Genomic DNA, 57,671 nt, shown 5'->3' on the forward strand with positions numbered 1-57,671 from the left:
CTGTGCAAATAGCGCGTATTGGTAATGACTCTAAACAAGATAGAGAATTTGTACCACTAGATAAGTTTCCAGCAATGCTAAAAGATACGCTATTGGTGGTTGAAGACCGTGATTTTTACGAACATCATGGTGTATCAGTGTTTTCTATTTTACGCGCGCTTTATTCTAATATTAAAGCGGGGCGCACCGTTCAAGGTGGTAGTACGCTTACTCAGCAGTTAGCTAAAAATATTTACCTCACGCGTGAGCGTTCTTTAGTACGAAAAATAAATGAGGCCTTTATTGCCCTTATTTTAGATTATCGTTATTCAAAAGATCAGATATTAGAAGCTTACTTAAATGAAGTATACCTAGGGCAGTCATACAACCAAGGTGTGCACGGTATGGGGCTTGCTGCTGACTTTTACTTTTCAAAGCCGGTAGATGAGCTTGAGTACGATCAAATTGCTTTGCTGGTGGCAATGGTTAAAGGTCCATCTTATTACAATCCACGTCGCTATAAAGAGCGCACAATGGAGCGCCGAGACTTAGTGCTTCGCCTTATGGTTGAAAACAAGCTACTTAGCACAAAAGAGTACCGTGCATCGCTTAATCGCCCAATTGATATTGCGCCAATGAAAGCGAGTTTACAAAAATCATATCCAGGCTATTTAGAGTTAGTAAACAGAGAACTAAATGAATTATTGCCAGATCAGCAAACACTTGATGCAGGCGTAAGAGTATTTACTTATTTTGACTTACAAAAGCAAACAGCAATGGAAGAGTCTATTGAAAAGAGCTTACCGTACCTGGAAAATCGTCCTAGAACCGAAAAACTAGAAGCAGCCATGATCTCTGTTAATGTAGAAAAGGGCGGTGTATCTGCACTTGTTGCAGGGCGCGATGTTCGTTATTCAGGGTTTAACCGTGTTTTAGATACAAAGCGTAATATTGGCTCGCTGGTAAAACCGGCTGTGTATTTAAGCGCATTGCAATTACCACATTATAATTTAGCTACTTTGCTTGATGACTCGCCAGTACAGGTTACAAATGAGCAGGGAAAAGTGTGGCAACCAGAAAATTTTGATCATAAATACCGTGGAGCAATCCCTCTTTATAAAGCATTTAGTAACAGTATTAATATTCCAGCGGTTAATTTAGGCCTCGATGTAGGTGTTGATAAAGTCGCGAAAACACTAAAAGGATTAGGCGCTAAAGGGGCGATAAACGAATACCCATCGTTGCTTTTAGGGGCTGTTGAAATGTCGAGTTTTGAAGTTGCTCAGCTTTATACGACAATTGCTGCAGATGGCGAATATAAAAAGCTCACTGCAATTTCGGCATTAACTGACTCGGTTGGTAAAGTACTTTATAAGCATAAAGTAAATGCAGAGCCTCGTTTTGATAAATCTGCAATGTATATGACTAAATACGCGATGAAACGCGTAACGAAAGACGGCACTGCTAAACGCTTAAATTTACACTTCCCGTCAATCCAACTAGCAGGTAAAACAGGGACTAGTAACGATTTACGTGATAGTTGGTTTGCAGGCTTTGATCAAAATACAGTGACTGTTGCGTGGCTTGGTCGAGACGACAACAAAAGCACGGGGTTAACAGGCAGCGTAGGCGCATTAGAAGCGTATATTCGTTACTTAAAGCCACTTAACCCACAAGCAATAGCTGATACGCGTCCACCATCAATTCGCTGGGCATTTGTAAATGAGCAAACGGGTAAGCAGGCACCACCAGGATGTGGCAAGGTGATTCAGCTACCGCTTAGAGCGAGTGAGTTTGAGCCAAGACCACAATGTATTCGTTAATTTAAGATTACTTTAAACAACAAAGCCGCTTATTTAGCGGCTTTGTTGTAAGTTGTAGTTAACGCTTAAGATTTAAAAAACTGCATTGATTTGGTTAAATCATTAGATAAGCGACTTAGCTGTTGTGCATCTTGCAGCGTTGATTGAGCTGATGTTAGCGTTTGATCTGCTAAATTACTCACCTCTTGCGAATCATTCAATGCTTGTGTTGTCGCATTTGACTGCTGTTTAACACGCTCTGCAATAACTTCACCTTGATGTTTAATGTCGCCCATACTTTGCTCTGCGCTTTGCAATACTTCATTGGTTTGATTGGCTGCTTTTACCGATTGCTCCATTTTTTCAACACTTGAACGCATTTTTTGCTGAGTGTCGTCAGATGCTTGTTGTAAGGAGCTAATAATTTGGTGAATTTCTTGTGTTTGTGTTTGTGTACGCTGAGCAAGAGTTCTTACTTCATCAGCTACAACGGCAAAGCCTCGACCATGCTCGCCAGCTCGTGCAGCTTCAATAGCGGCATTTAGTGCAAGCAAGTTTGTCTGATCGGCTATCTCACTAATACCTTTACTTACTTTGCTAATTTCTTGGCTATCTTGTGCTAGCTTATCGAGCGCTTGTTGGCTCTCTGCAAATTCAATTTGTAGATCTTGCATATATTTAGCAAGCTCCATTGTATTGTCTGAACCTTGTTTTACATGCGCAGCAGCATCTTGCGCGGTAAGCGTTGCTTGATGGGCTGACTCTTCAACTGCAAGTGCGTTTTGAGCCATTTCGCTTAGTGCATTATAAATGGCATTTACTCGGATTTGCTGTTTTGAAACATCATTGCTTGTTTGGCTACTCGCATGTGATAGCGATTTAGTTGCGCCGCATAGCTCTTCTGTACTTGCTTTAACATCAATTAATAAATGTGAAAATGCATTAAGTAATGCGTTGTAGCGCGATGCAATAATTCCCATTTCATCATTAGTGCTCGAATCGATAGTGGCATTTAAGTCGCCATTCGCGGCTCTATTCGCTGCATCAGCAAAGCGATTAATGGTATCAACAACTGCAAAATAAAAACCAATCATCAAATAAAATGCAAATAACAAACTAATTAATGAAGCAGCTAAAACAAGATTTCGAGTCCACTGTTGAGTTTGTAGTTTTGCTTCAATAAGGCTCTCAAGCGTTGGAATACTCTTACTAACAAGTTGATTAATACTGCTGTGAACATTGTTTGTTAGTTTAGTAAATTCTGATTGAGTTAATAAAATATCGTCTGGCTCAAGTAGTTTTTCATCTATCGCTTTTTTAAATGCACCAACAGCACTGTGTAAATTATCTAACGAGGGCATGAGCGCTTTATTTACTGACTTGTCTGCATTGGTGGCTACATTGAGTATTTTATCGAGTTGTTTTTCATATAAAGGCAGTGATTTACTAAAATTTGAAAGTGCTATAAACGTATCTGGCGTAAAACGATTACTTGCCAAAACAGTGTTTGCGCTTTGCGCTGTCGAGTTTATTTGCATTATAAGTGCAGGAATTGGTGTGACTAAAGAGCGGTTTACGTAAGCACTAGCTAACTGGCTATCTAATGCTAAGTTAGACTGGATAGAAACAAGTTCAAGTACATCATTTGCTTGATCGTCTTTTATATCAAAACCGAGTGAGCGAGCTATTTTTATATTTTGATTTGCTTCCCCCTGCATTTGATTTGAGAGTATTGACCTGTAGCCTTTTAAACCTTGTTGCTGCATTTTTGAAACAGCGATACTTTCACTTAATAATGAGACTAAAAAAAACAAACTAAGTGCAAGAGGAACGAGTAAAATTCCAAACATTAAGCTGATTTTAGTTTTGTATTTTAAATTTGCCATTAGCTGGATAGCGGGAAAAGAAAATTGGCGTAATCCTGACATAAGGCTCTCTTGTATTTTTGTAATTAGGGTAAAGGTGAATAGACCTTGTTATGCTTAATTATCATTCATTTATATTACTTTACAAATAAAAAAAGCCCTTTCGGGCTTTTTTCAATCTTTAGTCTTAATTACATACTGTAAAAACAAGCGTTTATAAAATATAAAAAGTAATTTTAACTTAAAGTTTAGCAAACGAGCGTTCTGCTGCCGCTATTGTGTCTTTTACTTCTTGTTCAGTATGCGCAGCACATACAAAACCAGCCTCAAATGCTGATGGAGCAAGGTACACGCCTTCTTCAAGCATAAGGTGGAAAAAACGTTTGAAGCGCTCTAGGTCGCATTCAGTCGCTTGTTTGTATGTCGTTACTTTTTCAGCATCAGTAAAAAAGAATCCATACATGCCGCCAGCATAATTAGTTGTTAATGCAATGCCTGCTTTTTTAGCGCCAGCTTCAAAGCCTTCACAAATTGCTTTAGACGTTGCTTCTAACTTATCGTGTAGACCTGGCTCACATAATAGCTCAAGTGATTTTAAACCTGCAGCCATCGCAATAGGGTTACCAGAAAGAGTACCCGCTTGGTAAACAGGGCCCACAGGCGCAATGTAATCCATTATTTCGGTTTTACCACCAAACGCGCCAACGGGCATGCCGCCGCCAATGACTTTACCTAAACACGTAAGGTCTGGTTTAATGTTGTAATACGCTTGTGCACCGCCAAGTGCAACACGAAAACCCGTCATTACTTCATCAAAAATAAGTACTGACTTATATTCGTCACACACATCACGCAAACCTTCTAAAAAGCCTTGCACTGGTGGAATGCAGTTCATGTTACCGGCTACTGGCTCTACAATAATACAGGCAATTTCGTCAGCGTATTTTGCAAAAATAGCTTTTACTTCATCTAGGTTATTAAACGATACAGTAAGTGTATGCTTAGCAAAGTCCTCAGGAATACCAGGAGAATTAGGTACGCCCATTGTTAGTGCACCAGAGCCTGCCTTAACTAATAACGAGTCAGCATGGCCGTGGTAACAACCTTCAAATTTTAATATTTTATCGCGGCCGGTAAAGCCACGTGCTAAACGAATTGCACTCATCGTTGCTTCAGTGCCTGAGCTAACCATGCGTACTTTTTCGATTGATGGAACCAGCTCTTTTACTTTTTCAGCCATTAATATTTCGGCTTCAGTTGGCGCACCATAGCTAAGGCCATTTTCGACTGCTTCGTGCACGGCTTGTTTAATTGCAGGGTGGTTATGGCCCATGATCATAGGCCCCCAAGAGCCAACATAATCAATGTAACGATTACCGTCGGCATCAAATGTAAACGCGCCTTCTGCTTTTGTAATAAATAGCGGCGTACCGCCTACACCATTAAAAGCACGAACTGGCGAGTTTACGCCACCTGGAATAGAGGCTTGAGCGCGTTCAAATAAGTCTTGGCTAATTGTCATGAAAAATCCTATAAATTGTCACTTAAAGAGGGTTTAGCTGTCGCGTTTGCGGCTAAACCAAGGTACGTCCACTTCATACTTATCGACTTTATTTTCTACGCCGAGTGTTAAAGCAAACAGTGCCATACGAATTAATACGCCATTTTGTACTTGGCGGAATATTGCTAAATTGTCGTTACTGTTTAAGTCGTTATCAAGCTCGTTGGCTTCTAAGCGACTATCACGTGGTAACGGATGCATTAACACAGAGTTAGGTTTGCAATGAGCGCTGTAAATAGATTGGCTAATTCTAAAACCGCCACGGTATTTATTTGCTTCTTCTTGTGAAGGAAAACGCTCTTCTTGAATACGTGTTTGGTAGACAATATCGGCGGCTAAATTACCTTCCATCTTGTTCACTAGCTCAATTTTGTGTCCTGCATTTTCTACGGCATCTAAAATGCTCGTTGGCATTTGTAGGCCATCAGGCGCGACCATCGAAAACTTTACGTTTTTATAATGGCACAATAGCTTTGATAGAGAATGCACTGTGCGACCATATTTTAAATCACCCACAAGCGCTATATGCATGCCATCAATATTTTGATCAAAACGGTGTAATTCACGCTCAATGGTTAATAAATCAAGTAATGCTTGAGTCGGGTGCTCATTTGGGCCGTCGCCGCCATTAATAACTGGCACAGTACAGCCATCAGCAAATTCACTTACTGAGCCTGCATCGGGGTGGCGCATAGCAACAGCATCGGCGTAAGCTGAAATAACGCGCGCGGTATCGTAAAGTGATTCACCTTTTGCAAGCGCTGAGCTTTGCATACCTGTAGTTTCACGTACACCACCGCCTAGTAAGTTAAAGGCTGTACCAAAGCTAACTCGCGTGCGAGTACTTGGTTCAAAAAACAAATTAGCTAAAATAGCGCCTTTAAGCACCGTTGTTTGCTTTTGTTTTTTAGCATAAGGCTCCATTTTTTTAGCTACTGCAAAAATACGTTCAATGCAGTCTCTGTCTAGCTGATTTACAGACAGTATATGTTCGCCTTGGAAACTTAACATGGGGTAATTCCTAATCAATCAAATGGGCGCGATAATCCATAAATGGAGCACGCAATCGCGCGTGTTATAGCAAGTATTGTAAATTGCAGCGCAGTTTAACATGCACCGAAACGCTTATAAATTAGGTTTTATTACCGCAAGTGCCACAATGATGAGCAGCGCAATAACAGGGAGCTCATTAAAAATACGGTAAAAGCGGTCTGTTTTAGTGTTTCGGTCATGTTTAAAGTCACTTAATAACTTAAAACAGTAGCCGTGGTATAGGTATAAAATAATTACCAGTACAAGTTTGTAATGTAGCCACATACTGTATTTAAACCAATCACGACCATATTCAACAATGGTTAACACACCAAATACAGCCGTTAAAACAGCAAATGGGGTTACGAAATAAAGTAACCTGCGCTCCATAACTTTAAGCATAGAGTTACATGATCTTTCTTCGCTCATTGCGTGATATACAAATAATCGAGGCAAGTAAAAAATACCGGCAAACCACGCAATCATAAAAAATATGTGGAGTGTTTTATAAATCAATAATGCGCTCATAATAGTCCTTATTGCTTAAAGTAAGCTGTTACGAATGGTTAAAATATGATGAATTTGATCCCAGCGTAATAGCCCCATAATTTGTTGATTATCTAAAAGGTTATAAACGTAAAGCGCGCCACTTCTTTTATCTTTTAGTATATCGAATGCATCGGCTAGGGTGGCTTGGCTGCTGATGCCCTGCAAGCTAATGTAATTTATATTTATTGCTTCATCAGACATTAGCGTTAAATCGTATTCAGCGAGGCGATAGCCATTTTCTTCGTCAAAAACAATCAAGGGTGTTTGGCTATCCATGGCATCAAGCGTATTTTTTATTTGCTCTTTATCGTCTGAGTAAAGCAATTTAAAGTCTTCATCCATATCATCCATTATTCCCACTTTTTGTAATGCTTCAGTAGCGGGAGATACATGGTACGGCAATCCCTGAAAATCTAATTGCTGCAAAAATATGGAGCGATTTCCAAAAAATTGTAATGCAGTTACATATGCAGTGGTTATAACTATCATCGCAGGAACGATTATTTCAGGTGATGATGTAAGCTCCATTACTGTTGTTAATGCAGCAAGTGGTGCATGCAGTGTAGCCGCTAATAATCCAGCCATACCTAAAACCCCATACGTACCCGCAATATCAGTACCCGGGCTAATATATTGAGCAAAAAAGGCCATTAATGTCCCAATTAATACACCAAGCCCAATTACAGGACCAATTAAACCACCAGGAATACCCAAACCAATAGCAAACAATGTGGCAAGTAGTTTAGCGATTAAAATGGTAGTAAGCAGCTTTACGTTATCAGGCGATTCAACCGCGATAGTAATCGCACTCATACCAGAACCCATAGCATGAGGCACTGCGTAAGCTATTAAACTGGCAATACAGCCTGCGATTAGTAAACGAGGAAACATACTTAAAGGTTTAAATGTTTTAATAATTAGCATTAAGTTTTGATTAAAGCTAAATGCTATAGCGCCCAGCGCCATACCGCATAATATTAAATAAGGGTAATGCCAACCACTTAATGGCGCTATTGTAATGAGTGCAAGTTCAGAGCCTTCACCAAAAACAAACTGCGTAGCGAGTGCACCAGTAACAGCAGCAAGCATGATTGGCACAAATATGTGTACTTTATATTCTCGAAGTACCACTTCCATTACAAAAATAACGGCTGCAAGTGGGGTATTAAACGAAGCGGCTATACCTGCTGCAACGCCGCAACCACTTAAAGTACGCATGGCGTTATGCGGTAAATGTAGTTTATCCGCTAAAATACTCGCACCTGTTGCGCCCATATGTACGGAAGGCCCTTCTCGGCCAACCGAAAAACCGCTAATGAGTGCAAGTGCGCCACCAACAAATTGATTAACCGTATTGTATAAAGGCATTTGCCCGTAATGGCGTTTAATACGATGAATAACAAAAGGAATGCCTAAACGGTAATGTTTAAAGCCAGTAAATGCAGCAAAGCACGCAATTAAAAATGCGGCTATTAATGGCATTAAAACGCGTTCAAGAGTCGGTAGGGTAGTAAAGTCGTCAGGTGTTTCCAAAAATAAGCTTTGAAAAAACAAAATAGTTAAGCGAAATAAAATAATAAAAAATGCAGCAATTAATCCGGCAATTACGCCTAATAAGCATAATTGTACAGATGTTTTAGGTTTTGCCAGTCGACGCCTGAGTTGCTCAAGCCACATGCATTATTTCCTCGCCGCATTTTTCAGCAGCATTTTAGCAAAAGAGTTTAGTTAAGTCCTTGTGATTTTGAATTTTTCGTAACTTATATTAACAATTTGCAGTAAAGATTAAGACCTATTTTTTATAACTAAAATTTTTAATGAATTTATAGTTTACAAGGGTCGCTTTTAGTTTGCTTAAGTATTATTTTAGTGAGCTAATGTTTAGCCACTTTTTTACTAATTTATAGGTATAACTTAGAGTAAAGAGTTGTTTTACTATACTTGATTAAAACACTCGGGTATTAGATAATCACGCCATTGCGATATTGAGGGTTTTAAAATGTCTGAAGAATTACCAATTAAGTTCAGCGATGCAGCTGCTGTTCGCGTTAAACAGTTAATCGACGAAGAAGAAAATCCAGATTTAAAACTGCGTGTTTATGTAACAGGTGGTGGTTGTTCTGGTTTTCAATATGGTTTTACTTTTGATGAAAAAGCGAATCCTGGCGATTTAGAAATTGTAAAAAATGGTGTAACACTCGTTATCGATCCAATGAGCATTCAATATTTGGTTGACGGTGAAGTTGATTACACTGAGGGATTAGAAGGCGCACGCTTTTTTGTATCTAATCCTAATGCAACAACAACCTGTGGTTGTGGTGCAAGCTTTAGCGTTTAACAGCCAAACGCTAAATAGAATGAAGCCGCTTTTGCGGCTTTTTTAATGCCTACAAATCGGTTGGGGCATATTCGGTTATTTGCATTATCAATACAAAAAAGCCAAGTACAAAAGCAGAAAACGCTAAAATGTATATGAAGCCTTTTTTGCCTTGCTTAATTGGTACGCCGTTGTGGCGCAAAAAAAAGTACCAACCCAAGCACAACACAATCGGTAATAAAAAAAGAAGTCTGAACATTATTCGGCCTTTTTGGTGCTAATTATTGCTTAATCATAAACATGTGACGATAAATTGGAACAAAATTGTTATAAAAATTCATTTAAATATTTTATAACTAGAAATTAATTTATTAATACTTTTTGAGTACTTAGGTCAATATTCAGTGTTTATAAATATTCACTCGTGTTCATATTTGTACCGAGTATGTAATTAGTTATTTAACCAAAGTGTTAATAGTATATAATGTATCCAAGAATGAGACGGGCAAAATTTCATTCTCAATAAAAACAAATCTTTACCACATTATTAGCGTAGTTTTTTAGCTATATTGGTGGAGTGAGTAGCAACACATGCTTTGTTAAGCAATAGCTTGCTATTGAAAATATGGTATGACTGCTTACTTGCCTACAGCTATTGATAGAGACTACTGCTTTAATAGGTACGTCAAATCATCTAGTAGGAGATGTAAAATGATGGGCAAAACAGTTTCTTCTGAAGAAAATGCAAAGCTAACAAAGTGGCTTAAAAGTAAGCGCCACGAAAAGGGTCATACAATGCGAAGCCTAGCACAAGTGCTGGGAACGCCTCATTCGTTTATCGGCAAGATTGAAAATCAAGAACGCCGTTTAGATGTGATTGAGTTTGTTCGTTATTGTACAGCTCTAGAAGTTGATCCACATGAAGCACTTAGCTTGCTAAAAGTAGATTAACTCAAACATTGCTTAGTACACTTTAAGGGGCACTTGATAGTGCTAAGCAATATGTTAATGCAGGGATGCATTAAATATTTTTATGATAATTTTTCTCAAGCTCATATAGTTTATGCCTAATCAGGTATAAAAATATCAGCGAAGGTATAACCATCAAGGCTGTTAAAACAAAGAACAGCGACCAATTTCCCATTAACCAATCATCAATTACTACACCACTGTAGCTCGAAAGTAACGTTCGTCCTAAATTCCCTAATGACGCCAGTAATGCATAGTGTGTTGCACTAAATGCTCTATCGCATAACATCGATATAAAGGCCACCATAGCGACCAGCGACCATGCTTGCGTAAACCCATCAATAACAATAGCAAAGGCATACAGTCTTAAATCAGGGCCAACTAAAGCAATCCACGAAAAGGCTAAGTTTGAGGCCGCCATCGCAATGCCACTAACAAATAAACCCTTAACAATGCCATATTTTTGATTAAATAAACTGCCAACAAAGGTGAATATGATTGTAAGTACGGCAGTACCTACCTTTGAAAATGTAGCTATATCGCTATTGCTAAAACCAATTTCTTTATAAAAAACAATCGACATTCGCCCTAAAAACGCTTCGCCTATTTTAAATAAGAAAATAAACGCAAGTAATGCCAGTGCCGTTTTAACGCCATTTTTAGTAAAAAAAGCTCTAAAGGGATCAATAACGGTTACCGCGAGCCACGCAACAGTTTTTGTAAGAGGAGTTTGTTTTGTAGAGGACAGTTTTTCAAGGTACACACGTTCAAGCTCGGCATGTACCGCTTCTCTATTTGATTCCGGCTCTTTTGCAAACAATGCTCCACTCATTAGCAGCAGCATTACAGCAGCTAAAAAGTAATAAATTTGTGGCCAGTCGAGCGAGGGGATATCAGCCATATAAAATGGAATTGCACCTAAAAGCGCATAACCTGTCCACCAACCAGATGTTGCCATAGCGGCTGCCGCTGTTGTTTTGTGAGATTCGTTTGCTTTAAGTGTGTCTATTCTGAATGCATCAATAGCAATGTCTTGCGTTGCAGAAGCAATGGCAATTAACAAACAAATTGCAGCAACAATTGCTAAATTAGCTTTTAAATCAAGCCCAGCTAATAATAAGGTGCCAATAAAAATAAAGCTCTGGCAAAATAGTATCCAACTACGACGTTGGCCTAGCCATTTATATAAAATAGGGAGTTTTGTACGATCGATTAAAGGCGACCATAAAAAATTTATACTGTAAGCGCCAAATACAATGCCGAATAGGCCAATCATGCTGCGGCTTAGCCCTTCATCCTTTAGCCAAGCCGACATAACAGAGCCAATTAATACCCACGGAAAGCCGCTACTCATACCAAATATAAAAATATGGATTAAGCGTTTGTCTTTAAAGTAAGAAAAATATTCGCTAATAGAGAGAGATTTGCTCATAGGGCCTTCATTGGCTTTGATGCAGAGCAGCTAAGCTGCTCTTAAATAAATTACAGTGGAACTTGTTCAAGCATTTTAATATTTAAGATGATCACCGGTTTTTTAGGAACAAAATCGTAACCAATCTTTTCATTAAACCCTGTTTCAACAGCCATGATCTTATCAAGGGTATCGTAGCCATCCATTACATTACCAAATACTGCAAAACCCCAATCTTTCCTTGGATTTAAGTGATCGTTGTTATCCATATTAAAAAAGAATTGGCGTGTTCCCGAGTGAGGTTCACGGTCTTGATACGCCATAGCAATGCTATACATATCATTTTTTAAACCATTGCCACTTTCATTAAAAATAGGATCGTTTTCGTGTAAGCCGTCGTAATCTTTATCGTAACCACCACCTTGAATAACAAAGTCGCGGTCGTTTTCTACATCGCGCTCAATACGATGAAAAACACTGCCTTGATAGCTCTTATCTGACACGTAAGTTAAAAAGTTATTGACCGTAATAGGCGCTTTTGAACGGTCCAGTTCAACAACAATACTGCCCATTGTCGTTACGATTTCGACGCGTGGAAAAATATTATCTTTTTGAACAAAGCGGCCTTCTTGGGCTGCCAAGCTACTTACACTAAAAAATAGGCCTAAGCAGATTAAAAAAAGTCGTTTCATAGTTAACCTTCTAAAAATTCTATTAATTCAGGGTCAGATACAATGCGGGTAATAATTTGCTCAGTCAACTTATTGAGCTGACCTTCTATTTTTGCTCGCTCGTGACTAAACGGGCCTTCTAAATTCGCACTGCCTCTATACACTTTACTAAAATTACTTGAGGCGCGAATAACGCGCACGCCAAGCTCTATATGGGCTTCGCTGGTATGGCTCACAAGTTTTTCGGTCACAACAGCCTGCAGTGCATGAATATCTACTTCAAAGCGAACAGTTGCCAAGTTAGAAATGCTGGCACCATTGCGGCTAAGGGCGCTGTCTAAAACACTTTTAACTGATTCAGTAAGACCTTGGCTTGCAAAGGTTTTAGTTTTGTCTGATTCAATAAGTTTAAGTGTTGATGAGTCGCCACGTAAATCAATTACACTGGTGCTTAAGCTACTATTTATAGTGCTTATTTGACCACTTTTATAAACAGGATTGAGTATTACTTGGCTAGGCTGATTCGCACAGCCACCAAGTATTAGTAATACACAACACCCAATTATAATGTTTGTTAATTTCATTTATAGCATTCCACTATTTTTAGTTGCACTTAGAACGACAAACTTTTTGTTTGAGCCTAACAACTTACAGTTTCCGAACATACGGTTTAATTTATCGTGATAATCTAAATGACGATTACCAATAATACGCAGCTCGCCGCCTTCTTTTAAAGTATCTTTTGCTTGTTTAAACATTTGCCAAGCAATGTGATCGGTAACAGCTTGAGCTTGGTGAAATGGAGGATTACAAAGCACCATATCCACACTGTCTCTTTCAAAGCCTGTTAAACAATCGTTTTCGATGAACTCACAGTTATCAAACTTATCGCCTAGGTTAATTTCTACATTTAACCGGGCTGACTCTACTGCCATGTAAGACTCATCAACAAAGGTAATTGATGCATTAGGGCAACGAGCAAGCGTCATTAATCCAACAACGCCGTTACCACAGCCTAAATCAATAATGCTTTTAGCTTTAGGTGTTTCTGGTAAGTAGTTAAAAAAGAAGCGCGCACCAATATCTAACGAATCACGCGAAAACACATTTGCATGATTTGTTATATTAAACTCAGTACCTTCAAGCTCCCATGTTATAGGGAAGTCTGCTGCTTTATATCCGCCTTTAGCTGTGCTTAATATAAGGCGAGACTTTTTAACTGCTAGGCTTGTTGTTGTTTCACCAATAAATTGCTCAAATGATTTTATTGTTGAATTATGAATTTCTTTTGTTTTACCTGCGGCAATTACTGGTGTACCAGGTGCAAGTACTTCACTAAGTTCACTTAATTGGAACTGTAAAAAACCTACATTACGAGGGATTTTAATAAGTACTAAATCTACATCCTCTGGTAATGCCGACAAACTATCTACTTGCGTAAACTCTGCTGTAGGCAGCTTGTTTTCTTGTAAGTTATAAGCCGCAGCTTGGTGGCTAATATAAGAATCATTAACTGAACAAACCGTTAACTTATTAAAATAACAAGCAAGTGCACCAAAGCTATCGTTTAAAATAAGCAATGAGCGACAATCTGGGTGATGTTCGTTAATATAATTGATAAGGTACTCATCTGCCGAATCCCACGCTTGTAAGCTGCGGTTTTTTTGATCCAATGGAAAGCGTTCAAGAGTAAAGGTTTTATCGCCTAGCTGGGCTTGCGTCGTCATAATGGTTCGTTGATCAGTAATCTAATGTAGGTAAATTCTAACATGCAACGGCAAAACGCCAACCCCCAACAGTTACCAAATGGCTTTTCTTATCAAAGTAGGGCACTTAGTGCACAAAAAAGCCTCGATCTATTTTATTATTTGCAAAAAAACCTACGTTGGCAGCAACCCGATGTAACCGTTTATGGCAAAACGGGGCCTATTCCACGACTTCAATGCTTCATGAGTGATTTAAATATTGAATACGGCTATTCAAGTAGTAAGCAAATAGTAGAACCATGGGATGAATTGTTACTTAATATGCGAAAGCGTTTAGAAGCACATTTAAACCAGCCTCTAAACTCATTGCTCGTTAATTATTACCGAGATGGTAATGATACGATGGGATGGCACAGCGATGATGAAATAGAGCTTGGTGATAAACCAACAATTGTGTGTGTCTCTCTAGGAGCTGATAGGGTTTTAAAGTTAAAGCACAAGGCGAGCAATAAAGTAACCGACTTAAAATTACAAAGTGGCAGCTGTTTAATAATGAATGGACATAGCCAACGAGATTATCAACATGCAATACCTAAGCAAACCACGCTTGCGCATCCGCGAATAAGTTTAACTTACCGATTTATAAAGCACATTAAGCAAAAGCAATTTAGTTAGCCAATCGCTGCGTTAAATTGTTATAGTAAGTGTATAAATTAGCTAATTAAAACGGTCTTTTTATGTCAATGCAGCAACAGATCCAAGAAAAAATAAGCAACGCCATTGCGTGTAAACATTTAAACGTGATTAACGAAAGCCATATGCACAGTGCGGGCACTGAATCACACTTTAAAGTAGTAGTGGTTAGCGAAGATTTTGCGGGTAAGCGTTTATTACAACGTCATCGCGAAATTAATGAAATTTTAAAAGATGAGTTAGCAAATCATATTCATGCACTCGCTATTCATACATATACACCCGATGAGTATGCAGAGCAGGGCGGCGAAGCGCCTGATTCACCCAATTGTATGGGTGGCTCTAAAATTAGCTAAGTAATGTTTTAGAGTATTTGATGAGTGTTTAACTGATCAGATCAGTGTTTTTAGTATTAGCCTTTAAACTAGCGCTAATTTTTATTGTAAAAGATATAGGATGATCAATGGTCATTAAGCCTAAAATTCGTGGATTTATCTGCACAAACGCACACCCAGCTGGTTGTGCAGAGCATGTTCAAGAACAAATTAACTATGTAAAACAACAAGGCGCATTAAAAAGTGCACCAAAAAATGTATTAGTTATTGGCGCATCAACAGGCTACGGCTTGGCATCGCGCATTACTGCTGCGTTTGGTGGTGGTGCTAAAACATTAGGTATTTTCTTTGAAAAAGAAGGTACAGATCGTAAAACAGGTTCTGCTGGTTGGTACAATACCGCTGCTTTTCAAGAAGCTGCAGACGAAGCGGGTCTTTGGTCTAAAAATATTAATGGCGATGCGTTTTCTAACGAAATCAAGCAAAAAGCAATCGACACTATTAAAGCAGATTTGGGTAAAGTAGATTGTATTATTTACAGCCTAGCGTCTCCTCGTCGTACTGATCCAAATACAGGCGAAGTGTTCTCATCTACACTTAAGCCAATAGGTAATGCAGTAACCACTAAAAATTTAAATACATCAAAGCGTGAAATTGATGAAATTACTGTTGAAGCTGCAAATCAAGACGATATCGACAACACTATTAAAGTAATGGGTGGTGAAGATTGGGAAATGTGGATTGACGCATTAAAAGAAGCGGATGTATTAGCCGATAACTTTAAAACTACAGCGTATACTTATATTGGTAAAGAGCTAACATGGCCAATATACGGACACGCTACTATTGGTAAAGCTAAAGAAGATTTAGACCGTGCAACGGCTGCTATTAAAGAATCGACAAAAGATTTAAATGGTGAGGCGTATGTTTCATCACTTAATGCAGTAGTGACACAAGCAAGTTCTGCTATTCCTATTATGCCGTTATATATTTCTGCTTTATTTAAAGTTATGAAAGCAGATGGCACGTATGAAGGCACCATTGAGCAAATTCACGCATTATTTAGTGAAAACCTATATGGTGAATCGCCTCGCTTTGACGACGGTGGGCATTTATTCCAAAACTATAAAGAGCTAGAAGACGATGTGCAAGCACGCGTTCAAGCTGTATGGGATAGTGTTGATACAAGCAGCATTGATGAGCTAACAGACTATGTTGGTTACCATAATGAGTTTTTACGCTTATTTGGTTTTGGTATAGACGGTGTTGACTACGATCAAGACATAGATTCAGTTAAGCCAATTGCTAATATGATTGACTAACAGAACTTAGGGCCTGTTTATCTTTCGAGTTTAAATTTGCAGCAGTCTGTTTGGTATTTAGGCAAGGCAGAGCCTATGTAGTGTGGTTATTCCCCATAAATGGGCGATAACGTAGCATTAATGCCAAACAGGCGCTGCCCAAAGGGTTCTGCCTAGGGGCTATTTACTCTTTGTTGCTCGGTTTTTACTTAGCCCACTAGGTTACAAACCTCACGCCGCGATTAAATAGCCCCTAGATTGAACAAATTTTAATCCTGAAAGGTCAACAGGCCCTAGTTATTAAAAGCCGCAATAGCGGCTTTTTTTGTATTATGCGATTTGTTTAATTTGCGATGAAATCAGGAACGATAATTGCTTAGGCTACCACTTTGGTCTACCTTGATTTTTATTTAAATCACTTAACAAAACTAAATAAGTGTTTCTGTCGTATAATTTTCATAAATACACTCGCATAGTCATCTAAAATGATGTTAAAATCTCGACAATATGTGATGAGTTTTACTACGTTGCTTGTTTGATATTTCTAGCAAGCTGCTCTTTTGTACCTTGATATAACTTGGAATAACTCAAATGGCGACGTGGTTGATACGATTTTTCAGTTTCTTTCCTTTAATGTAATGCAAGTGCGTATGATCAATATAAAAAAAGGTCTGGATTTACCCTTAGAGGGCGCGCCACAGCAAGTTATACATGACGGTTCTGCTGTCAAACGTGTAGCTGTGCTTGGCGAAGAGTTTATCGGTATGCGTCCAACCATGCATGTTCGTGTGGATGACCAAGTCAAAAAAGGCCAGGTACTTTTTGAAGATAAAAAGAACCCAGGCGTCCTATTTACTGCTCCAGCTTCTGGCACAGTAAAAGAAATAAATCGTGGTGCTAAACGTGTGCTGCAATCTGTTGTTATTGAAGTAGCAGGCAGTGAGCAAATCACCTTTGACTCTTTCAAAGCAGACGAGCTTGCGAGCTTAGAGCGTGAAAAAGCCAAAGAAGTACTTATCCAGTCTGGTCAATGGACAGCACTTCGTGTTCGCCCATTCAGTAAAGTAGCGGCTGTGGATGCAAATCCTAGTTCTATTTTCGTGACCGCAACTGACACAAACCCATTAGCTGCAGATCCTGCAGTGATAATTGCCGAAAATGCGCAAGCATTTGAAGCGGGTCTTGCTGTTATTTCGCGTTTGACCGATGGTAAAGTATTTGTGTGTAAAAAAGCAGGTAGCCAAGTTCCTAGCTCATCTATAGCTCAAGTAGAAGTACATGAGTTTGGTGGTGTGCATCCGGCTGGCCTCGTTGGCACTCATATCCATCATCTTGATGCAGTTTCTGTTAGCAAACAAGTTTGGCATATTGGTTACCAAGACGTTATTGCGTATGGTCACCTATTCCTTACTGGTGAAATTTACACAAATCGTGTTATTTCGCTTGCAGGTCCTCGCGTTAAAAACCCACGTTTAGTGAAAACACAATTAGGTGCTTCATTGGATGATTTAGTGGCTGGTGAGCTAGAAGACGGAGATAACCGCGTTATTTCTGGTTCTGTTCTATCAGGTTCTATTTCAAACGGTGTTCATGCATTCTTAGGTCGTTACCACGTTCAAGTATCTGTTTTACTTGAGGGTCGCGAAAAAGAATTGTTTGGCTGGATTGCACCAGGTAGTGATAAATTCTCTGTAACGCGTACATTCCTTTCTCACCTTGCGCCGAGTCGTTTATTCAAAATGACAACGTCAACAGGTGGTTCAAAACGTGCCATGGTACCAATTGGTAGCTACGAGCGCGTAATGCCGCTAGATATTTTGCCTACTCTATTATTACGTGACTTAATTGCACGCGATTTAGACAGTGCAATTTCATTGGGCGCGCTTGAACTTGATGAAGAAGATTTAGCGTTATGTACCTTCGTTTGTCCAGGCAAATACGAGTATGGTTCTATCCTACGCGATTGCTTAACTACGATCGAGAAGGAAGGCTAGAGAGATGGGTTTAAAAAAATATCTAGAAGATATCGAGCCGAATTTTGAAGCCGGTGGTAAATATGAGAAGTTTTATGCACTGTATGAAGCAGCTGCAACTATTTTTTATACACCAGGCTACGTAAATAAAGGCGCGACACACGTACGCGATAATATCGACCTAAAACGCATGATGATTTTAGTGTGGATGGCGACGTTCCCAGCTATGTTTTTTGGTATGTTCAATATCGGTCATCAGGCCGCAGGTGCTTTAGCACAAGGTTTTGAACTAGCAAACACGTGGCAAGTTGGTTTGTTCCAGTTATTCGGTGGTGAATTAACCGCTGATGCAGGCTGGGGCGCTAAGATGTTCTATGGAGCATGTTTCTTCCTACCTATCTACGCGGTAACATTTGCAGTAGGTGGTTTTTGGGAAGTAATATTTGCTTCTGTGCGTAAGCATGAAATTAACGAAGGTTTCTTCGTTACTTCAGTATTATTCGCACTTATTTTGCCTGCAACGATTCCTTTATGGCAAGTTGCGTTAGGTATTACGTTTGGTGTAGTAATCGCTAAAGAAATCTTTGGTGGTACTGGCCGTAACTTCTTAAACCCTGCTTTAGCCGGTCGTGCGTTCTTATTCTTCGCATACCCAGCTCAAATCTCGGGTGACACAGTATGGACAGCAGTAGATTCTTTCTCTGGTGCAACTATGCTAGGCCAAGCTTTCATTGGGCAACTAGACTTTGCAAACATGGAATTATGGTGGAATGCGTTTTACGGTTTCATTCAAGGTTCTGTAGGTGAAACATCTACACTTGCATTGTTAGTAGGTGGTTTGTTCTTAATTTACGTTCGTATCGCTTCTTGGCGCATCGTACTAGGTGTATTCCTAGGTATGGTAGCAACTGCATTTTTACTAAATGCTGTTGGCTCAGAAACTAACCCTGTATTTGCAATGCCTTGGTATTGGCATTTAGTACTAGGTGGCTTTGCGTTTGGTATGTTCTTTATGGCTACTGACCCTGTATCAGCTGCATTTACTGACAAAGGTAAATTGGCATATGGTCTATTAATTGGCTTTATGGTGGTTATGATACGTGTTGTGAATCCTGCTTTCCCAGAAGGTATGATGCTAGCAATCTTATTTGCTAACTTATTCGCTCCACTGTTCGATCACTTTGTAGTGCAGGCTAATATTAAGCGGAGGTTGGCACGTAATGTCTAGTAATAACGAATCAATCGGTAAAACGTTATCAGTTGTTGTAGCACTATGTTTAGTGTGTGCAATCATTGTATCGTTTGCTTCTGTACAGCTTCGTCCTTTACAGCAAGCTAATAAAAACAAAGATATTCAAAGCAATATCTTGGCTGCTGCGGGTATCGATAAAGTTGAAAATGTTTTAGAAACATTTGATGCAAAAATCGAAGCGCGCGTTGTAAACATGACTACAGGTGAGTTTGTAGATACAGACCCAACAATTTTTGATTTTGAAAAAAGCAAATATGATGCAGCGCTAAGTGTTTCTCTTCAAGAGAAAGGCGTTAAAGATATTGCTGGTATTCAACGTGTGACTAAAGAGTCGCCGGTGTATATCTCTAAAAAAGAAGATGGCTCAGTTGATGCAATTATTCTTCCTATCCAAGGCTACGGCTTATGGGGCTTAATGTACGGTTTTATCTCGCTTGAAAGCGACGCTGAAACAGTTAAGAGCATTATCTTTTACAAGCATAATGAAACCCCAGGTCTAGGTGGCGAAATCCAAAATCCACAGTGGACTGCTACATGGGAAGGTAAAGAACTTCCAATTCAAATTGTTAAAGGTACTGCGGGCAATGATGAGCATAAGATCGATGGTCTTTCAGGTGCTACATTAACGTCTAACGGTGTTGATCATGCAGTTGACTTTTGGACTGGCGAAAATGGCTTTGGCCCTTTCCTTGCGAAAGTACGTAAAGGAGCATTGAAATAATGGCTGATACTAAAGAAATGAAGGCGGTCCTATTTGGTCCGGTTTTAGCTAACAACCCAATCGCACTACAAGTACTTGGTATTTGTTCTGCGCTAGCGGTAACGTCTAGCTTAAAAAATGCGTTAATCATGTCAATCGCATTGACATTAGTAACTGCATTTTCGAGCTTCTTTATCTCGCTTATTCGTAACCAGATCCCATCATCTGTTCGTATCATCGTACAAATGACAATTATTGCATCGTTGGTAATCGTTGTTGACCAAGTATTACAGGCATTCTCTTACGCTACGGCAAAAGAGCTTTCTGTATTCGTTGGTCTAATTATTACTAACTGTATTGTAATGGGTCGTGCTGAAGCATATGCGATGAAGTCGCCACCAATTATGTCTTTCCTTGACGGTATTGGTAATGGCTTAGGTTACTCTGTAGTACTACTTACTGTTGGTTTCATTCGTGAGCTATTCGGTAAGGGTTCACTATTCGGTGTTGATATTATCCCATTAGTACAAGATGGCGGTTGGTATCAGCCTATGGGTCTATTGATCTTACCACCGAGTGCATTCTTCATCATTGGTTTATTCATATGGGTACTTCGTACTTATAAGAAAGACCAAGTAGAAGCTAAAGCGTAAGGGGCAAATAGTGGAACATTATATTAGTTTATTTGTAAAAGCCGTTTTTATTGAGAACTTAGCGTTGTCATTCTTCTTAGGCATGTGTACTTTTTTAGCAGTATCTAAAAAAGTAACTACATCAATTGGCCTAGGTATAGCGGTTATAGTTGTATTGGGTATTTCGGTACCTGTTAACAACTTGGTTTATCATGCGGTACTTGCACCAGGTTCACTTACTTGGTTAGGTTACCCAGATGCGGATCTTAGCTTTTTACGTTTCTTAACTTTCATTGGTGTTATTGCAGCACTTGTGCAAATTCTTGAAATGGCATTAGATAAGTTTTTCCCTGCACTATACAACGCGTTAGGTATCTTCTTACCACTTATCACAGTTAACTGTGCAATATTTGGTGCGGTATCATTCATGGTTGAGCGTAACTATAACTTCGGCGAGTCTGTTGTCTATGGTATTGGCGCTGGTGTTGGTTGGGCGCTTGCAATTACATTACTTGCAGGTATCCGTGAGAAACTGAAGTATTCAGACGTGCCAGATGGCTTACGTGGTTTAGGTATTACCTTCATCACTGTTGGTTTAATGGGACTTGGCTTTATGTCATTCTCTGGTATTTCACTGTAAAGGTAGCGAGGATAAATCATGGATTATCAGATTTTCTTAGGCGTTGGTGTTTTCATCGCTATCGTTGTACTACTAGTTTTAGTGATCATTGGTGCTAAATCTCAGTTAGTTGCGAGCGGCGACATCATCATCGGTATTAATGGCGATAAAGATAAAGCCATTACTACATCAGCAGGTAATAAGCTTTTAAGTGCATTATCTGAGTCAGGTATTTTCGTATCATCTGCATGTGGTGGCGGTGGCTCTTGTGGTCAGTGTCGTGTTCACATTAAAGAAGGTGGCGGCGATATCCTGCCAACTGAACTTGATCACATTTCTAAAGGTGAAGCCCGTGAAGGCTGTCGTTTAGCGTGTCAGGTAAATGTTAAAAACGACATGGAAATTGAACTTGAAGAGTCAATTTTCGGTGTTAAAAAATGGGATTGTGAAGTTATCTCTAACGATAACAAAGCAACGTTCATTAAAGAACTTAAACTGCAAATCCCTGGTGATGAGTCAGTGCCTTTCCGTGCGGGTGGTTACATCCAAATCGAAGCGCCACCTCATCATGTTAAATATGCAGATTTCGATGTTCCTGAAGAATATCGTGGCGATTGGAACCATTTTGGTTTCTTCGATCTGGAGTCAAAAGTAGACGAAGAAACAATTCGTGCATACTCAATGGCTAACTACCCAGAAGAAGAAGGCATCATTATGCTTAACGTGCGTATTGCTGCTCCGCCTCCAAGAAACCTAAGCTTGCCATGTGGTAAAATGTCTTCGTACATTTGGTCACTTACAAAAGGCGACAAGGTAACTATTTCAGGTCCATTTGGTGAGTTCTTTGCTAAAGACACAGATGCAGAAATGATCTTTGTTGGCGGTGGTGCTGGTATGGCGCCAATGCGTTCACATATCTTTGACCAACTTAAACGTTTGAACTCTAAACGTAAGATGAGCTTTTGGTATGGTGCACGTTCTGAACGTGAAATGTTCTACGTAGAAGATTTTGACGGCCTAGCCGCTGAAAATCCTAATTTCGTATGGCATACAGCACTTTCAGATCCACAACCTGAAGATAACTGGGAAGGCTATACTGGCTTTATCCATAACGTGTTATTTGAGAACTATCTTAAAGATCACGAAGCGCCGGAAGATTGTGAGTACTACATGTGTGGTCCTCCAATGATGAACGCGGCAGTTATTACTATGCTTAAAGATTTAGGTGTTGAAGACGAAAATATCTTACTAGATGACTTCGGTGGCTAACACTAATACCAAAACAGTTTAGTTTTGGTTAAAATACCAGCCTCGTAGCACTTGTGTTACGAGGCTTTTTTTATTCTTTAATTTTATCAATCTATTAAGTAGAGCTGTTATGAATCGAGTAAGTACTTCACAAGGCATAATGGCCTTTTTACTAATCACACTGACCTTATTACTGTCTGGGTGTAGTGAAAAACCAGAGTCGAGGGAAACCTTTTTAGAAGGTAAGACTATGGGCACCACTTATCATATTAAATATTACGATGAGCAGGGCCAGCTATCTGCCTCACAATTACAGCTGCAAATAGATGCTGTTTTAAAAGATGTGAATCAGTCTATGTCTACTTATATAGAAGACTCTGAAATAAATACATTTAACAGATTACCAGCAAATCAAGTTATGCCAATTAGCGAAGATTTTAGGGCAGTTATCAGTGAGTCCATCCGCTTAGGTGAGTCAACTAAAACACTCGATGTCACTATGGGGCCTTTAATTGATTTATGGGGCTTTGGTCCTGATAAAAAACCAACAAATCGCCCTAGTGATGAAGAGCTTGCGAGTATGGTCGAAAAAATAGGTATTGATAAACTTATTTTAAATAAGCAAGGCTTGGCTAAAACAGTTAATGGACTAGAGCTTTCTTTTTCGGCAACGGCTAAAGGCTATGGTATTGATAAAGTAGCGCAGTTATTAGAAAGCCACAGTATTACCAATTACATGGTTGAGATTGGTGGAGAGCTGCGTATAGCAGGTGAAAAGCCAAATAATCAGTATTGGAAAATTGCGATAGAGCAACCAGATGCTGCGCCAGGTGAGCGTAAAGTACATCGTGTTTTATCGCCAGGTACAAATGGTATTGCTACGTCGGGTGATTACCGTATTTTTTATAAAATGGATGGCGAGATCTATACTCATTTAATTGATCCCGTAACCGGCATGCCTATTAAGCACGACTTAGTGTCAGTAACAGTGCTTCATCCAAGCGCTATGACAGCAGATGGCTTAGCAACTGCACTTACTGTGATGGGTATGGAGAAAGCGCAAGCCTATGCTCAGCAGCACGATTTACCAGTGTACTTAATAGGTAAATCAAAAGATGGTTTAGTTACTTACTCAAGCCCTGCATTCAAACCTTATTTGTAGTATGGCGCTGGCTTGTTTATTTCCGTGTTATTTGGGTATATAATAGCAGTTGCTCAAAAATGTTTGAGTTTAATTAATTGCTGATCAATAGGGGCTAAGCAATGTCACTTTTTCTTCTTACTTTTGGCTTACTAATTTTGATAGTTTCGGCTATGGCCGTTGGTATGATCGTGCAAAAAAAATCTATGGCGAGTAGCTGTGGTGGTTTAGGCTCGGTCGGTATTGATAAAGCCTGTGATTGCGATGATCCATGTGATAAACGCAAAAACCGTTTAGCAAAAGAGCAAGCTTGGAAAGAAAATCAAATTATTTAAGCCCGTCTTAAATATTAAAAAGCGCTTTATAGCGCTTTTTTTGTGCCTGTAAAACTCATCAACTCCTTGGCTTCCAAAGCAATCCAATCTTAATGTATTAGACGAAAGTATATAGTTTAGTTTTTTTCACCTATTAGGTTTATTTTTCTCGTTTGTCAAATTGGAGCTAACACTCTAAAGTTTAATCATAGACACAGGGCAAGGCTCTCGTCATAAGCTTGAGGCAAGTTAGCCTCGCTTAAAAGAATCTTTATATTGTGTGTGAAGATGTTGTCAGTGTGAAAGGCAACTCAAGTTCGGTGGATTCACTTCCATAAAGAACGAGTTTGAGTTGTTTTTATTTCCTTGCAATTGCCACGTAGTGTAAACCAAGAATCTTTATATTGTGTGTGAAGATGTTGTCAGTGTGAAAGGCAACTCAAATCCGGTGGTGACTGAGTTTGAGTTGTTTTTATTTCCCTACAATGCCACGCAGTGTAAACAAAAAATCTTTATATTGTGTGTGAAGATGTTGTCAGTGTGAAAGGCAGCTCAAATCCGGTGGTGACTGTATTTGAGTTGTTTTTATTTCCCTACAATGCCACGCAGTGTAAACAAAAAATCTTTATATTGTGTGTGAAGATGTTGTCAGTGTGAAAGGCAGCTCAAATCCGGTGGTGACTGTATTTGAGTTGTTTTTATTTTCCTACAATGCCACGCAGTGTAAACAAAAAATCTTTATATTGTGTGTGAAGATGTTGTCAGTGTGAAAGGCAGCTCAAATCCGGTGGTGACTGTATTTGAGTTGTTTTTATTCCCTACAATTGCCACGTAATGTAAACCAAAAATCTTTATATTGTGTGTGAAGATGTTGTCAGTGTGAAAGGCGGCTCAAGTTCGGTGGTGACTGAATTTGGGCTGTTTTTATTTGTGCCACACAATTATTACCCCCTCCTAAAAAGCTATAATTCTATTAAATATTTCTATTTAAATCGTTTTTTATTTGTTCTAATTGATTGTTTATTATCATGTTATTTTTTATTAACAAAATAGCTTCGAAAGCTTAACTCAAATTAATTGATTTTTAGTTGAACAGAAAATTCTCTTTGTTATACTCACGTTCGAACTTTCAGTAAGTTTTGAAAGTTTGATTGATACGGATCAATTTTCACAAGGTAAATTTGTGCTAACCGGATTTGATCGTATTTAGCACCTGGTTTTAGGGCTTACAGCAGCGATGTTTTTTTGATTTTTCCATTGCAAACTGTATTACTCTAATTTTGTTATAGTCATTTTAGTAGGTTAATGTTTTTGAACATACTTTCTTTGCATCATACAAATACGGATCTTGCCTCTGGCGAGCCGCCGACGTGTGAGCGCTTGAATAAAGCAGGCAAGGGCGTGTGTGTAGCTATAACTTTATTAGTGTTTAATACTGTAATGTTGTTAAGTGGTGCATTAGAGGATGCCTTCAAGCTTGAAGCATTATTGAGTGATGGGTTTATTGTAGAGCCCCTGTTACTTACTATTGCTGGATTTTTAGCTCATCCAATCATTTCAAGTCAGTTACTTATTGGCCTTTGTTGGTTATTGTTCCATATTTTTCCAGCGCGTCGTGCTGGAATTATCCTCCGTAAAGCAGCCTTTGCTTTTAGCGAGGCTAAAGTTCTTCAGCCAGTGCAAGTTGCACACGGTTGTCGTGCTCCACCTAGCTTTACAGGTTGTCTGTAGGGCTGCATTTTGTTGCTGGTTTTAATTATTTGTTCTTGCTGTAAATAATTAAGGTTAGCTAAAACAAAGTAGCTCAGTGTTTTTTAAACACATTTCAGCCAACCACCACTCACCCAAGTTAACTTTTATTACGTTATATAAATGCGTTTAGAAAGCTGGGTTTGTTGCTAGGTCATTATTGGCATGAGCTTTAGGTTTTGAATAGCCCCCTTATTTTTTATAATTTAATTCCAGTTAACTTGGGTTTTTACCGAAAAATCGTTGCTTTGTTTTTTATTTAAAGCAGCAAATTAGAACTTTTAGGTTTGTAGGATACTCCCTTGTTAATTCGTAACCTTTGTAATATTGCTTTAGCTAGTACAGTGCTGGCGTTGTCAGGCTGTAAAGGCGGGATACTCGATCCAAAAGGGCAGATAGGCATAGATGAGAAAAATTTAATCATCATCGCAACCGTGCTTATGTTGCTTGTAGTCGTTCCCGTTATTGTGATGACTTTGTATTTCGCATGGAAATATAGAGACACGCAAACTCATGAAATTTACGCTCCAAAATGGGCTCATTCAAATAAAATTGAAGCCGCAGTTTGGGCTGTCCCTATTGTTATTGTGATTATTTTAGGTGTTATTACCTGGGTGTCTACCCAAGAGCTAGACCCTTACAAACCAATTGAAGGTAAAGGTAAGCATCTTACTGTTGAAGTGGTTTCATTAAACTGGAAGTGGCTATTTATTTATCCTGAGCAAGGTATTGCTACGGTTAATGAATTAGTGTTTCCGGCTAATGTACCTGTTGAATACAAAATCACTTCAGAGAGCACAATGAACTCGTTTTTCATTCCGCAATTGGGTAGTCAAATATACTCAATGGCCGGTATGGAAACCAAGCTTCACTTAATTGCTAATGAGCCAGGTACATTTAAAGGCTTTTCGGCAAATTACAGTGGTGCAGGCTTTACTGGTATGAAGTTTAATGCCATTGCTACACCTACTCAAGCTGGTTTTGATAAGTGGGTGAGTGATGTAAAAGCGAATTCAAGCGCTAATAATCTTACTCATGCAAATTATGTTGAGCTTGCAAAAGCAAGCGAAAATAACCCAGTTGCTTATTACGGTAAAGTTGATGATGGCTTATTTCATACCATCGTTATGAAATACATGCAGGCACATGGCGATATGAACAAAAAGCAACATGCAATGGGCGAACATGGGCAAATGAGTAAGAAGCATCAAGCAATGGATGAACACTCAATGCCATCATCTCACAGCCAGGGCGAGGAATAATAATGTCGTTATTAGGTAAACTAACAATAGACGCAATTCCGTTTCATGAGCCAATTCTTGTGTTCACGATGTCGGTTATTGCTATAGCTGGGCTTATTATTGCCGGGCTTATCACAAAGTATAAAAAATGGGGCGTGCTTTGGCGCGACTGGATCACGTCTGTTGATCATAAACGCTTAGGCGTAATGTATATTCTTTTAGCACTAATAATGCTGTTCCGTGGTTTTTCTGATGCCATTATGATGCGTGCTCAGTTAGCGCTTGCTACCAGTGGTGCGCCCGGTTATTTACCACCTGAACACTACGACCAAATATTTACTGCCCACGGCGTAATTATGATCATATTTATGGCTATGCCATTTATGATTGGTTTAATGAACATTGTTTTACCACTGCAAATTGGTGCTCGCGATGTTGCATTCCCATTTTTAAATAACTTAAGCTTTTGGTTTACAGCCAGCGGTGCCATTTTAATTAATATGTCGCTAGTGTTTGGTGAGTTTGCTAAAACAGGTTGGGTGGCCTATCCACCGCTTTCGGAGTTGACCTTTAGCCCTGGGGTGGGGGTAGATTATTATATTTGGGCCTTGCAAATATCCGGGCTCGGTACACTTCTAACAGCAGTAAACTTTTTAGCAACCGTGTTTAAAATGCGTGCACCAGGTATGACCCTAATGAAAATGCCAATTTTCACATGGACATGTACGTGGGCAAACATCTTAATTGCAGCATCATTCCCAATTTTAACTGCTGTACTTGCAATGCTAACGCTTGACCGTTATCTCGATTTCCACTTCTTTACCAATGAATTGGGCGGTAACGCCATGATGTACATCAACCTGTTTTGGGCATGGGGTCATCCTGAGGTATACATATTAGTATTACCAGCGTTTGGTATTTTCTCTGAAATTATTTCGACCTTTGCCGGTAAACGTTTATTTGGTTACAAATCGATGGTTTACGCCAGCGGTGCAATCTCAATTTTAGGCTTTATTGTTTGGTTACATCACTTCTTTACGATGGGGTCGAGTGCTAACGTTAACGCGTTCTTTGGGGTAATGACCATGGTTATTGCCGTACCAACTGGGGTTAAGTTGTTTAACTGGTTATTTACCATTTACCGAGGTCGCTTACGTATTAGCGTACCGGTACTTTGGACACTTGGCTTTATGGTTACCTTTACCGTAGGCGGTATGACCGGTGTATTACTTGCTATTCCTGGTGCCGATTACGTACTGCATAACAGCTTATTCTTAATTGCACATTTTCATAACACCATTATTGGTGGTGCTGTATTTGGCTACCTAGCTGGTTTTGTATTTTGGTTCCCTAAAGCAATGGGCTTTAAACTTAACGAAAAATGGGGCAAAGCATCATTCTGGTGTTGGATTATCGGTTTCTTCGTTGCATTTATGCCGTTGTACGTACTTGGTTTCTTAGGTATGACACGTCGTTTAAACCACACTAACAACCCAGATTGGAACATTTGGTTATACATTGCCGCAGGCGGTGCTGTAATTATTATGTTTGGTATTGTTAGCCAAGTAATTCAATTATATGTGAGCTTTAGAGACCGTGAAGCGCTTGACGATACAACAGGCGATCCATGGAACGGCCATACACTTGAGTGGGCTACAAGTTCACCTCCGCAAATTTATAACTTTGCAACAATTCCACACATCGATGATATTGATGCATGGACCGACATGAAAGAAAAAGGCCAAGCATACCAAGATAAAGCAAACTATAGCCCTATTCATATGCCTAAAAATACATCAGCTGGCGTGTTAATGGCAGCAAGCTTAACAGTATTCTGTTTTGCAATGATTTGGCATATTTGGTGGTTAGCTGTTGTTGGGCTAGTCGGCGCAATTGCCATCTTTATCAAACGTTGTTACACCAGCGATGTTGATTACTATATTCAACCTGATGAAATTGCACGCACTGAAGCTGCGTATAATTCAAGTGGCATTAAGGAGCTAAAAGCGTGAGTACACTTTCTGCAAATTTAGAATCAGTATCGCACGATGATCACGCCCACGTGCATGATCATCACGATACATCGGGTGACACCATATTCGGTTTTTGGTTATACCTAATGACCGATTGCCTATTGTTTGCCTCGTTTTTTGCCACTTACGCTGTGTTATTTATGAACACAGCCGGTGGTGTATCGGGTAAAGATATTTTTGAACTCGACTTTGTAGCAGTAGAAACTGCTGCACTACTTATTAGTAGTATTACCTTTGGCTTTGCCATGATTGCCGCTCAAGGGCAAAAAAAGGCACTAACACTTACTTGGTTATTTGTTACGTTTTGTTTAGGTGCTGTGTTTATTGGTATGGAAGTATACGAATTTCATCACCTAATTGTGCACGGTAATGGCCCACAACAAAGTGCCTTTTTAACATCGTTTTTCTCATTAGTTGGCTTACATGGATTACATGTAACGGCTGGACTAATTTGGATGACCATAATGATGATTGAAGTTGCTAAACGTGGTCTAGGCAAAGCAACCGTAACGCGTTTAAGCTGCTTAAGCCTATTTTGGCACTTCTTAGACATTGTTTGGATTTGTGTATTTACCGTTGTTTATTTGATGGGAGCAATGTAATGAGCCACAGCGAAACGCATGCGTTAAAACAAGCGCAAAGTGATCATCATGATGAATCTCATGGAAGTGTTAAAACTTACTTAATTGGCTTTGTGCTATCGGTAATTTTAACTGCTATACCGTTTTATATGGTTATGGAAGGTGACTTCTCAAAAGCAACAACGCTTTGGAGCATTGTTACTTTTGCAATCGTACAAATTTGGGTGCATTTAAAGTACTTTTTACACCTTAATTTTACCACCGAAAATGGCCGAGCAAGTACTTTCTCATTCCTATTCAGTGCTCTGATCATCGTAATGGTTGTTGGGTTATCTGTTTGGATCATTTATGAATCTAACGCAATGATGATGTACTAGGAGTTGAAGATGTTTCGTCGTTATTTATCAGTGACAAAGCCGGGTATTATTATGGGCAATTTGATTAGCGTAGCGGGTGGGTTTTTACTTGCCTCGCGCGGTGATATAGACCCATGGTTAATGATTGCCACATTAATTGGTTTGTCGCTAGTGGTTGCATCGGGCTGTGCTATCAACAATGTTATAGATAGAGACATAGATGTAGCCATGGCACGTACTCGTACGCGGGTAACAGTAACAGGCGAAATGTCTGCCTTTGCTGCACTTAGCCACGGTGTTTTATTGGGCGTTATTGGCTTTGGTTTACTTATCGCCTATACCACTCAAGCCGCGGTATTTTTTGCAGCCTTTGGCTACGTAATTTATGTAGGGGTTTATAGCCTCTACATGAAACGCAACTCAGTATATGGCACTTTTGTAGGCAGCCTTTCTGGCGCTGTACCGCCAGTAGTAGGGTACTGCGCCGTAACAGGGCAGTTCGATATGGGCGCATTAATACTGCTAGTTATGTTTAGCTTGTGGCAAATGCCGCACTCTTACGCCATCGCTATTTTTCGCTTTAAAGATTACCAAGCTGCAGGTATTCCTGTATTACCCGTGGCGCAAGGTATTGATAAAGCAAAGCGCCATATCGTACTTTACATCGCTGTATACGCATTAGTTGTGATGTTACTGCCAATTACTGGCTACACAGGTGCTGCTTTTATGGCTGTTGCTTGTATTACCAGCTTTTGGTGGTTGCTAATGGCGCTACGTGGTTATCGTCGTAATATTGATATGAGCAGTTGGGCACGTAAAGTGTTCGCATTTTCAATTATTAATATTACAGCGTTAAGCATTGCTATGGCTGTTGATTATCATAGTGTTGCTCCACAGCTATTAACGCTTACCTAATTTAAAATTTTTAACTATTCCAAAGTTAATCCAAAGGCTCGAAAGAGCCTTTTTTTATGCCTAAATATTAAAATAATTGAACATTCGTATACTCGCTCTTTTACTTTTTAAAATCATCAGCATTGTAATAAAGTGGTTTAAGCGTGCCGCAATTAATAAACTTATAGGTAAGCTCATTTTCAGCTGGGACACGTTTTGAGGTACGAAGCTTTTGCATACACGCATTAACTAAATCGACAAAAATAAGATGGTTATAGCTCGGCGCTTTTTGAATTTTATGAATATAAATACGCTCAGTGCCGCTTAGTGTAATCATGTCGTAGTCTTGCCATTGCGATGATTCACTTAAATCTTTTAGTTCTCTGGCATACAGCTGCTTACTCAAGACCAACTCTTTTTTTGAATAAATTAAACTACCACCTTGTTGATAATCACCCTCGTAAATATCGGCAATAATCGTAATTTCTTCACCACGCATTAAATGCTGAATATTAAACGCTTGTGGCTTTACGGTGATTAACTCGGCATTTCTAACAAAGCCTAAAAATGGAACATCGGGGTTTCCTATTTTATAAACAACTTGCACATCATTGGGTAAATTATAGGTGGGTAAATTCATTGCAATAATAGACGAGCCTTGATTAACCAAAGCTATAGGGTGCTCAGCATTGTAAGCGGGGTCTACCGGTGGAAGTTCTGCTTTTTCTTCTTCAGCTGCGGCAAAGCCACTTAAAGTGATTAGTAATAAAGTAAGTAGTAAGCGCATTATAATCTCAATTAATTTATGAGCTTAAATTGTAGTATAAAGTTTATATTACTTATATTTTTAAACTAAATTTAGACCTATATTATTGTTCAGATATGGAGTGCAACAATGTTCGTGCCTTTAAATGTAGATTTGCGTCCTCTGGGTTTGACGTATTAGTCAGCCAAATTACATTGCCTTCTTTATTTACAAACAATGTAGTAGGTGTGCCTCGTATACCTAATTGCTGTGCTATTGCATCGGCTTTTACGGCTGTTTTAAAAGTATAACCTCTATCGCTAAGCGCTTTAGCGGGAGTAGCATCGTCATCTTCTTTAAAGCTCACGGCAATAACTTTTAAGCCCATATCATCAATTTTTTGAAGTGCTGGCTGCAGCTTTTTACAGTACGGACACCACGTTGCCCAAAAGTGTAAAACGTAAGGTTGACCTAATAAATCTTGAGTATTGAGTGGCGACCCATCAGCCATTTGTAAATTTAATGTAGGTAACTTAGGGTATGTTTCTTGCGTGCTTTCTTCTTGCGAATAGCTTGTAAAGCTTATAAAAATTAGTGCGATGGCAATAAATAGTTGCTTCATAATATGTTCGTTCTTATTTTACATATTAAATAAGAACGAGAATTTAACATTTTTATTTCAAACTAAAAGCGAGCGGCTTGCTCAACAACAATAGCGTGGCGTTTAGCGAGCCGAAGATGGTCTTTATCATAGCCACCACCTATTACTGTGGCAACGGGTGTGTTGTGTTCAAGGCAGCGTTTTAGCACTAAATGGTCGCGCTTAACTATGCCATCCCAGCTGATATCTAATTTACCCAAGCCATCGCCTTGCCAAATATCAACGCCAGCATCGTAAAGTACCAAGCTTGGGTTTAGCTCTTTAAGTAAATAACTCAAGGTGTCGTCAACTAAGGCAAGGTATTCGTCGTCTTTCATATTATCGACTAAGCCAATATCTAAATCGCTAGCGGATTTTCTAAAAGGGAAGTTTTTTTCACAATGGATAGAACAAGTATAAGCGTATGCTTGATGCTCTAACATTGCGGCTGTGCCATCACCTTGGTGCACGTCTAAATCAAAAATAAGTACGTTAGTTACTTCACCCGATTCAATTAAAGTTTGCGTGGTAAAGGCTAAATCATTAACCATGCAGTAGCCTGAGCCAAAATCGGTATGCGCATGGTGTGTACCACCGGCTAAGTGGCACGCTATACCATGTTTAAGTGCTAAACGAGCTGTTTGCAAAGTACCTTGAGGAGCTGTAAAGGTACGTGCCATAAGCTCTTTTGACCAAGGTAGGCCAATGCGGCGCATTGCTTTTTCATCTAAGCGGTTATTCCACAAATCGTGTATGTAATTTTCGCAGTGTATTAGCTCAAGTGGCTCTGGCGTGCCTAATATTGGCTCAACCAGGTTATCGCCAATCAAACCAAGCTCTGCAACATGCTGATATAAATGTGCAAACTTACTCATTGCAAAACGATGCTTTGGATCGAAATTAAACGAGTAGTTAGGGTGATACACCAAAGGTAAATGTGGATTTAAAGTCATGTTTACACAAGTTGAAAAGTTTGCACCATGGTAATCAACTAATCCAAATGAGTCTATTCTTGCGTGTCGTGAATCAACATAGCGAGTTCGCGATGTAATAGTTCGTCATCAGCTAAGTTTAGCTCTATTAAACGCTTTAAATAAGTAATGCTGTCTATATCAATATGGTGGCATTTTAAACCAATATGATCCGCTTCTATATGGCACACCACAACCTCCATTTTTATTTCTATTTCGCTTTGAGGCAGCGAAAAACGCAGAACAGCTTGGCTATTTTGGTTGCCAATAAAAGCATCACATTTAGTGATTAATGCGCCATGCAAAGATACATCAAGTAATTTACATGGGTATTGGTGATCATTAAAAATCACTTGTGCATCGGTTGAAAATAAAACACGAGAAAACTGACGACGATTTTGCATAACCTAATTTAGCCTTACTATTTTTATAATAAATTAAGCATAGCGGGTAATTCTCTACATGCTAGCAGGATATGCTCCTGTAATGCTGGTGGCATAAAAAAGCCCCGCATAAATGCAGGGCTTAGTTTTACTGTAATAAATTAGCTACAGTAAATATTAACCAATTTTTTTGTACTTAATACGTTTAGGTTCAGTTGCTGCTGCACCTAGTGTCTTTTTAAGCCACTCTTCGTATTCAGTATAGTTACCATCAAAGAAGTTAATTTGACCTTCGTCGCGGTAATCTAAAATGTGCGTAGCAATACGGTCAAGGAACCAACGGTCATGCGAGATACACATTACACAACCAGGGAACTCTAAAATAGCGTTCTCTAGTGCGCGTAGTGTTTCAACGTCCAAGTCATTGGTTGGCTCATCGAGTAGTAACACATTGCCGCCAGCTTTTAATAACTTAGCAAGGTGTAAACGGTTACGCTCACCACCTGATAGGTCTTTAACAAACTTTTGCTGATCGTTACCTTTAAAGTTAAAGCGACTTACATACGCACGGCTTTGGAACTCAAAGTTACCAATTTTTAGCACGTCTTGACCGTCTGATATTTCTTGGAAAACAGTTTTGCTTTCGTCCATACCGTCGCGGAACTGATCAACAGTAGCAAGGTGTACGCTTTCGCCAACGGTAATGCTACCGCTGTCTTGCTTTTGCTCACCACTGATCATTTTAAACAGCGTTGATTTACCCGCGCCATTAGCACCAATAATGCCCACAATGGCACCTTTTGGCATACTAAAGCTTAAATCGTCAATTAAAACGCGATCGCCAAAACTCTTACTAAGATTAGTTACTTCAAGTACTTGGTCGCCTAAACGCGGGCCAGGTGGAATAAACATCTCGTTAGTTTCGTTACGTTTTTGGTAATCAGACTGCTGCATTTCAGTAAACTGAGCCATACGTGCTTTTGACTTAGCTTGACGACCTTTAGGATTTGAACGAACCCATTCAAGTTCTTGCGCAATTGATTTTTGACGTGCTTTTTCAGATTTTTGTTCTTGCTGTAAGCGCGCATCTTTTTGTTCAAGCCAAGAAGAGTAGTTACCTTCCCATGGAATACCTTCACCACGGTCAAGCTCTAATATCCAACCAGCTACATTATCAAGGAAGTAACGGTCATGCGTTACCGCCACAACAGTGCCTTCGTAATCGTGTAAGAAGCGCTCTAACCATGCAACCGACTCAGCATCCAAGTGGTTAGTTGGTTCATCGAGAATAAGCATGTCTGGTTTTTCAAGCAGTAATCGACATATAGCAACACGACGACGCTCACCACCTGAAAGGTGCTCAATTTTAGCATCCCATTCTGGCAGACGAAGTGCATCAGCAGCACGCTCTAAAACGTTATCAATGTTGTGACCATCGTGCGCCTGAATAACAGCTTCAAGCTCGCCTTGCTCTTTTGCAAGTGCGTCAAAGTCAGCGTCTTCCATGGCGTATTCGTTATACACTTCGTCAAGGCGTTTAAGTGCGTGTTTAACTTCGCCAACAGCTTCTTCAACAATTTCACGAACTGTTTTGCTTTCGTCTAAAACAGGCTCTTGCGGTAAATAACCAATTTTTGTACCAGGCTGAGGATGTGCATCACCTTCAAAATCTTGGTCAACACCGGCCATAATACGTAGTAACGTAGATTTACCAGAACCGTTTAAACCAAGCACACCAATTTTAGCGCCAGGAAAAAAGTGTAACGAAATATCTTTTAAGATAGTGCGCTTAGGTGGCACAACCTTAGATACTCGACTCATCGAGAATATAAATTTATCAGGTAAAACCATGGAGGAAAGCCTTCAAATAATAATAAAAATTTCAATGTTGTATTGTAGTGGCTGACAGGTGAAACAGTCAACGAATGGCGGGTTTTAAAGCACTAAAGCATGCTTGTAAGTAAAGTATAAAATCATGAATAAATTTCATTTAGACATCTATACATCTAGAGGTTGATATTTTTTACTTTCAGTTCATAATTAACTTTCGGTTTTTATGAGCAGGAGTAAAAATATGCCAATTACAGTAAAAGACGAGTTGCCGGCAATTGCACGTTTACGTCAAGAAAACGTATTTGTAATGCCAAAAACACGTGCAAAAACGCAAGAAATACGCCCAATGCGTTTGGCTATTTTAAACTTAATGCCTAATAAAGTAGAAACCGAAGTTCAGTTTATTCGTTTGCTTGCCAACTCGCCTTTGCAAGTAAATGTAGAACTACTGCGCCTCGATACTCACCGCAGTAGCAGTAATTCAGAAGAGCACCTTGATACCTTTTATCGTTATTTTTCTGAGGTTAAAGACAACAATTACGATGCATTAATTGTAACCGGTGCGCCACTTGCCCATTTAGAATACGACGATGTAGCGTATTGGGATGAGTTAAAGGTCATTATAGATTGGGCTGAGCAACACGTTACCTCTACGTTATTTTCGTGCTGGGCAGCACATGCAGCGTTATATCACCGTTACAATTTAAAGCGTGATTTAAAAGACGACAAACTGTGTGGTGTATTTACCCACCAATGTTACTTTGATCACGGCGCACTGACTCGCGGGTTCGACGACACCTTTTTAGTACCGCACTCACGTTATGGTCACATTGATATAAATAAAATAAACGCCTGCGATGAGCTAGTTGTACTGGCTGGTTCTGAGCGAGTAGGGGCTTACTTACTTAAAAATAAATCGGGTAGCCAAGTGTTTATAACCGGTCATCCTGAGTACGACGCCGACTCGCTAAAAGCAGAATACGACCGCGATTGTAAAAAAAGCCCTAATGCACCAAAACCCGAAAATTACTTTCCGGATGACGATGCAACCAAACAACCTTCAAAAACGTGGCAAAGCCATGCTTTTTTACTTTTTTCGAACTGGTTAAATTACTACGTGTACCAAACCACACCGTATGATATTAATTTAGTTAGCCAAGACGTGAGGACTAACAACTATGCCGAATAACGCTCCTACAAATAATAAGCAAGCCGAAATAAGCGCCGCATTAAAAGAACGCATTTTAATTTTAGATGGCGCTATGGGCACCATGATCCAAGATCATAAGCTAGAAGAAGAAGACTATCGCGGAGAGCGTTTTAAAGACTGGCATGTATTAATTAAAGGCAATAACGATTTATTAAGCCTAACCAAGCCTGATTTAATCACTGATATTCATCGTGGTTTTTTATCAGCGGGCGCCGATATTATCGAAACCAACACGTTTAACTCGACCACTATTTCGATGGAAGATTACGACATGGCAAGCCTAAGCCGTGAAATAAACCTAGAGTCGGCTAAATTAGCACGCGCCATTTGTGATGAATTTACGGCTAAAACGCCAGAAAAACCGCGTTATGTAGCCGGTGTTTTAGGGCCGACATCTAAAACGTGTTCAATTTCGCCAGACGTAAACGATCCGGGTTACCGAAATGTCACCTTTGATAAGCTGGTTACTGCGTATATTGAATCAACACTTGCATTAATGGAAGGCGGCGCCGATTTAATACTAATCGAAACTATATTCGATACCCTTAATGCAAAAGCCGCCTCGTTTGGTGTTGAAGAAGCCTTTGAGCAAGCAGGGCGTAAATTACCAGTTATGATTTCGGGTACTATTACCGACGCCTCTGGTCGTACGCTTTCGGGGCAAACAACCGAAGCATTTTATAATTCTATTCGCCATATTAAGCCTATTTCGATTGGTCTAAACTGTGCGCTTGGTCCTGATTTACTGCGCCAGTATGTAGAAGAGTTATCGCGCGTGTGCGAAACCTTTACATCGGTACATCCTAATGCGGGCTTACCAAATGAGTTTGGTGAATACGACTTAGAAGCGGGCGATATGGCAACCGAAATTATCGATTGGGGTAAATCGGGCTTTATTAATATAGTAGGCGGATGCTGTGGCACCACGCCTGCGCATATTCGCGCTTTTGCAAAAGGTTTAGCGGGCGTTAAACCACGCCAACTACCAGAGCTTGAAGTACGCATGCGTTTATCAGGCCTTGAAGCCTGTAACTTAAATTAAGGAGCCAGCATGACCCAACAAATAGCAGTATTTACTAATGTCGGCGAACGTACCAATGTAACGGGTTCTGCCATGTTTAAGCGTTTAATCATGGAAGAAGACTTTGAAGCCGCGCTAACAGTGGCACGCGAACAAGTAGAAAATGGCGCACAGGTTATTGATATAAACATGGACGAAGCCATGTTGGACTCAAAAGCCGCCATGGTTAAGTTTTTAAACTTAATAGCCTCAGAGCCTGATATTTCTCGCGTACCAATTATGGTCGACTCCTCAAAATGGGAAGTAATAGAAGCAGGCTTAAAGTGTATTCAAGGCAAGGCAATTGTTAACTCAATATCGCTAAAAGAGGGTGAAGAGCCGTTTATTCGCCAAGCTAAAATAATAAAACGCTTTGGTGCAGCCGCTGTTGTAATGGCGTTTGATACCGACGGGCAAGCCGACACGGCAGACCGTAAGTTCGCAATATGTGCGCGCAGTTATAAAATATTGGTAGAAGACATTGGCTTTGCGCCAGAAGATATTATATTCGACCCTAATATATTTGCCGTAGCCACCGGTATTGAAGAGCACGATAACTACGCCGTAGAATTTATTGAAGGCACTCGCCGTATTAAGCAAAATTTGCCGCACTGTAAAGTGTCGGGCGGTGTATCAAATGTATCGTTTTCGTTTAGGGGTAATAACCCCGTACGTGAAGCCATTCACTCGGTGTTTTTATATCACGCTATTCAAGCTGGTATGGACATGGGTATTGTAAATGCGGGGCAACTAGCCGTTTACGATGATATACCAGAAGAACTACGTAAAGCCGTTACAGACGTAATACTTAACACCGACTCAGGCGCAGGCGAGCGTTTAGTAGAGCTTGCACCAAAATACTCGGGTATGGCGCAAGCCGAGCGAGTAGAAGATTTAGAGTGGCGCACATGGCCTGTTGCAAAACGCCTTGAGCACGCGCTTGTTAAAGGTATTACTACCTTTATAGATGAAGATACCGAAGAATGCCGCGCCGCAGCAGCTAAACCTATTCACGTAATTGAAGGGCCGTTAATGGACGGCATGAACGTAGTAGGCGACTTATTTGGCGCAGGTAAAATGTTTTTACCACAAGTTGTTAAATCGGCGCGCGTAATGAAGCGAGCCGTAGCCTACCTAGACCCATACATTGAGCTTGAAAAAGAAGAAGGCTCAACTAACGGTAAAATAGTGATGGCGACCGTAAAAGGTGACGTACACGACATAGGTAAAAATATTGTGGGTGTTGTACTGCAATGTAATAACTATGAAGTAATCGATTTAGGTGTAATGGTACCGGCTGATAAAATATTACAAACCGCAATCGACGAAAAAGCCGATATTATTGGATTATCGGGCTTAATTACCCCATCGCTTGACGAAATGGTACACGTAGCAAAAGAAATGAAACGCCGTGGTTTTGAACTGCCGCTGTTAATTGGTGGTGCAACTACTTCTAAAGCGCATACCGCAGTAAAAATTGAGCCGCAATATGACAAAGGCGTTGTGTATGTAAGTAATGCAAGCCGTGCGGTAGGTGTAGTATCTAATTTATTATCAAAAGAGCATAAGCCTGGCTTTTTAGAAAAAACCCAAGCTGAATATGTAAAAGTACGCGAGCAACAAGCACGTAAAAAACCACGCTCTAAGCCTGTTACAATTCAGCGCGCACGCGATAACGCAGCAAAGCTTGATTGGGATAACTACACGCCACCAGTGCCTAAAAAGCTTGGCGTGATCGAGTTTAAAAACGTATCTATTGCCACTTTGCGTAAATACATAGATTGGACGCCATACTTTATGACGTGGTCAATTGCCGGTAAATACCCGCGCATAATGACCGATGAAGTCGTAGGTGAGCAGGCGCAAAGCTTATTTAAAGACGCTAACGATATGTTAGACGACCTTGAAAAAGCAGGCAGTTTGCAACCACTTGGCGTAATAGGTTTATTTCCTGCTAACCGCGTTGGGGACGACATAGAAATATACACCGACGAAACACGCAAAGAGCTGTTAACTACCTCGTGCCATTTACGTCAGCAAACCGAAAAAACCGACTTTGCTAACTACTGCCTAGCCGACTACATAGCACCCAAAGGCACACCAGACTATTTTGGCGCGTTTGCAGTAACGGGCGGTTTAGAAGAAGACGACTTAGCAAATGCGTTTGACGCACAGCAAGACGATTACAACAAAATAATGATTAAAGCGGTTGCCGACAGACTCGCCGAAGCGTTTGCCGAATACCTACACGAAAAAGTACGTAAAGAGTATTGGGGTTTTGCACCAGACGAAAACCTAGCAAACGATGAGCTAATACGCGAAAACTACCAAGGTATTCGCCCAGCGCCAGGTTACCCTGCGTGCCCAGAGCACACCGAGAAAAAGAAAATTTGGCAGTTGCTCGATACCGAAAAACGCATTGGTATGCAGCTAACTAGCTCGTACGCCATGTGGCCAGGTGCTGCTGTTTCAGGTTGGTACTTCTCACACCCTGAGGCTAAATACTACGCCGTAGCAGCAGTACAACGCGATCAAGTTGAAGACTACGCTAAACGAACCAATATGACGCTTGAAGAAGCTGAAAGATGGCTATCGCCTAACTTGGGGTATGATCCTGAGTAATAGAACAGGTCAGTTAAAATAAAAGCGAGCCTAATTAAGCTCGCTTTTGGTATAAAGTTATTTACCTAAACTTAAATTTGTTTTTTTACGTTGACGAGTTTTTAATTATAAGTAAACTCATTATATAAAAATTAAGTTTAGGTGTTTTACTATGGCAAGAATTAGAGTTCCCAAACCATTAAACGAGTTACTATCTATTACACCTTCTGATGAGTTTATTCCACTTTTAGGGCAGTTTGGTCCTACAAATTCAGAAGGGAAATATCTCCACTGGGATAAATTTATATGGCGTATACCTAAAGATATATCAGAACAAGCTGCTTGGGTAGCTACGAAGCTGTCAAGGAAAACTATATCAAAAAAAATATCATTAGTTGCAGAAAAAAATAAACAATTCACTTACTGTATTCCAGATTCACTTCATGCATTACTTCATCAGATCGATAAATTATCTGGTGGTGGGCATGCAATTGGTGATGGTTCATTTATTACTACAAAAGAAAAAGATAGGTACCTGGTTAAGAGCTTAATGATGGAAGAAGCAATAACATCTTCTCAACTCGAAGGCGCATCTACAACGAGGAAAATAGCGAAAGAAATGCTTGAAACAAAAAGGCAACCTATCGATAAATCTGAACAAATGATTTTCAATAATTACCTTTTGATGAAAAAAGCACTAGAGAGAAAAGATGAAGCTCTTTCTATAGAGCTAATACTAGAGCTTCATGCAATTGCTACATATAAAGCTATTGATAATGATGCGATTTCAGGAGCTTTAAGAGAAGACAATGATATAGCAGTTTCAAACCTCTACAATGAATTAGCGCATACACCTCCATGCTTCTCTTCCTTAAAGGAAAGGTTATTATCTTTATGTGATTTTGCAAATGAAAAGCATGATGGGGCTAATAGCGACACGTTTATACATCCATTAGTTAAAGCGATTATTTTACATTTCATGATCGGTTACATTCATCCTTTTGGGGATGGGAATGGAAGAACTGCCAGAGCTATTTTTTATTGGTATATGCTCAGTTCTGGTTATTGGTTATTTGAATATGTGTCAATTAGTAAGCTAATCCAAGAAAAGAGAAGTGATTATGATGCAGCATTTGTTTACACAGAAACAGACGAATTTGACTTAACTTACTTTATTTATCATCAAGTTGATGTTGTCATGAAAGCGGTTAATTCATTAAATACTCACATAGAATCTAAAAAAAGTGAATTTTATCAATTCATGGAATGGATCGAAAAAAGCCCTCTATCAAAGAACTTCAAGCGAGGTCAATTAGAGTTGCTCAAAGAAGCTGTAAAGCATCCAGGTAAAATATTTACTACTAAACAGGTTTCCATAGAATTTGATATTAATGAGAACACAGCAAGAACATATTTAAATGGATTAGTTGATGCAGATCTTTTAATTGCTACGAAAAGTAAAAAAAGCAAAGCTATTAGATATTTATCTCCTGCAGGGTTAAGAGAAAAACTAAAAATATAATTATTTTCGTTATATTAGAACCTTTAAATGAAGATCAGGTTCAACTTTGAAGGGCATAACCACATAGTATTGTGGTTATGCCTACTTTTCACATCTAGCACATTTGCTCTTGAGCAAAAATATCACGAGTTCGTTTTACCTGTTATTGCAGCCTTTGAAAGTGACGATAAAGCAGCTATTGCTTCGCTTGTTTATTACCCGCTAAAACGACGATACCCCATACCTGACATTAAAAATGAAGCTGAGTTTATCAACCGCTTTGATGAAGTATTTAATGATGAGCTAGTGGCAGTTATTGCCAGTTCAAACATTAACACCGATTGGGAGAAAGTAGGTTGGCGCGGCATTATGCTAAATAACGGCGTTATGTGGGTAGATACCGAAGGTAAAATTATTGCTGTAAATACACAAAATACTAAAGAGCAGGCACTTGCAAAAAGCTTAATCGAAGACGATAAACAATCCTTGCACGCAAGTATTAATACTTTTGAAAAACCAGTACTCAATTGGAAAACGGCTAACTATCATGTTCGTGTTGATGATTTAGGCGAGCATAATTTTCGGTATGCAGTGTGGGGTATTAATAAAAAGCCAAGTGACAAGCCTGATATGGTTTTACTAAATGGCGATATTACATTTGAGGGCAGCGGCGGGAATCATCACTATACGTTTAAAAATGGTCGTTATAGTTATGTGCTACAAGTAACCATTATTGGCTGCGATACATCACCACCAGGTTGGCTTGAAGTTTATAAAGACGATGAGCGATTGTTGTCTGAAGATGTTATAAGCACTCATTAATCGCTTTTTATTAGTAAGCATGCGGCTAAAATCTCTATAAAAGTAGCTTTAGCTGCAAGTTAAATGTTATTACTTTATTCTTCTATCCCTTTGTAAAACTTTGTTAATCGCCTCTTTATTTCCGGTTGGTACTCTATATAATGCCGTGTTAATGGAACGTTGCAGTTGTAGTGACGTGATTAAATAAAGAAATACAAAGGATTATGGAATTGATTAAACTATCTTGCCTTACGTTGCTCATGATGAGCGCGTATTCAGTGAATGCCAATACTCACGCTCAGCCTATAAAAAACACTCAAGAAAATACTTACGGTGATGCTGTTTTAATTAACGATCAAAAAATAAATTTTGATAAAGCTCATTTTGAAAGTTTATCTAAAAAACCTCTACTCGCGCCAATTATAAAAAATAATAGCCTTACTCAAGCTGCCTCAGACGAGGAAAGCATAGAGCTTAGCAGCGTATTTCGTGAATTTTCGTTAGGCAACTCAACAGGTCGAAAAGGCTTGTACGTGGCACCTTTGTCGGGTGTGGGTAGTAAGCACATTATATCCGCCCAAGAGAGCAATTTTAATATTATAGAATATGTGAAAGGTGCGTATGAAGTAACTGCTCGCTACGACTTTGATGACTATATTGAAGATACCACGCTAATTAAAGATACAGTGGCAGATACATACTACTTATATGTTTTAGAAAATAACGCAGTACATAAAGTTAATTTAGTCACTCAAGAGATAGAACTAAGTAAAGAGTTTTATTACCCAAGAGCAGCAGATAAGTTTGATATAAATAACGATGGGCAAGATGAGCTTTTTGTTTATCAAAGCAGTAAGCTTTTTGTTCTTAACTCGCTCGATTTATCTGAAATTGCGGTACTTGAAAACGTACCACAAAACTTTGTGACAGGCTCATTTACTGAGGTTAATGCAAAAGAAGTTTTATTTAGTGATGGTGCGGTATATAGATTCGAAAATTCAGAATTTGTACTGCACAAACAACTTAGTGTAAGTATTAATGGCGAGCATTTAATTGCTGTTGATATTAATAACGACGGCTTAGATGAAGTGATTAATGGGCAAAGTTGGTACAGCATAGAAATGCTAAGCCCAAGCACTGAAAGCATTTTATGGACAGCCCAAAGCGACTTAGATATTGATAAAGTAATAGTTGCAGACATCGATAATGATGGTACCGATGATTTAGTTTACGGCGATGGTCAGTGGGGAAGTTTATACGCGCTTTCACTCACAACAGGTGTTGAGTTTTGGAGTATTAATAATCCAGAGCATGGTGTGTCGGGCATTGTTGTAGATGACCTTAACGGTGATGGTAAGCAAAATATTGCTTGGGGCTCAGGTTATTCTTCGTCAGGTGAAGATGGTTTTTATATTCACAACACGGATGACAAAACTCAACAGTGGGCTAAAGGCATTAAGTACTACTCAAATAAAGCGTTAGCACTTGCTGATATTAATAACAACGGAAGCTTAGATATACTTTATTCCGAGCGTGACAGTAACGCTTTGCATATAGTAGATACACAAACTAATGAAAAAATACTTACAAATATAAGCGTTAATAACGATTGGGATAATAATAATTTAGTTACTACTGCTCAGCTGTTTGATGATGGTAAGAATTATATTATTGCTGGCAGCTCTGCTATATACGATGCGAATGTACAGGTGTTTTCACCTGAAACGGGTGAAGAGCTATTTCAAACATATCTTGGCGACGGAGACTACATTAGTACCTTAACAACGTTAGATATTAATAATGATGGCAAGCTAGAAATAATAGTAGGTAATGGTGCTGAGCATACAGGAAGTGAAGGTACCTTTTTTAAAGTATTAAATGGGCAAACTGGAGAGTTATTAAAAACATCGCCTCGCTTAGGATTTTATTGGGGCGGCATGAGTTCAATAGTAACTGGAAGCTTTCTTAATAACGAAAATATAGATGTGGTTGGTCTCGTTAGTGATTACCTCATTAGTTATGACTACTCTGAAAACACTATATCTAAAGTTGCTTTGGAGCAAAGCTTTAACGGTTTGGTTAACACTGTTATTAATGGAGAAGAAACTTTAGTTGCATCTACCTATAACGGCTCACTTTACAAAGTGGCATTAAATGGGCAGACAACATTAATTAGTGAAGTGTGCCAAAACACTTTAAATAATATTGTGTCTGTAAGAGCTGGATTTGTGCAGTATTCGTGTTCTGATCAGTTTGGTGAATATAACCTAGATAACAATGTGGTTTCATACACTGCTAAGCGTAAGAATAATGACAGTTGGTTAGCAACTTCTACGTATAATAATGTTGATTATACCTTGTTGGCAGGTCAGTCATTGGAGGTGTTTTCTAATCAAGTTGCTGAGCCTTTAGCTAAGCCTGAAGCTTTAAGCTACTCTGATCATGTTTTAAAAAGCATACAAATAGACTTACCTGTATCAGATGATATTGATTATGTAGTTTTAAATAAGAGACCAACTCTGGGTAGGGTCGAGTTTACCGACAGACAGGCGGGTCTATTAACTTATATACCATCGGGCGCTGTAGGCATTGACGAGCTTAGTTACTACACAGTAAAAGATCGTTCACGTTCAGCGTTATCAAGCTTAACGTTAGAGCTAAAAAATACAGCACCTACAGCAAATAATATGACACTGCAAACTCATTGGAATACACCGCTTAACTTTAATTTAGAAGGTATGGATGAAGACGCAGAGCCATTAATATTTCAAATTAAAAATTCGCCTGCTCATGGGCAAATTCAGTTAATGGACTCTGCTTTAGGTAGCGTGACCTTTTCACCAAGTGGTGACTCGGTTGAGCCAGTATCAGTTAGCTTTACAGTGAAAGATTCTTTAGTTGAATCAGAGCTTCATAATGTTGTTATTGAACTGACAAATACAGCTCCACAAGCTCAAAATGTAACATATAACACCTCTTATAAGAGTGAAGTGAATGGTCGCTTTTCAGCATTAGATAGCGACAACGATACACTTGAATTTGAAGTGGTAACAGAGCCAAATTCAGGAACTTTAACATTTGAGCCTGATACTGGATTGTTTAAACTAACTCCTACGAGCGAATCCGATCATGTAGTAACGTTTAGCTATGTAGCTAAAGATAAATTTGATAGTTCTGCAGTTCAAACTGTGACTATAAACGTTGAAGGTAAGCAAGCTGCTACGGTAGCGACTCCTTCATCTGATTCAGGCTCTAGCTCAGGTGGCAGTATTTATTACTTACTTACGCTGCTATCAGTGGTTTTATTTGGTAGACGCCGTTTTAATTAGTAGTTAAAAGCTTATTTACACTATCTAAAACCGCCAAATGGCGGTTTTTTATTTATTAATAATCTTTTTAAACTCAACGATTTATTGCTTACTTTTGTCATAGGTGTTCGTATAACCCTACACTTTGCTAATAACGATGTGGTTACTTAATACGATTTTTGCTTAAATATATTGTAAGTTTTAACTTGGATGTTTTTAGGCTTTTATTTAGGGCTGTTTATCTTTCGAGGTTTAACATGCACTGCCCCGAGGATTCTGCATAGGGGCAATTTACGCTTTGTTGTTTACAAACCTCCCGCCGCGATTAAATCTCCCCTAGATTGAGTGAACTTCAATCTAAAAAGGTCAGCAGGGCCTAGTTATAATACTAATAATCAGACGTTAATATTTTCAATGTGGTTTAAACGTTCTAATAATTAGTATTTTTATAAAATAGATCTAAGTGGTAGGCTAAAAGTAGCAAGTATAAAATAGTAAGTAATTAAAAATAGTTCTCGCGCAACAAGGAACCCTCCTGTAAAGCGCTTTGCCAAGGAGTTTAGTATGATCACGCTTACCATTAATGGTAATAAACATGAGTTTTCTGGCGATCCGTCAACGCCAGTATTATGGTATCTCCGAGACGAATTGAATTTAACTGGGCCTAAATTTGGCTGTGGTATGGCTCAGTGCGGTGCGTGTACGGTGCATATAGATGGGGTAGCTCAGCGCTCGTGTGTATTGCCTGTAGCGGCAGTAGCGGGTCTTTCAATTACAACAATTGAAGGGTTAAGCGAGCAGGGCGACCATCCAGTACAACAAGCATGGGTTGAGCATAAAGTACCGCAGTGTGGTTTTTGCCAGTGCGGCCAAATGATGCAAGCTGCAAGCTTATTAGCTGCAAATCCAAACCCAAGCGATGATGAAATAGTAAGTAATATGTCGGGCAATATTTGCCGTTGTGGTACATATCCGCGCATTCATAAAGCAATTAAATCAGCCGCTAAAACTATTGCGGGCGTGCAGTATTTTGACCCAAATGAGCAAGGGGAAGAAGTATGAGCCAAGATAATAAATATTTTGATTTAAACCGCCGTCAATTTTTAAAAACCAGTGCAATAGGTGCGTTGGTACTCGGTACTTATTTTGTAGGCAGTGCGCCAAGAGCGATTGCTGGTGTGTTAGAACAGCCATCTGAGCTGGCAAAGCGCGCAAACTTATTTATTGCACTGCGACCTGACGGCATGGTTGAAATAACCTGCCATCGCTCTGAAATGGGTCAGCAAATTCGCACCGCGATTGCACAAATAGTTGCCGATGAAATGGAAGCCGCATGGGATAAGGTTATTGTTATTCAGGGTAAGGGCGACCCTAAATACGGCGATCAAAATACCGATGGCTCGCGCAGTATTCGCTACAACATGCAGCGCCTGCGTGAAATGGGCGCAAGTGTACGTTACATGATGCAGCATGCTGCCGCTAAGTATTGGAACGTTGATCCACAAACCTGTACTGCTAATCAACACGTTGTTACACACAGCTCAGGTAAATCGCTTACTTATAAAGATTTAATCGACTTAGCGCTTACAATAACGCCACCAGAAGCTGACAAACTAACACTTAAAACACGCAAAGAATGGCGTTACATTAATACCGGCATGGCGCACATAGATTTAGCCGATTTAGTAACAGGTAAAGCTATATTTGCAGCCGATGTACGCGAACCACAAGCGCTGGTGGCTATAATTGAACGCCCGCCGGTAGTAGGCGGTGTTGTTAAGTCATTTGATGCCAGTGCTACAAAAGCGATAAACGGCGTTATAGATGTTATTGAAATACCTGCACCAAAAGGCGCACCGCAGTTTCAGCCAAAAGGCGGCATTGCGATTATAGCTAAAAACACATGGGCTGCATGGCAAGGGCGTAAAGCATTAAAAGTCGTGTGGGATGATGGCAAAAATGGCGATTACAATTCAGAAGAATTTAAAAAGTCATTACTAAAAACAGTACAAACTCCACAGGCAAACATACGTGATAAAGGCGATGCCATGGGCGTGTTGGCTAAATCGAGCAATAAATTGGTAGCTGATTATTACGCACCGCACCTTGCTCAAGCACCAATGGAGCCGCCTTGTGCAACAGCTATGTACAACAAAGACAGTGTTGATATATGGGCTGCTACGCAAAATCCACAAGCCGATATGAAAACAGTGGCTGCAATGCTTGGCATGGATGAGAGCAAAATTAATGTTCACGTTACCATGTTAGGAGGCGGTTTTGGGCGTAAGTCAAAACCTGACTTTTCAGCAGAAGCAGCTTACCTTTCAATGAAAGTAGGCAAGCCTATTCGTGTGCAATGGACGCGTGAAGACGACATACAACATGGTTTTTACCATGCAGTTTCGGCTCAGCACATTGAAGCATCGCTAGATAAAAATGGCGCTATAGAATCTTATTTACACCGCACCGCGTTTTCACCGATCACCTCTACCTTTTCAGAAGGGGCGACTACGCCAGGAAGCTTTGAACTGCGCTTAGGATTTACCGATAATCCTATTAACACACCTAATATGAAGTTAGAAAACGGTGATGCGCAAGCCAAAGCACGAATTGGTTGGATGCGTTCTGTATCAAATATTTTTCATGCCTTTGCTATTCAGTCATTTATTGGCGAAGCAGCGCACAAAGCCGGTCGCGACCAAAAAGACTATTTACTAGACACGATAGGTCCGAGTCGCATTGTTGATGTAACCGAGCAAAATGCCACATACGATAATTACGGTGGCGATAAAGCGGTTTATCCTCTAGATATTGGCAGACTGCGCCATGTTATTGAAAAAGTAGCTGACATGAGTAAATGGGGGCGAGAGCTTCCTAAAGGTCGAGGTTTAGGCATAGCAGCACATAGAAGCTTTTTAACTTATGTAGCTACGGTAGTTGAGGTAGAAGTGTCGGATGCTGGCGATTTAAAAGTGATTAAATCGTGGGTTGCCATTGACGCGGGTACTGTTGTAAACACCGACACCGTGAAAAACCAAACCCAAGGTGGCTCTATTTATGGGATTACAACTGCAATCAGCGATGGTATTACCTTTGATAAAGGGCGCGTACAGCAAAGTAATTTTCATGATTATCGCGTACCGCGTATGAGCGACGCACCTCTTGAGATTGAAGTTGAAATTGTACAAAGTGATGCACCACCAGCAGGAGTAGGCGAGCCGTCTACACCAGTTTATGCGCCAGCATTATGTAATGCTATTTTTGCAGCGTGCGGAAAGCGTATTAGGCAGTTACCGATTGGTAACCAATTAAAAGCGTAGCTAAATAACCTACAGCTTAAACAAAAAAAACCGCCAAATGGCGGTTTTTTTAAAAGCGGTTAACGCGGTTTAACGACCTTTTTCAAACTCATCAACTTCACGCTCTGCTTCTTCTTTAGATTTACCGTATTGCTGCTGGATTTTACCAACTAGCTCTGTACGGCTACCTTCAATTTTATCTAAATCGTCGTTGGTAAGATCGCCCCATTTTTGTTGAGCCTTACCTTTAAGTTCTTTCCAATTACCTTCGATACGATCGCTGTTCATAAGTTTATCCTTACTTTAGGTTAGTGAATTAACTGTCAGTTATAAAGTAGCAAGCCTTGTACCAATGAATAATAATGATTTTATTATTTTTATTATCAGTTGGTTATATTTTTATGTTGAGCGATTTTGTTTTTAATATTGCGCTTTTTATTAAAAAATATACATAGCAGCCTGTAATTATTGCTGACATAAATTAGGCCGCTTTGATGTAACTCATTCTTAAATTTTTGTTTTAAGCTAATATGCAGGTATTAAACAAAGTAGTTAACCTGAGTGAGTTATGAATACAAAAACGTGTGAATACGGAGTGGATGACTGCTCATACAAAATGGCAGGTGAGTTAGCAGGTATTACACAATTGGTGAATGCGTTTTACGACAATATGGACGCTTTAAAAGAGGCTGAACATATAAGGAGTATGCATTCAAAAGACTTATTGGCATCGCGTAAAAAACTTGCTTACTTTTTGTCGGGCTGGTTAGGTGGTCCTAAATTATACGCTGAACATTTTGGCAGTATTAACATTCCTCAAGCGCACAAACATTTACATGTAGGAATTGAGCAAAGTGATGCATGGCTTTTATGCATGCAAAAAGCGGTTGATGGGCAACCTTACGAAGCACCATTTAAAATTTACTTAATGCAGCAATTACGAGTGCCTGCAGATCGAATTAGAATGGTGTCGGGTAGTTAATAGCAATTATTAATAAACATCTACCGCGGTGTCGCTGCGGTTTTTTGTTACAATGCCTGCAAAGCAATTTAGGGTAAATAGCTGTGCTGCCGGTTCAAGACATATATCAACAACTCGTTACTACATTACAAAGTAATCCTATTACGTTATTACAAGCGCCGCCTGGTGCGGGTAAATCTACGTGGTTGCCGCTGCAACTAATGCGCGATGGGTATTTTAAACGTATTGTAATGCTAGAGCCTCGCCGTTTAGCTGCTCGTAATATTGCCAGCTACCTAGCAAAGTGCCAAAACGAAAGTGTTGGGCAAAGTGTGGGCTTGCGGATTAGGGGTGAGAGTAAAGTAAGTGCTAATACGCGCCTCGAAATAGTCACCGAAGGCATGCTAACGCGCATGCTGCAAAACGACCCCGAATTAAGCGATATTGATTTACTGATATTTGATGAATTTCATGAGCGTTCAATTGCAGCCGATACCTCACTTGCCTTTGCGCTCGAGACCCAAAGTGCGCTGCGTGAAGATTTAACCATTATGCTTATGTCGGCAACTCTTGATACTGAGCGTTATACAGCGTTTTTTGACTGCCCTGTAATTCAATCAAGCGGTCGCAGCTACCCAATAGACGAAATATACATACCCATAAAAGATGAAAGCCGTTGGCTTGATGCAATTCCTACCATAATAAAACAAGCACTTAATGAGCAAACAGGTAGCGCATTGGTATTTTTACCTGGGCAATTTGAAATACTACGCGTGCAACAAGCACTTAGCGATTTACCCAGTAACTGCATAGTAGCAACGCTATTTGGCGAGCAAGATAAAGCCAATCAGCAAGCTGCTATTGCTCCTGCACCAAACGGCATGCGCAAAGTAGTGCTTACTACAAATGTAGCCGAAACCAGTTTAACTATTGAAGGCATACGCATTGTAATTGACAGCGGCAAGCGCCGTGCAGCGACCTTTAATTTAAAAACAGGGGTTACTGAGCTCACAACACAAAGTATATCGCGCTCCTCTGCTGTGCAGCGAGCAGGACGTGCAGGGCGAATAGAGCCGGGCATTGTTTATCGAATTGGCTCAAAGCAAACCTTTGAGCGACGTAATAGCCACGACAATCCCGAAATACTCACATCAGACATAAGCCAACTTATGCTTGAGGCAAAGCAGTGGGGAGCCAGTATTGATGAGCTAACCCTACTTGATAAGCCTACTGAGCAACAATGCGAGCAAGCAAGTAACCTGCTCAACATGCTAGAAGCTATTGATAGCAAGGGTAAGCTCACACCGCTTGGCAGTAAAATGTTAGGTTTTGGTGCTGATATTCGTTTGGCGCATATGCTACTAAAAGCACAAATACTTGATGACCAACTCCCTGGTATTTTTAGGCTCGCTATTTATTTAGTGGCATTACTTGAGAGCCGAGTAAACAGTGCAAACGAGTTGAGTTTAGCGTTGCATAGCCAACAGCAACGTCCGCATCCGGTATTTAAACAGCAGTTAAAATATTGGCAAAGCCGCTTAAAAGTAAAAGACGAAAACAGCGAATTAAATACGCATTATATTAGTTTGCTAGTGGCATTGGCGTACCCAGATCGCATCGCTAAAAAACGCGGTAATGGTTACCTACTTGCCAATGGTGCAGGTGCTGAGTTAAATGCCGATTACTGGCACAACGACGATTACTTAGCTATAGCAACCATGGGCGGGCACAAAGGAGGGCGTATATTTGCAGCCACCGCGCTTAACCCATTTGAGTTACAAGAATTTTTACCGCATTTATTTAGTGAACTTACTCGCTGTGAGTTTGACGAAAAATCAGCACGTTTTATTCATCAAGATGAAGTAAAGCTCGGGGCTATAACGCTCAGCAGCCAGCCTAGTAAACAAAAACTAGATAAGAGCGAGCGCGCTAAAGCGTGGCTAAACTTATTTGCTAAACACGGTTTTGCATTATTTAACGAGCAACCTGATGCGCAGCAATTGCTGATACGTATGAGTCTAGCAAGTAAGTTATTACCCGATAAATTTCCACAAATAAATGAGCAACAACTCATTCAAAATGCAGCGCAGTGGCTAGGTGTGTTTTTAGAAGATATTAAAACGCTCACGCAGCTTAAAAAGTTTAACTACTTTGAAGCATTACAAAACTGTTTTGATTGGCAACAACAAACCGCGTTAAAAGCACTGTTACCACTGCGCTTAACGGTGCCAAGTGGCTCAAATATAAAAATAGAATACCAGCTTGATGGCCCCGCAAAGCTAAGCGTGCGTATGCAAGAAGTTTACGGCTTGACCAGTACGCCTATGCTTGCCAACGGTAAACTGCCACTGCTTATGGAGTTGTTATCGCCAGGTAAACGCTCACTGCAACTTACTCAAGATTTAGCGCACTTTTGGGCTAGCAGTTACCGCGATGTGCAAAAGGAAATGAAAGGTCGTTACCCTAAGCATTTTTGGCCAGACGACCCTGCCAACAGCGTTGCAACCAACAGAGTAAAGAGCAAAATGTAGGTGTTAGTACTTAAAACTATTTGTTTTATTGTTGAACATATTAATATAGTGTTCCTATAAATGAATCAATATTTTTAACTACAGGGAATAAGTGATGAAGCTACTTTTAACGTTAGGTTTGGCTCTAGTAACTGCTTTTTCGGCTTATGCTGAAAAGCCACTCGACTTAAATGCGTTTGCGCAGCAGTACTATAAAACAATGACCGCCACACAAGCACCTAACGCAGGTGCTAAAGAGCTTGAGGCTTACCTTGCATTGTTAACCGATGATATTGGCAATCAGCATATTCCGTATCAACCGGATGACTCACGTACTCCAGATGGTAAAAAGCAGATGCGCAAAGGTATGAGTTTTTACTTAGGTGCGCACACATTGTTTGAAAGCACACTGCTTAATACATTTGTGTTTAACGATACAGGCTTTGCTATTCGTTATAAAAACTATGTAAAAGGTATTCATCCGCAAAATAAGCAGCCAATAGAGTACACCTCCACAATGATGGAAGTGATTGAAATTGAAAACGGCAAAGTGGCGATGATCCGCAAGTATCACGAATAAACGAATAAACGAATAACTAATAAAACAAATAAGGATATATATGAAACATTTACTTATCGCATTATCAATATTAATGCTTAGTGCATGCGTTAGCACAAAAAATGATTTTAGATTTGATGGCTCCACACCAGAGACAACTCAAGTTGGAGTTAATAAAGTTTTAAAAGCATTAAAGCCTCAAGATTCAATGCGTTTTTTAGGCGCCTTAATCGCAATTCAATTTTCTGACGTGCAAAGTTTAGACGATATTATGGGCGACCCGACCATGATGGGGGAAATGAATTACTTTATTATTGGCAAAAAAATAGATGGTTTAAATTATTACGAAGTACTGGAGCTTGCGAGTTCGTCTCCATCAAAAGTTGAATTTTCTGTAGTGGAATAATTTCAGCTTTTTGTACTACTTTAAATATGTAATACCAATCCGCAATAATACTTAATCATTTTGCGGGGCTAAACGTGTCGCTACCTGCGTTAAAAAATTCTCATTTAGAACAACTAAATAGCGAATTTTTTGCCTAGCTATCAACACGTTTTTCCGCCCTCAAAATAGACCACTTAATTAAGCGAATTGGTATAATTTTATGTCTATATTAAATATATTATTGAAAAGGCTAAAATTTTAACGCTATAAAATTTAATAGTAAGCTTTGTTTATTCCTGCTCATGAATTTATACTACGCTTTAGTAAGAAGCTAATTATTTATTATTTAGGTACAGGGAGTCTAAAATATAAAAATGTAAGCTACTTTGACTTAATTTTACACGATTAGATAGAGACTATGACATTAAGATTTTTTGTAATAATAGGTACTTTGATTTTAATGTGCTTTGTAACAAGTTTATTAGTTGGGTACCGCTATTTCTTTAGCCTGCCGACCATAAACACTAGTATTGAAGATTATCAAAATCGTGAATTATTAAGTCTTAAAATTGCGCTTGATAGAGAGTTTATATTTTTAGAAACACTCAATTATGACTACGCCGTATGGGATGATACCTATAATTACATGGCTGATTTTGACGTAGAATATGTAGATTCAAACTTTGTGGGTGACACCTTCTACTCTCTCAAAATTGATGGTGTGTTTATTTACGATATAAACTTTAATATGGTTTACGGGCAAGCGTATGATTATATTAAACATACTGAGTTTGATGCGCCTGATTTAGATTTACAGGTTAATAAATTAAACCGCGCAATTATTCCTAATTCAAAAGCCTCTGAAGACGACAACAGTTTAAGCCATTCTGGTTTTTTGCAAACAGCGGACGGCCCTGTCATGTTTGCATCGCATGTAATAAAGCGAACAGATAAAACAGGTGAGCCTGTTGGTAGTATTGTTTTTATAAAAAAAGTAAGACCGTCGTTGATCAAGTCCCTAGCTGAGATTGCACAAGTGGAGCTTAGCTACTCACAAATAGAACAGGCTAGTTCTTTAAACGATATTGCGACGCTTAAAGGGAGCCTCCAAGGAGAGGACATTGCCACTCAAAGGAAAAGGGTGATTCTAGATATAAACGATAATCCACTTATTGCTTTGAACATTAAGCACCACCATCAAACACTGCCAGTTTTATTTGATCACTATTTAAAACTTATTTTGTTAATGTTTTTTGTAATGTCACTTTTGAGTTTCTATATTGTAAATCGTTACTTTATTGAACCACTTATTAACGGTGCGTCCGCTATCAATTCAATGTTGGTTAAAAACGATTTACAGCCTCTGAGATTCAGTAATAAATTTTTAGAAATGCGCGTTTTAATTAGCGGGTTTAATGCATTAATTAAACAAGTTAAAGATCAAAATTTTAAGCTTGAAAAAATAAGTAAAATTGATGGGTTAACCCAAATTTACAACAGGCGTGCCTTTGACGAAATTATTGCGGCGCAATGGGAACAGGCTCAACAGCAAAAAAATGCCTTTGGAATAATATTACTTGATGTAGACCATTTCAAAAATTATAACGATTTTTATGGTCACCAAGGCGGAGACAACGTTTTACAAGCTCTTACCCAAAAACTAAAGCAAGTAGCTAAGCAAAACACAGGTACAGTGGCGCGCTATGGCGGCGAAGAGTTCATATTATTCTTTAAACAGCTTTCTTATGAAGAGTTTGTAGATATATCTCAGCAATTGCTTTTGGCGGTTAGGGAATTAAATCTACCTCATGAAGCGTCGCCTGTACGTGAATATTTAACAATTAGTGCTGGGTGTGTATTTGCTACAAAAGAAACCTTAAGTAGTAATAATGTGTCTATGCAATCACTAATTAAAGAAGCTGACATAATGCTTTACGAAGCGAAAAACTCAGGTAGAGATAAAACATCAATCAAATCTATATAATTCAAGTGAATTATTAAAGATGCATCAGCTGTTTTTTATTATAAAACGCTTAAACCTCTTTCCCGCTATGGCTCTGTGCTAGGTCGTCAAGTTCGGCGCAAGTGTAATCAAAACCACTTTCGTCGTATTCGTATGTCACTTTTACACTATCGCCGCCATTAAAAAGTCGTGTTTTTACATCGTTAACCGGCCAGTCTTTCAGCTCGTGTAAAAACCGGTTAGCAACTTGTGAAGATTCAAAACAATAGCGAATTTCTGTTTTCATAAATAATAAAGCTCTGGCTGTTTACCCCTGCAGCTAGTGCATTATTAATGGGGCGTTCATGATTCGGTTACAAAAAATAAAGAGTTAAATTGTAAATTTTGTGTTTCAATAAATGCATCAAACTCGGTACACACTAACGTACTTTAATTAACAAATGATGACGACTTTACATGCATTATAAATTTGCTCTGATCGCAAGCACTGTTTTTATACTAAGCGCTTGCGGTGGTTCAGGCTCAGATGATACGCCAACCGTTAACGGAAATAAAATCCCCATTTTGTCAGTCGCTGATATTCCTAGTGAATTAAGTAAGGGCCAAACAATTGAGCTAACAGCAACAGCCAGTGATAAAGACGGCACTATTACATCGGTTGTATGGCAACAAACGCAAGGGCCTGAACTAATTAGCGGGCCTTTAGAGGCAGTAACCACCTCAGTAACACTGCTAAATGCACAAAGTTATAAGCCTGTTAATTACGCTTTTTCGGTCACAGCAACCGACAATGAAGGAGCAAGCAGTGTAAAAACGCTGAGCTTTATAGCGCGCAATAATATGGATGAGATTAGCGCCGCACGGTTACTACACCAAGCAACAATGGGGCCTAAGTTTAGTGAAATACAAAACGCACAAGGTTTAAGCGAGCAGCAATGGCTTGATAAACAAATAGCGCTACCTATTAATTATCACCGTGATTATTTAGTAAAGCTAAATGACGATGACGACTTTAAATACATAAGCCGCATAGATGCATGGTGGAAAGCAGTAATGCAAAGTGACGATCAACTTCGTCAACGTGTTGCATTTGCGTTAAGTGAAATATTAGTAGTGTCGGATGAAAACAGTGCCTTAAGAGGCCAACCTGAGGGCATGATCACTTATTACGATTTGCTACTCAAACATGCCTTTGGTAATTATCGTGACTTACTCGAAGATGTGACGCTTTCGCCTATTATGGGGACTTACTTAAGCCATTTGGGTAACGAAAAAGCAGACGATACACTTAATATTCGCCCAGACGAAAATTACGCACGTGAAGTAATGCAGTTATTTACTATTGGCCTTGAAGAGCTAAACCTGGATGGCAGCGCCAAGCTTGATGCACAAGGTAATACCATTGCCACTTACGGACAGTCAGAAATAGAGGGTTTTGCACGCGTATTTACAGGTTGGACGTTTGCCGATAGTGAAACATTTAAGCGCAAAAGTCGTGATTATATTAAGCCAATGGAAGCATTTGACGAGTACCATTCTAGTAAACAAAAAACCTTACTAAATGGCGAGGTTATACCACAAGGTTATGCAGCAGAAGAGTCATTGCAAATAGCGCTCGATAATTTATTTAATCATCAAAATGTTGCGCCATTTATTACTAAGCAACTTATTCAGCGATTAATTACGTCAAACCCAACACCCCAATACGTTGAGCGAGTAGCTAATGTATTTATTGATAACGGTGCTGGTGTACGCGGCGATTTAGCGGCTGTAGTAAAGGCTATTTACTTAGATGATGAAGCTCGGCATTTTGGCTCAGTGCTTAATTACCAAGGTAAAATTAAAGAGCCTATTTTAAAAACTGTACAGTTTTGGCGAAATCTCGATGCTAAATCGCCAGCGGGTTATTATAAAACATGGAATTTAATAAATAACTACGGGCAAGGGCCCATGCAGTCGGCTTCGGTATTTAACTTTTTTAGGCCTGATTATCAAACCGCAGCTTTACGAAATGAAG

The 57,671-nt window shown here is 39.5% G+C and carries 51 protein-coding genes (2 of these 51 cut by a window edge); 34 read left to right on the plus strand and 17 right to left on the minus strand.

Going from position 1 to position 57,671, the window contains the following annotated elements:
* On the plus strand, positions 1–1,802 hold the 3' portion of the coding sequence (mrcB, locus tag I6F43_RS05860) for a penicillin-binding protein 1B (RefSeq protein WP_197101432.1). The gene continues 541 nt to the left of window position 1, outside the view; only the last 1,802 of its 2,343 coding nucleotides appear in the window; its start codon lies beyond the left edge, outside the window; the stop codon is at positions 1,800–1,802.
* 65 nt (positions 1,803–1,867) lie between these two features.
* Here the strand turns inward: mrcB and I6F43_RS05865 are convergent, their stop codons facing one another.
* The 5 genes from I6F43_RS05865 to I6F43_RS05885 form a co-directional block, all read right to left on the minus strand.
* Positions 1,868–3,709: a methyl-accepting chemotaxis protein gene (locus tag I6F43_RS05865; protein ID WP_024608758.1), complete on the minus strand. Its 1,842-nt coding sequence runs from the start codon at positions 3,707–3,709 to the stop codon at positions 1,868–1,870.
* Positions 3,710–3,887: 178 nt separating this feature from the next.
* Complete coding sequence (hemL, locus tag I6F43_RS05870; RefSeq protein WP_197101433.1) at positions 3,888–5,168, minus strand: glutamate-1-semialdehyde 2,1-aminomutase; 1,281 nt, start codon at positions 5,166–5,168, stop codon at positions 3,888–3,890.
* A 33-nt stretch (positions 5,169–5,201) separates the two neighbouring features.
* On the minus strand, positions 5,202–6,218 hold the full coding sequence (locus I6F43_RS05875; protein ID WP_007584862.1) for an aspartate carbamoyltransferase: 1,017 nt from the start codon (positions 6,216–6,218) through the stop codon (positions 5,202–5,204).
* 114 nt (positions 6,219–6,332) lie between these two features.
* Positions 6,333–6,767 (minus strand): CopD family protein, encoded by a 435-nt coding sequence (locus I6F43_RS05880; RefSeq protein ID WP_007584864.1) that lies wholly within the window; start codon positions 6,765–6,767, stop codon positions 6,333–6,335.
* 15 nt (positions 6,768–6,782) lie between these two features.
* Entirely contained in the window at positions 6,783–8,465 is a 1,683-nt protein-coding gene (locus tag I6F43_RS05885) for a chloride channel protein (protein ID WP_197101434.1), read from the minus strand.
* Positions 8,466–8,787: 322 nt separating this feature from the next.
* Here I6F43_RS05885 and erpA point away from each other — a divergent pair, with 322 nt between their 5' ends.
* On the plus strand, positions 8,788–9,126 hold the full coding sequence (gene erpA, locus I6F43_RS05890) for an iron-sulfur cluster insertion protein ErpA (protein ID WP_002958911.1): 339 nt from the start codon (positions 8,788–8,790) through the stop codon (positions 9,124–9,126).
* Between the two features lie 49 nt (positions 9,127–9,175).
* Here erpA and I6F43_RS05895 read toward each other — a convergent pair whose 3' ends face one another.
* The gene (locus tag I6F43_RS05895) at positions 9,176–9,364 is read right to left on the minus strand and encodes a hypothetical protein (protein ID WP_010555198.1); all 189 of its coding nucleotides are present in this window, start codon (positions 9,362–9,364) and stop codon (positions 9,176–9,178) included.
* 452 nt (positions 9,365–9,816) lie between these two features.
* On the opposite strand from I6F43_RS05895, the gene I6F43_RS05900 reads away from it, so the two are divergent.
* Complete coding sequence (locus tag I6F43_RS05900; RefSeq protein ID WP_007584874.1) at positions 9,817–10,056, plus strand: helix-turn-helix domain-containing protein; 240 nt, start codon at positions 9,817–9,819, stop codon at positions 10,054–10,056.
* A gap of 70 nt (positions 10,057–10,126) precedes the next feature.
* On the opposite strand, the gene I6F43_RS05905 is transcribed toward I6F43_RS05900, so the two are convergent.
* The 4 genes from I6F43_RS05905 to I6F43_RS05920 are packed head-to-tail and all read right to left on the minus strand — an operon-like array spanning position 10,127 to position 13,883.
* Positions 10,127–11,506, minus strand: a complete 1,380-nt coding sequence (locus I6F43_RS05905; protein WP_197101435.1) for an AmpG family muropeptide MFS transporter — start codon at positions 11,504–11,506, stop codon at positions 10,127–10,129.
* A 50-nt stretch (positions 11,507–11,556) separates the two neighbouring features.
* A complete protein-coding gene (locus tag I6F43_RS05910) occupies positions 11,557–12,177 on the minus strand; it encodes a peptidylprolyl isomerase (protein WP_197101436.1) in 621 nt (206 codons plus the stop codon).
* A gap of 2 nt (positions 12,178–12,179) precedes the next feature.
* The gene (locus I6F43_RS05915; protein WP_197101437.1) at positions 12,180–12,740 is read right to left on the minus strand and encodes a YajG family lipoprotein; all 561 of its coding nucleotides are present in this window, start codon (positions 12,738–12,740) and stop codon (positions 12,180–12,182) included.
* Positions 12,741–13,883 (minus strand): methyltransferase, encoded by a 1,143-nt coding sequence (locus tag I6F43_RS05920; RefSeq protein ID WP_197101438.1) that lies wholly within the window; start codon positions 13,881–13,883, stop codon positions 12,741–12,743.
* 42 nt (positions 13,884–13,925) lie between these two features.
* On the opposite strand from I6F43_RS05920, the gene I6F43_RS05925 reads away from it, so the two are divergent.
* The 17 genes from I6F43_RS05925 (at position 13,926) to cyoE (ending at position 30,945) form a co-directional block, all read left to right on the plus strand.
* The gene (locus tag I6F43_RS05925; protein WP_024589283.1) at positions 13,926–14,537 is read left to right on the plus strand and encodes an alpha-ketoglutarate-dependent dioxygenase AlkB family protein; all 612 of its coding nucleotides are present in this window, start codon (positions 13,926–13,928) and stop codon (positions 14,535–14,537) included.
* A 62-nt stretch (positions 14,538–14,599) separates the two neighbouring features.
* On the plus strand, positions 14,600–14,911 hold the full coding sequence (locus I6F43_RS05930) for a BolA family protein (protein ID WP_024589282.1): 312 nt from the start codon (positions 14,600–14,602) through the stop codon (positions 14,909–14,911).
* Between the two features lie 107 nt (positions 14,912–15,018).
* Entirely contained in the window at positions 15,019–16,212 is a 1,194-nt protein-coding gene (gene fabV, locus I6F43_RS05935; protein ID WP_165726552.1) for an enoyl-ACP reductase FabV, read from the plus strand.
* A 629-nt stretch (positions 16,213–16,841) separates the two neighbouring features.
* Complete coding sequence (locus tag I6F43_RS05940; RefSeq protein WP_010555190.1) at positions 16,842–18,185, plus strand: Na(+)-translocating NADH-quinone reductase subunit A; 1,344 nt, start codon at positions 16,842–16,844, stop codon at positions 18,183–18,185.
* A gap of 4 nt (positions 18,186–18,189) precedes the next feature.
* Positions 18,190–19,392, plus strand: a complete 1,203-nt coding sequence (locus I6F43_RS05945; protein ID WP_007584889.1) for an NADH:ubiquinone reductase (Na(+)-transporting) subunit B — start codon at positions 18,190–18,192, stop codon at positions 19,390–19,392.
* Complete coding sequence (locus I6F43_RS05950; RefSeq protein ID WP_007584890.1) at positions 19,385–20,137, plus strand: Na(+)-translocating NADH-quinone reductase subunit C; 753 nt, start codon at positions 19,385–19,387, stop codon at positions 20,135–20,137. Before I6F43_RS05945 ends, I6F43_RS05950 begins: the two co-directional genes overlap by 8 nt.
* Positions 20,137–20,769, plus strand: coding sequence for an NADH:ubiquinone reductase (Na(+)-transporting) subunit D (locus I6F43_RS05955; RefSeq protein WP_007584891.1), 633 nt, complete (start codon positions 20,137–20,139; stop codon positions 20,767–20,769). Before I6F43_RS05950 ends, I6F43_RS05955 begins: the two co-directional genes overlap by 1 nt.
* Before the next feature lie 10 nt (positions 20,770–20,779).
* The gene (nqrE, locus tag I6F43_RS05960; RefSeq protein ID WP_002958896.1) at positions 20,780–21,388 is read left to right on the plus strand and encodes an NADH:ubiquinone reductase (Na(+)-transporting) subunit E; all 609 of its coding nucleotides are present in this window, start codon (positions 20,780–20,782) and stop codon (positions 21,386–21,388) included.
* An 18-nt stretch (positions 21,389–21,406) separates the two neighbouring features.
* On the plus strand, positions 21,407–22,636 hold the full coding sequence (nqrF, locus tag I6F43_RS05965) for an NADH:ubiquinone reductase (Na(+)-transporting) subunit F (protein WP_007584893.1): 1,230 nt from the start codon (positions 21,407–21,409) through the stop codon (positions 22,634–22,636).
* 109 nt (positions 22,637–22,745) lie between these two features.
* Complete coding sequence (locus tag I6F43_RS05970) at positions 22,746–23,777, plus strand: FAD:protein FMN transferase (protein ID WP_197101440.1); 1,032 nt, start codon at positions 22,746–22,748, stop codon at positions 23,775–23,777.
* A 101-nt stretch (positions 23,778–23,878) separates the two neighbouring features.
* Complete coding sequence (gene nqrM, locus I6F43_RS05975; protein ID WP_007376137.1) at positions 23,879–24,091, plus strand: (Na+)-NQR maturation NqrM; 213 nt, start codon at positions 23,879–23,881, stop codon at positions 24,089–24,091.
* A gap of 1,290 nt (positions 24,092–25,381) precedes the next feature.
* Positions 25,382–25,801, plus strand: coding sequence for a hypothetical protein (locus I6F43_RS05980; protein WP_197101441.1), 420 nt, complete (start codon positions 25,382–25,384; stop codon positions 25,799–25,801).
* Between the two features lie 320 nt (positions 25,802–26,121).
* Positions 26,122–27,081 carry a ubiquinol oxidase subunit II gene (cyoA, locus tag I6F43_RS05985; RefSeq protein WP_024608764.1) on the plus strand — a complete coding sequence of 320 codons (960 nt, stop codon included), beginning with the start codon at positions 26,122–26,124 and terminating at the stop codon, positions 27,079–27,081.
* Positions 27,082–27,083: 2 nt separating this feature from the next.
* The gene (gene cyoB, locus I6F43_RS05990) at positions 27,084–29,072 is read left to right on the plus strand and encodes a cytochrome o ubiquinol oxidase subunit I (protein WP_007581166.1); all 1,989 of its coding nucleotides are present in this window, start codon (positions 27,084–27,086) and stop codon (positions 29,070–29,072) included.
* Positions 29,069–29,695, plus strand: coding sequence for a cytochrome o ubiquinol oxidase subunit III (cyoC, locus tag I6F43_RS05995; protein ID WP_024589277.1), 627 nt, complete (start codon positions 29,069–29,071; stop codon positions 29,693–29,695). Before cyoB ends, cyoC begins: the two co-directional genes overlap by 4 nt.
* On the plus strand, positions 29,695–30,051 hold the full coding sequence (gene cyoD, locus I6F43_RS06000) for a cytochrome o ubiquinol oxidase subunit IV (protein ID WP_024589276.1): 357 nt from the start codon (positions 29,695–29,697) through the stop codon (positions 30,049–30,051). Before cyoC ends, cyoD begins: the two co-directional genes overlap by 1 nt.
* A gap of 9 nt (positions 30,052–30,060) precedes the next feature.
* A complete protein-coding gene (gene cyoE, locus I6F43_RS06005; protein ID WP_007581172.1) occupies positions 30,061–30,945 on the plus strand; it encodes a heme o synthase in 885 nt (294 codons plus the stop codon).
* 100 nt (positions 30,946–31,045) lie between these two features.
* Here cyoE and I6F43_RS06010 read toward each other — a convergent pair whose 3' ends face one another.
* The 5 genes from I6F43_RS06010 to ettA all read right to left on the minus strand — a co-directional run bounded on the left by I6F43_RS06010 (position 31,046) and on the right by ettA (position 35,514).
* Positions 31,046–31,711, minus strand: coding sequence for a hypothetical protein (locus I6F43_RS06010; protein WP_165721280.1), 666 nt, complete (start codon positions 31,709–31,711; stop codon positions 31,046–31,048).
* 82 nt (positions 31,712–31,793) lie between these two features.
* Positions 31,794–32,291 carry a TlpA family protein disulfide reductase gene (locus I6F43_RS06015; RefSeq protein WP_165721281.1) on the minus strand — a complete coding sequence of 166 codons (498 nt, stop codon included), beginning with the start codon at positions 32,289–32,291 and terminating at the stop codon, positions 31,794–31,796.
* 62 nt (positions 32,292–32,353) lie between these two features.
* On the minus strand, positions 32,354–33,262 hold the full coding sequence (locus I6F43_RS06020; RefSeq protein WP_197101442.1) for a histone deacetylase family protein: 909 nt from the start codon (positions 33,260–33,262) through the stop codon (positions 32,354–32,356).
* Positions 33,263–33,315: 53 nt separating this feature from the next.
* On the minus strand, positions 33,316–33,684 hold the full coding sequence (locus I6F43_RS06025) for a PilZ domain-containing protein (RefSeq protein ID WP_007581201.1): 369 nt from the start codon (positions 33,682–33,684) through the stop codon (positions 33,316–33,318).
* A gap of 156 nt (positions 33,685–33,840) precedes the next feature.
* A complete protein-coding gene (gene ettA, locus I6F43_RS06030) occupies positions 33,841–35,514 on the minus strand; it encodes an energy-dependent translational throttle protein EttA (protein ID WP_197101443.1) in 1,674 nt (557 codons plus the stop codon).
* Positions 35,515–35,737: 223 nt separating this feature from the next.
* On the opposite strand from ettA, the gene I6F43_RS06035 reads away from it, so the two are divergent.
* The 8 genes from I6F43_RS06035 to I6F43_RS06070 all read left to right on the plus strand — a co-directional run bounded on the left by I6F43_RS06035 (position 35,738) and on the right by I6F43_RS06070 (position 49,297).
* Positions 35,738–36,685 carry a homoserine O-succinyltransferase gene (locus I6F43_RS06035; protein WP_010555178.1) on the plus strand — a complete coding sequence of 316 codons (948 nt, stop codon included), beginning with the start codon at positions 35,738–35,740 and terminating at the stop codon, positions 36,683–36,685.
* Positions 36,675–37,748 carry a homocysteine S-methyltransferase family protein gene (locus I6F43_RS06040; RefSeq protein WP_166378502.1) on the plus strand — a complete coding sequence of 358 codons (1,074 nt, stop codon included), beginning with the start codon at positions 36,675–36,677 and terminating at the stop codon, positions 37,746–37,748. The genes I6F43_RS06035 and I6F43_RS06040 overlap by 11 nt, the downstream gene beginning before the upstream one ends.
* Positions 37,749–37,757: 9 nt before the next feature.
* A complete protein-coding gene (metH, locus tag I6F43_RS06045) occupies positions 37,758–40,388 on the plus strand; it encodes a methionine synthase (protein ID WP_197101444.1) in 2,631 nt (876 codons plus the stop codon).
* 151 nt (positions 40,389–40,539) lie between these two features.
* A complete protein-coding gene (locus I6F43_RS06050) occupies positions 40,540–41,889 on the plus strand; it encodes a Fic family protein (protein ID WP_010555175.1) in 1,350 nt (449 codons plus the stop codon).
* A gap of 27 nt (positions 41,890–41,916) precedes the next feature.
* Entirely contained in the window at positions 41,917–42,690 is a 774-nt protein-coding gene (locus I6F43_RS06055) for a hypothetical protein (RefSeq protein ID WP_197101445.1), read from the plus strand.
* Positions 42,691–42,899: 209 nt separating this feature from the next.
* Entirely contained in the window at positions 42,900–45,998 is a 3,099-nt protein-coding gene (locus I6F43_RS06060; RefSeq protein WP_197101446.1) for an Ig-like domain-containing protein, read from the plus strand.
* Positions 45,999–46,541: 543 nt separating this feature from the next.
* Positions 46,542–47,039, plus strand: a complete 498-nt coding sequence (locus tag I6F43_RS06065; RefSeq protein WP_197101447.1) for a (2Fe-2S)-binding protein — start codon at positions 46,542–46,544, stop codon at positions 47,037–47,039.
* Complete coding sequence (locus tag I6F43_RS06070) at positions 47,036–49,297, plus strand: xanthine dehydrogenase family protein molybdopterin-binding subunit (RefSeq protein WP_197101448.1); 2,262 nt, start codon at positions 47,036–47,038, stop codon at positions 49,295–49,297. The genes I6F43_RS06065 and I6F43_RS06070 overlap by 4 nt, the downstream gene beginning before the upstream one ends.
* A 69-nt stretch (positions 49,298–49,366) precedes the next feature.
* On the opposite strand, the gene I6F43_RS06075 is transcribed toward I6F43_RS06070, so the two are convergent.
* Positions 49,367–49,564, minus strand: coding sequence for a CsbD family protein (locus tag I6F43_RS06075; protein WP_007581220.1), 198 nt, complete (start codon positions 49,562–49,564; stop codon positions 49,367–49,369).
* 280 nt (positions 49,565–49,844) lie between these two features.
* Between I6F43_RS06075 and I6F43_RS06080 the strand changes: the two genes are divergently transcribed.
* The 5 genes from I6F43_RS06080 (at position 49,845) to I6F43_RS06100 (ending at position 55,675) form a co-directional block, all read left to right on the plus strand.
* Positions 49,845–50,258, plus strand: coding sequence for a group II truncated hemoglobin (locus tag I6F43_RS06080; protein ID WP_007581222.1), 414 nt, complete (start codon positions 49,845–49,847; stop codon positions 50,256–50,258).
* An 83-nt stretch (positions 50,259–50,341) separates the two neighbouring features.
* Entirely contained in the window at positions 50,342–52,768 is a 2,427-nt protein-coding gene (gene hrpB / locus I6F43_RS06085) for an ATP-dependent helicase HrpB (RefSeq protein WP_197101449.1), read from the plus strand.
* A gap of 94 nt (positions 52,769–52,862) precedes the next feature.
* A complete protein-coding gene (locus I6F43_RS06090) occupies positions 52,863–53,327 on the plus strand; it encodes a nuclear transport factor 2 family protein (protein ID WP_007581226.1) in 465 nt (154 codons plus the stop codon).
* A gap of 40 nt (positions 53,328–53,367) precedes the next feature.
* A complete protein-coding gene (locus I6F43_RS06095) occupies positions 53,368–53,712 on the plus strand; it encodes a DUF6694 family lipoprotein (protein WP_007581228.1) in 345 nt (114 codons plus the stop codon).
* A 397-nt stretch (positions 53,713–54,109) separates the two neighbouring features.
* Complete coding sequence (locus tag I6F43_RS06100; protein ID WP_231614032.1) at positions 54,110–55,675, plus strand: diguanylate cyclase domain-containing protein; 1,566 nt, start codon at positions 54,110–54,112, stop codon at positions 55,673–55,675.
* A gap of 49 nt (positions 55,676–55,724) precedes the next feature.
* Here I6F43_RS06100 and I6F43_RS06105 read toward each other — a convergent pair whose 3' ends face one another.
* The gene (locus I6F43_RS06105; protein WP_024593535.1) at positions 55,725–55,940 is read right to left on the minus strand and encodes a hypothetical protein; all 216 of its coding nucleotides are present in this window, start codon (positions 55,938–55,940) and stop codon (positions 55,725–55,727) included.
* A 170-nt stretch (positions 55,941–56,110) separates the two neighbouring features.
* On the opposite strand from I6F43_RS06105, the gene I6F43_RS06110 reads away from it, so the two are divergent.
* Positions 56,111–57,671, plus strand: the 5' portion of a protein-coding gene (locus I6F43_RS06110; protein ID WP_197101450.1) for a DUF1800 domain-containing protein. The gene runs 347 nt beyond the window's last position; the window shows 1,561 of its 1,908 coding nt (coding positions 1–1,561); its start codon is at positions 56,111–56,113; its stop codon lies beyond the right edge, outside the window.

It is taken from the genome of Pseudoalteromonas sp. NZS71_1 (assembly GCF_015864305.1).
Lineage (GTDB): Bacteria > Pseudomonadota > Gammaproteobacteria > Enterobacterales > Alteromonadaceae > Pseudoalteromonas > Pseudoalteromonas arctica.

What these genes read in the sequence shown, in the direction of transcription:
- I6F43_RS05865 (WP_024608758.1), bottom strand. Translation starts at nt 3,709, where the DNA reads ATGTCAGGATTACGCCAATTTTCTTTTCCCGCTATCCAGCTAATGGCA.
- hemL (WP_197101433.1), bottom strand. Translation starts at nt 5,168, where the DNA reads ATGACAATTAGCCAAGACTTATTTGAACGCGCTCAAGCCTCTATTCCA.
- I6F43_RS05875 (WP_007584862.1), bottom strand. Translation starts at nt 6,218, where the DNA reads ATGTTAAGTTTCCAAGGCGAACATATACTGTCTGTAAATCAGCTAGAC.
- I6F43_RS05880 (WP_007584864.1), bottom strand. Translation starts at nt 6,767, where the DNA reads ATGAGCGCATTATTGATTTATAAAACACTCCACATATTTTTTATGATT.
- I6F43_RS05885 (WP_197101434.1), bottom strand. Translation starts at nt 8,465, where the DNA reads ATGTGGCTTGAGCAACTCAGGCGTCGACTGGCAAAACCTAAAACATCT.
- erpA (WP_002958911.1), top strand. Translation starts at nt 8,788, where the DNA reads ATGTCTGAAGAATTACCAATTAAGTTCAGCGATGCAGCTGCTGTTCGC.
- I6F43_RS05895 (WP_010555198.1), bottom strand. Translation starts at nt 9,364, where the DNA reads ATGTTCAGACTTCTTTTTTTATTACCGATTGTGTTGTGCTTGGGTTGG.
- I6F43_RS05900 (WP_007584874.1), top strand. Translation starts at nt 9,817, where the DNA reads ATGATGGGCAAAACAGTTTCTTCTGAAGAAAATGCAAAGCTAACAAAG.
- I6F43_RS05905 (WP_197101435.1), bottom strand. Translation starts at nt 11,506, where the DNA reads ATGAGCAAATCTCTCTCTATTAGCGAATATTTTTCTTACTTTAAAGAC.
- I6F43_RS05910 (WP_197101436.1), bottom strand. Translation starts at nt 12,177, where the DNA reads ATGAAACGACTTTTTTTAATCTGCTTAGGCCTATTTTTTAGTGTAAGT.
- I6F43_RS05915 (WP_197101437.1), bottom strand. Translation starts at nt 12,740, where the DNA reads ATGAAATTAACAAACATTATAATTGGGTGTTGTGTATTACTAATACTT.
- I6F43_RS05920 (WP_197101438.1), bottom strand. Translation starts at nt 13,883, where the DNA reads ATGACGACGCAAGCCCAGCTAGGCGATAAAACCTTTACTCTTGAACGC.
- I6F43_RS05925 (WP_024589283.1), top strand. Translation starts at nt 13,926, where the DNA reads ATGCAACGGCAAAACGCCAACCCCCAACAGTTACCAAATGGCTTTTCT.
- I6F43_RS05930 (WP_024589282.1), top strand. Translation starts at nt 14,600, where the DNA reads ATGTCAATGCAGCAACAGATCCAAGAAAAAATAAGCAACGCCATTGCG.
- fabV (WP_165726552.1), top strand. Translation starts at nt 15,019, where the DNA reads ATGGTCATTAAGCCTAAAATTCGTGGATTTATCTGCACAAACGCACAC.
- I6F43_RS05940 (WP_010555190.1), top strand. Translation starts at nt 16,842, where the DNA reads ATGATCAATATAAAAAAAGGTCTGGATTTACCCTTAGAGGGCGCGCCA.
- I6F43_RS05945 (WP_007584889.1), top strand. Translation starts at nt 18,190, where the DNA reads ATGGGTTTAAAAAAATATCTAGAAGATATCGAGCCGAATTTTGAAGCC.
- I6F43_RS05950 (WP_007584890.1), top strand. Translation starts at nt 19,385, where the DNA reads ATGTCTAGTAATAACGAATCAATCGGTAAAACGTTATCAGTTGTTGTA.
- I6F43_RS05955 (WP_007584891.1), top strand. Translation starts at nt 20,137, where the DNA reads ATGGCTGATACTAAAGAAATGAAGGCGGTCCTATTTGGTCCGGTTTTA.
- nqrF (WP_007584893.1), top strand. Translation starts at nt 21,407, where the DNA reads ATGGATTATCAGATTTTCTTAGGCGTTGGTGTTTTCATCGCTATCGTT.
- I6F43_RS05970 (WP_197101440.1), top strand. Translation starts at nt 22,746, where the DNA reads ATGAATCGAGTAAGTACTTCACAAGGCATAATGGCCTTTTTACTAATC.
- nqrM (WP_007376137.1), top strand. Translation starts at nt 23,879, where the DNA reads ATGTCACTTTTTCTTCTTACTTTTGGCTTACTAATTTTGATAGTTTCG.
- cyoB (WP_007581166.1), top strand. Translation starts at nt 27,084, where the DNA reads ATGTCGTTATTAGGTAAACTAACAATAGACGCAATTCCGTTTCATGAG.
- cyoD (WP_024589276.1), top strand. Translation starts at nt 29,695, where the DNA reads ATGAGCCACAGCGAAACGCATGCGTTAAAACAAGCGCAAAGTGATCAT.
- cyoE (WP_007581172.1), top strand. Translation starts at nt 30,061, where the DNA reads ATGTTTCGTCGTTATTTATCAGTGACAAAGCCGGGTATTATTATGGGC.
- I6F43_RS06010 (WP_165721280.1), bottom strand. Translation starts at nt 31,711, where the DNA reads ATGCGCTTACTACTTACTTTATTACTAATCACTTTAAGTGGCTTTGCC.
- I6F43_RS06015 (WP_165721281.1), bottom strand. Translation starts at nt 32,291, where the DNA reads ATGAAGCAACTATTTATTGCCATCGCACTAATTTTTATAAGCTTTACA.
- I6F43_RS06020 (WP_197101442.1), bottom strand. Translation starts at nt 33,262, where the DNA reads ATGACTTTAAATCCACATTTACCTTTGGTGTATCACCCTAACTACTCG.
- I6F43_RS06025 (WP_007581201.1), bottom strand. Translation starts at nt 33,684, where the DNA reads ATGCAAAATCGTCGTCAGTTTTCTCGTGTTTTATTTTCAACCGATGCA.
- ettA (WP_197101443.1), bottom strand. Translation starts at nt 35,514, where the DNA reads ATGGTTTTACCTGATAAATTTATATTCTCGATGAGTCGAGTATCTAAG.
- I6F43_RS06035 (WP_010555178.1), top strand. Translation starts at nt 35,738, where the DNA reads ATGCCAATTACAGTAAAAGACGAGTTGCCGGCAATTGCACGTTTACGT.
- I6F43_RS06040 (WP_166378502.1), top strand. Translation starts at nt 36,675, where the DNA reads ATGCCGAATAACGCTCCTACAAATAATAAGCAAGCCGAAATAAGCGCC.
- metH (WP_197101444.1), top strand. Translation starts at nt 37,758, where the DNA reads ATGACCCAACAAATAGCAGTATTTACTAATGTCGGCGAACGTACCAAT.
- I6F43_RS06050 (WP_010555175.1), top strand. Translation starts at nt 40,540, where the DNA reads ATGGCAAGAATTAGAGTTCCCAAACCATTAAACGAGTTACTATCTATT.
- I6F43_RS06055 (WP_197101445.1), top strand. Translation starts at nt 41,917, where the DNA reads ATGAAGATCAGGTTCAACTTTGAAGGGCATAACCACATAGTATTGTGG.
- I6F43_RS06065 (WP_197101447.1), top strand. Translation starts at nt 46,542, where the DNA reads ATGATCACGCTTACCATTAATGGTAATAAACATGAGTTTTCTGGCGAT.
- I6F43_RS06070 (WP_197101448.1), top strand. Translation starts at nt 47,036, where the DNA reads ATGAGCCAAGATAATAAATATTTTGATTTAAACCGCCGTCAATTTTTA.
- I6F43_RS06075 (WP_007581220.1), bottom strand. Translation starts at nt 49,564, where the DNA reads ATGAACAGCGATCGTATCGAAGGTAATTGGAAAGAACTTAAAGGTAAG.
- I6F43_RS06080 (WP_007581222.1), top strand. Translation starts at nt 49,845, where the DNA reads ATGAATACAAAAACGTGTGAATACGGAGTGGATGACTGCTCATACAAA.
- I6F43_RS06090 (WP_007581226.1), top strand. Translation starts at nt 52,863, where the DNA reads ATGAAGCTACTTTTAACGTTAGGTTTGGCTCTAGTAACTGCTTTTTCG.
- I6F43_RS06095 (WP_007581228.1), top strand. Translation starts at nt 53,368, where the DNA reads ATGAAACATTTACTTATCGCATTATCAATATTAATGCTTAGTGCATGC.
- I6F43_RS06100 (WP_231614032.1), top strand. Translation starts at nt 54,110, where the DNA reads ATGACATTAAGATTTTTTGTAATAATAGGTACTTTGATTTTAATGTGC.
- I6F43_RS06105 (WP_024593535.1), bottom strand. Translation starts at nt 55,940, where the DNA reads ATGAAAACAGAAATTCGCTATTGTTTTGAATCTTCACAAGTTGCTAAC.